Here is a 55,278-nt window from a genome sequence, read left to right as displayed (position 1 = left end):
TCGGTATCTCGGATGCTACTCGCGACGCTGCTGATCGACTACCCCATTCTTCGCAACGCGTTATCGCACGCTCCCGGTGTGACCGCCACGTGGGAGCAGTCGGATCTCACCGCGGACGGCGACCACCGACTGCTCGTCTGGATCGACGGCGACGACGACGAACGGGCGGCCTTCGAGGCGGGTCTCGAGGCGGACCCGACCGTCACAGCGTCCCTGCAGACGGCCGCGTTCGACGACCGGTGGCTCTACCAACTCGAGTTGACGCCCGAAGGAACGGAGGCGAGCGTCTATCCGACCGTGATCGAGGAGGGCGGCGTCTTACAGGAGGCGTCCGTGACCCACGAGGGCTGGTTCTTTCGCGTCGCCTTCCCCAGTGACGAGGCGCTCGAGCGGTTCCACGGGTTCTTCCTCGAGCGCGGTTTTGAGGTCGACGTCCGGAAACTCCGCGACACCCGCGAATCCGCCGGCGGTGGGGACGCCAGGTCCCAGTTCGGCCTGACGAGCCGGCAGCGCGAGGCACTCGTCGCCGCCGTCGAGGCGGGCTATCTGGATATTCCGCGGTCCTGTACGCTGGCAGAACTCGGCGAGCGACTCGGCATCTCACAGAACGCGGCGTCGGAGCGGTTCCGTCGCGGCGTCGAGACGCTCGTCGAGAACACGGTGTACGACGACCGGTCGCCGTAGTCGGGGTCAGGCGGGCGAGATCCGGGACGGAGACCGTCTTGCCCACCTCACTCCTCGGGCGTGACGCCGGGGACGGGGATCGGATCCGGGGTGTCGGGCACGAGCCACGCGGGCACGACGCGGGTGAGGACGACCATCCCGGCCAGTTCGACGAGCGTCTGGGTGACGACGACCGCCGGTGCCAGTTCGTACCTCGCCGGAAGGGCAAGCGCCAGCGGCAGAACGACCAGCGAGTTCCGGGTAACGGCGGTGAAGACGAGCGCACGGCTCGCGCCGGTGTCCAGCCGGAGCAGCCCGGCCGCGAGCCGGCCGAGAAGCGGCATGACGACCAGAAAGGCGACGTAAACGGGTACGACGGCCGCGATCCCCTCGATCGAGTCCCGTACCCGCGGGAGCTGCGAGGCGATCACGACCAACAGGGTCGCGCCCATCATCGGGACCGGCAGCCACCCCATCGCCGACTGCCAGCGGCGGGCGGTCGGCGAGCGGGTCGCCCCGATCTCGGTGACCCACGCCAGCGCCAGCGGCAGCGCGATCAACAGGAGAAACGCCTCGAGGAAGGGGCCGGGCTCGACGACGGCCGCGATCCGCTCGCCCATGAACAGCCAGAGGTACGCGGGCAGAAACAGCAGTTGTAGGAGCATCAACGCCGGCGTCGCGGCGGTGAGTTGTTCGGCGTCACCCCCGGCGAGGTCGGTGAACGCGATCACGTAATCGATACACGGCGTCAACAACACCATGAACGCGCCGACCAGAACGACGGGCTCGTTCGGGAGGAACCGGGTGAGCCCGTAGACGACGATCGGGACGACGAGGAAGTTCAACACGAGCGCCCCGGCCATGAACCGGCCGTTGGTGATCGCCGCGCGAAACCGGACGAAGGGGATCTCGAGGAAGGTCACGTAGAGCAACACCGCCAGCACTGGCGTGATGAGTGGCTGGAAGACCGACGCCGACGCCGGCTGGCCCAGCCCGATCCCGACGGCAGCCGCCACCGCGACCGCGTAGACGGCGATCTGGTGGCGCTGCAGCCACTCCTGTGACATCGTGTGGTCTTGGGCCCCGGCACGGAATAGGGCAGCGAAGGCGTTGTGGGCGCGCGGAGCCGCGCGTCGCGCTCGAGGCCCGACTCGAACCCAGAGCGACGACCGCTCCTCAGACGTCGCGCCGGCGGAACCAGGCCTGGCTCGCGACCAGCAACGTGACGGTCATCGCCACCAAGATTCCCGCACCGAGGAGGTCGTAGGTGCCCTCGAGCAGGACGGCGTTGGGATCGTAGTACCGCATCGGTGCGATCGCGCCGACGGCCTCGACATCGGTCCCCGACAGCAACGATTCGGAGAGAAAGAGCGCGAAGGTCACGCCCAGCGCGACCCGCTGGGCGATCGCCGCCCGGTCGACGATCACGGACGCGAACAGGCCGATCCCGGCGCAGGCGAACAGATACGGGATCGAGAGCAGGTGGACCGCGAGGACGTCGGCGGCGGCGATCGGATGGTCGATCAGTTCGGCACCGACGTAGACGACAAGCGGCGGGAGGAGGTTAGCACCGACGATCGGGACGGCCATCGCCCCGAACCGCTCGGCGACCAGTCGCCGTCGGGAGATCGGCATCGACAGCAACACGTCCATCCGCCCGCGGTCGACGTCGTCGGCGATCGTCCCCGCAGTGCTGTAGGCCAGATACAGCCCCAGCATGATGATCCAGCCGAAGGTGTAGAGTTCGAACGAGAGAAAGCCCGCCAGGCTCGTCATCGTCTGGACCCCCATCACCTGCAGGATCGGCTCGGGATAGGCCGCCAGCAGCCCCTCGAGGTCGATTTCGGCCTCGAAGGAGGGGTAGACCCAGATGACCATCGCGGCGAGCAAGGAGAGCCCGATCGAGAGATACACGCTGCCCCGGACCCGCCGGCGGCCGTCGTAGGCAGTCAGTTCAAACATCGTCTTCACCCCCACTCGCCGCACCGGGCCCGACGGTCAGATCCGCCCCGTTCCGTTCGCTCCCGTCGGTATCGTCGTAGAACCGCATGAAAACCTCGTCGAGCGGCGCTTCCTCGATCGACAGGTCGTGCAATCGGTACTCCCGGAGGGCCGCGAGCAGGGCGTTGACGTCGCCGGTGAACGTGAACGCGTATTCGGTCCCGTCGCTCGGCCCCGTGTCGGACTCGATGCCGTGGACCCCGTCGATCTCGAGGGCGTCGACCGGGATCGCCTCCGCGGCGTGTAACCGGACGAACTTGCCGCTCCTGTCCAGCAGCGATTCCACCGGCTCGACCGTGACGAGCCGGCCGTCACGGATGATGCCGACGCGGTCGCACAGCTTCCGCACCTCGCTCAGGATGTGCGAGGAGAAAAACACCGTCAGTCCGCGCTCCCGTTCGGCCCGGACGAACTCGTTGAACCGCTGTTGGAGGAGGGGATCGAGCCCGCTGGTCGGCTCGTCTAGAATCACCAGGTCGGGATCGTGCATGAACGTCGTCACCAGCCCCAGTTTCTGGACGTTGCCGCGCGAGTACTCCCTGATTTCGCGATCGAGCGGCGGATCGAACAGCTCGAGCAACTCCGCGCTTCGCTCGTCGCCCTTGAGCGATGCGTGGAGGTCGAGGACCGCCCGGCCGGTCGCCGTCTCGTCGAACCCCGGATCGTCGGGGAGGTAGCCGAGCCGGCGTTTGGCCGCGAGCAGTTGCGCCTCGTCGGTCACGTCGTTGCCGAGCAACCGAGCCGTCCCCGCGGTCGGCGAGAGGAACCCGAGCAGCGTCCGGATCGTCGTCGTTTTCCCCGCGCCGTTGGGGCCGAGATACCCGAAAATCTCCCCCTCCTCGACGGCGAACGTGACGTCGTCGTTGGCGAGTACCTCGCCGTAATCTTTCGTGAGCCCCTCGAGTTCGATCGCTGCCATACCGGCACCCTCGGCGGCCATCCGTATGTAATATGGCGGTCGTTCCCGTCGCCACTCGACCCGACTGCGTCGATCGCGATGGGCACACCACCGTTTGCACCGACCGCGACCGAATCAGGGGACGATCTGCGTGAGGAGCGTCGCCTCGATCCGTCGCAGGTGGCCGCCGACCGTCCCCCCGGTACAGCCAAGCGCCTCGCCGATGTCCTCGTGTGTCACCGCCCGCGGAACGTCGTAGTACCCCATCTCGACGGCGGTCCGGAGGATCTCCTGCTGGCGACCGGTCAACTGGGAGAACAGCCGGTCCGTGTTCGGTTCGTACCGGCCCGTCTTGAGGAGCTTGAGCCTGATCCCGTCGGGAACGTCCGGAACGGCCTTCTGGAAGCTCTGTACGTCACCGATCATCGTGACCCGGAGGCCGCCACGGCGCGTGAACTCGAGGGGGGTATCGTAGATGAACTCGAACTCCCTGAGCATGCTCAACAGCCCGACGAGCCGGTCGTCGGCCTCGAGGTGGATGTAGGCGTGGTGTTCGCCGTCGGCGCTCGAGAGCTGGTGCTGATTGACCATCGACGACGCCGACAGGATCGACTCGAGAGCGTTTCTGTCGCCCGAGAACTGATAGAGCGCGACGATCGTCTCGTCGACGAGGAGGTTGACGTTGTGGAGTAGTTCACGCGTCACGTCCGGGTGTTCGGCGATCCGTCGATCGAGCGGATGCAATCCCTCCTCATCGGGAATGATAACACATTTCGCGTATCTCATCGTTCGACAGCTACGACATCGTACAAGTATTTTTCAGTATCGATTGTTAGTATAGAAGTTCGGTGGGACGGTCTCGAGCCGAGCCCCGACGTGACCGTCACAGCCACCGCGCCGGCGGTATGACCACTGACGACGGCTTCGCGACGACCGACACCGCTTCGGGGGTTACGAGAGCCGGGGTCGAACTCGGAGCAGGTGTCGTTGCGTTCGTCGATTCCAGTCCGTTTCGGTCGCATGCTCCGATACGAGCGGTACGCTCGAGTAGACGTTTTCCCGCGTTTCCACGGTCTTTTATGCCGGTTCGGGACGACGATGGTTCGATACGTCCCGGCCGGCAGACAGCCATCGTTGCTATAATATTTTCTCCGAATTGGTTATAAATGCCCCCGCATCCAAGGAGGAAAAATGATTGGACATCGTGTTGGGTGTGGACTTGTGACGTTCGAAATGAGGCCGCGATATCGGAGCGGAAACGGTGTGGGAGCAGCGAATAGAACGAAAGCCGCCGAACCGATCGTTCGGAGGTGGGTGTAGTATGTACCGCCGAAAGCGACTCGCGACCGGGACCGTCGCGTCGTTCCTGGTCGTCGCCCTGGTCGGTCTCGTCGTCCTCTCGTCGGGGACGGCCTACGCGACGGCGATGGCTACCGCCAGTGGCAGCGGCTTTACGGTCACGGCAGACGAGATCAGATCGGACGACTTCCTCCTCTATCCCAGCATCGGGGAGGACACCGAGGGGACGACGCCGGTCGCCGTCGTTGAACAGCGCGGCGTCGAGATCGACGGCATGGTACTGAGCGGCGAGAAGTCGATACCCATGATCGACGGCTCGATGGAGATTTCCTTCGCCGCCGACGGGACGGTCAAAGCGGACGAGCAGTACATCAAGCTCACCGACCTGAAGGCAGAAGAGGCGAAATTCAACGGACAGGTCGTCAACGCACAGGCGACCGACAACCCGGAACAGCAGTTCCAGCAGACGGCCGGTGGCAACGCCGATCCCGAGGACGGCTACCTCACGAACATCTCCGGGGAACAGCCCGGAATGGTGCAGGAAGACGTCGAGATGGAAGCGGTGTATCTCGCCTCGAACGAGATCTCACTCCCCGGTCTCGACGTCGACGTGGAGTACCACCCCGACGGGTGATCACCCATGTCGCCCGAAAACGAGCAGGACGAGACCGATACGCTTCCCGCACGGGCCAGGAGCCGGTGGAGCAGGGTCAGCCAGTGGAGCGGGACCAGATGGGGCCGGTTCAACACCTGGCGGGCCGGACGGCCGTTCCTCGGTGGGCTCTTGCTGTGTCTGGCCGGGGTCCTGATCACCTGGGTACCGATGCAGATCCTGCCGGATCTCGCCTTCATCGGCGGACAGATGGCGGGCTTTCTCGCGATCGGTGCCCTCTTCGGCGTGTTCGTCTTTCTGACGGGGATCTACGTGCTGGTCAAGCCGGCACACGCCGACGTCGCCGGCGTCGTCGGGACCGTCCTGGCGATCTTCTCGCTGTTCGGATCCCTCGGCGGGTTGCTGGTTGGCATGCTGCTTGGGATTCTAGGCGGGAACCTCTGTCTCGCCTGGAAGCCACGCGACGAAGTCGTCGACGACGCCGTCTCGGAGCCGAGCGTCGTCGACAAGGCGGCGGCCCGGATCGACGCGGGGTTCGGTCGCCTCGTCGGACGGCTACTCCTGAGTTGCCGTGCGGGCATCGACCGAATCAAACGGTGGGGTACCGACGAGTGACGACGAGACGAACCCGACCGAGGGACCGCCACGACGCATGACACGGGCCGGTGCGTTCGTCGTCGTGGTCGCGGTCGCCCTCGGTGGTGTCATGGTCGGCCCGTCCCACGTGGCCGGGCAGGCCGACGAGCAAGCCATCACCGTCGACCTCGGTACGGTCGAGGGCGCGACCGTCTGCGTCCAGCAACTTTCGTCGGACACCAACCGGATCGTCGTTCGAGGCGACGACGGAAACGTCACGATTCACTTCGACGAAACCAGACGCGTCGAACTCGAGGAGACGCGATCCGCCGAGGGAGAGATCGTGTTACGAACGGACCGGCAAAACGAGGCGCTCAACGATCTCGCAGCGGGCGAGGAGTGTTTCACGGCACAACAGACCGACGTCGTCGTTGACGCCCGCTCGGTCGAGTTGCGAAACCTCTCCGTTACCGGGTACACCGTCGAGGTCGGCCCGGAACGCGACGTCCCCGCACCCGCCCCGTTCGACCCACCGCACGACATCGGTGGGCAGAACGACGGTGGTGATCGAGAGGACGAAACCGAGAGCCGAAGCAACGAGACCGACCGTTCGGCCAACGAGAGCGTTGGAGGGAATGAAAGCGTTGGGGGAGGAAACGAGAGCGTTGGTGGAAATGAAAGCGTTGGAGAAGGAACCGAGAACGCTGGAGGAAATGAAAGCGATAGCAGAGACAATGAAAACGACGGCCACGACGGCAGTGATATCCGAGACAACGAAACCGAAATTCGAGGGAACGAGACCGATGGGCTGGACAACGAAAGTGACGGCCTGACCAACGAAAGCGACGGGACCACGAGCGATTCGGCTGGCGACTTGCCGTCGAACGAGTCCGGTAGCGAGCGTCCGAACGGCGATGAACAGACGGCAACCCCGACCACCCCTGAGGCCGACGAGAACGACACGGAGACGCCAGCGCGGACTGGAAATCGATCGACGGACGACGGAGTCAGTGACGAGCGGGAAATCGAACCATGAGCGATCACGAGACGAACGACGTCGAGGAGTACGCGCCGTCCTTGGCAGCGATCGACTCGCGAATCGTCCTCGGAGCCGCCGCCGTCGGGGTGTTCGTTTCCTTTACCTCGCTTCTGGTACCGGTCTTAACGCGGGTCGGGGGCGGTATCGTCGCGGGATTTATCGCCGCGTACGCCGCCGGGCGGGTCGTGACCGGCCTCGCGTACGCGGTTGTCGCGAGCGCGCTCGTCGGTGGCCTCGCAGGCTTCTTCATGGCGTTTCTCGGCGCACTCTCCGGGCTGTACACCGAACCGCCGCTGTTCGTCCTCTCCTCGGTCGGGCCGGTCAGTCCGGGGCTCTCCGGACTCGGGCTTCCGAGCGTCGTCCTACTCGCCGTCGCCTTCTCGCTGCTGACTGCCATCGACGGCCTCGTCGGCGGACTGGTCGGCAGCGGACTGCGGGCGCTCTCTCCGTGGTGAGAAACGGCACTCGGGACATCCGGACTCGCAAACGCAGCCACAGTCCGTCGCGGGTGACGATCCTCGCCACCGAAACGATTCACTCGGACTCGCAACGCCTTGTGCGAAACAGTCCGTCGTGAGCGGCAGTGGCTACGATCGGGGGACCCTGCCCACGGTAACGAAAAATGGGACCGCTTCCATCCGGCGATACTCCTCCGCTTCCATCTGCTCGATGACGGTCCGTCCCATCTCTCGCCACGAGCCGCGGAGGTCGTCGTACTCCGCCTCGGTCAACGGGCCCGAGAGCATCGTCTCCCGATCGTCTGCCAGCCCCGCACCGGTCGCTTTCCGGCGAGCGTCCCGCAGCGCGCCTTCGCTGTACGGTGGTTCGACCGTCCGGACGTGATCGTACCGGCGCGTCTCGAGGACCGCGAGCCCTGCATCGCCGAACGCCTCGCGGGCGTCGGCCCCGAGCGCGACGTCCGTCGACACGCCATCGATGTAGGCCCCGCGTGCCCGCCGCTCAAGGTCGCCCTCGGCGTCGACGCTCGAGTCGATCTCGACCGCGGCATTGTTCGGTTCCACAGCCGCGACGAGGTCCGTCGAGACGCGAGCGAACTCGGCGATTGCGGCCGCGGGATCGGGCAGGTTGATCAGCAGCGCCTGACAGACAACGAGGTCGAACGTGTCGTCCGGAAACGGCAGCTGGAAGGCGTCGCCGGCGACGACCGGGATGTGAGCGTCGGCCGCCGAAAGCAGGTCCGGGTCGGCGTCGCAGCCGATCACCTCGCCCGACGACTCCGCCGCGAGGACCCGGCTCAGTTCGCCGGTCCCACAGCCCACGTCGAGGATCCGGTCGCGGGTGTCGAGGGCCAGCGGCTCGAGGGCCTCGCGGGAGTCGGCCCACATCCCCTCGCGGGTCCGGCTGAGGTAGGATTCGGAGAACTCGCGCACGGGCCCCGATAGCGGTGTCTCGAGTAAAAACGGGTCGGTTTCGCGAAGCGCCGGCCTATGCGTCGTCGCGCAGTTCCCGTACCTTTTCGATGTTCCACGCGAAGCCGCGGCCGTCCTCGGTCGGCGTCTCGAGGGCGAAGGGCAGCTCCCGCAGGTCAGGGTGGTTGACGATCGCCCGCATCCCGTCCTCGCCGATGTAGCCCTCGCCGATGTGGGCGTGTTCGTCCTTGTGGGTGCCCACGTCGTGTTTCGAGTCGTTGAGGTGAATGTACTCGAGGTACTCGAGCCCGACCACGTCGTCGAACCGGCCGACGGTCTCGTCGACCGCCTCGGGCGTCGTGAGGTCGTTACCCGCGACCAGCGTGTGGGCGGTGTCGATACAGATCCCGATGTCGGTGCCGGTGCGGTCGATGATCCCCGCGAGGTGCTCGAACTCGCCGCCGAGCTTCGTGCCGCTGCCCGCGTCGGATTCGATGAGGATCTGCACGTCCTCGGGTACCTCGAGGTCGTCGATCAGGCTCGCCGCGTTGTCGAGGCCGCCCTCGACGCCCGCGCCGGTGTGTGCCCCGAGGTGGACGTTGACGTAGGGAATTCCCAGTCGCTCGGCGGCGTCGAGTTCCGCCTGCATGCTCTCTTTGGACTTCCGGCGGAGGTCGTCTTTGGGCGTACAGAGATTGACGAGATACGAGGAGTGGATCACCCACGGCCCCTCGAGTTCCTCGTCGGTCTCTTCCCGGAACCCGTCAGCGGCCTCGTCGCCGATTTCGGGTTGTTGCCAGACTTGTGGCGAGGTGGTAAAGATCTGGCCACAGTTGCCGCCGAAAGCGAGTTGGCGGTGGACGGCGTTGCGGAGATCGTCGTACGGCGGTGTTTCGTCGTCGGAAGAGACGCGCGAGCCGGAGATCGAGACGTGTGCGCCGACCTTCATCGTCATGCCTGCCGGTCAGTACCGGGCCGTGATAGGTATAACGGACCGCCCCGATTCGATCGACTGACGGTGTCGCTCCGACCGGCCGCCGGACCTGCCGTGGCGCGTGCTGTGCGACGGTTCACCGGTAACGAACCGTCGCGCGGTGTTCTCCTGCGATCTACTGTCGGCCATCGCGGTACGGCACGCGCTACCGAACCGCCCGCTCGAGCGTGCTTGGCGTCTTTCCGTCACTGCCCACCCACTTCGAGGACCTCCCGATCACGGACCCATTCGTCGGCCCCGAACTTCCGGGCGGCGAGATCGCGGGCCGCCTCGAGTTCGCCCTCGCGCCAGGTCGATTCGTCGGCGTCACACCAGTCACCCAGCGCGCCCGCGATCGCGTCGACGGCCGTCTCGCGATCGACCCCGACTTCGTCGCGGACGCTCGTTACCCGGTCGGTGAACGTCGACTCCGCGAGGTCGGTGTCGAAGACGCCGACGTGGGCCTGGGGCTCGAGGGCGTAGCTGATCGAGCCGTGCTGGATGACCACGTCGCGCTGGCGGTACTGGGCGTTGCCGCTGATTTTCCTCGCGTCCGCCCCCGCGCCGGCGGGCGCGACGATGTCGTGGGCCGGGTTGATATCGCGCAGATAGCAGGACGGGTGATAGATCGCGTCCTGCTCGGCCGCGGCGAAGTCGGCGTCGACGCCCAGTCGGTCGAACGCCTCGAGGATCGGCTCGCAGAACAGTTCGTAACAGTCCATCAGATCCCCCGGGACCTCGTCGGCGGGCGCGACGATCGTGTAGGAAATGTCGGCGTAACGGTCGTGATAGATCCCGCCGCCGCCGGTCTGTCGGCGGGTGACGTCGATCCCCTCGCGCTCGCAAAAGTCCCAGTCGACGGTGTCGGCGTCCTGTCGGTATCCCAGCGAGAGCGTACTCGGTTCCCACGAGTAGGTCCGTACCGTTCGCAGGCCGTCCTCGAGGGCCGTCCGCGCGGCGATCTCCTCGAGGGCCATCTGCGTCGCCCCGTCGCGGGGCTCGTCCCGGATTAGCCGCCAGTCCCGATCGGTGCGGTCGGTCATACGTGGGGCAATGGGGACGAGATGGAAATCGATTCCGACGCACCTCGATTTTCGTATATCGATATTCGATTTATCTCGGCCGAGCGTCGGGTCGAACCGCGGTGGCACCGTGGCTCCGAGCCACCCCATGCGCCGATCCCGTCCCAGTCGGCATCACCAGCCCGAGTCGCGTCGCCGCCGGAGCCGCGTCACGCCGTTTTTACGTACACGCCGGCTATCGGCGCGTATGGTGCGCAACGTCGCCGGGTTGCTCCCGGAACTCGAGGACGAGGACTTCTATCTCCTCTCGGGCGTCGAGCAGGGGATGCGCTTCTCCGAGTGGGTCCAGCGGGAGAAGCTCCCGAAGTTCGCCGACCTGCCCGACGAGGAGGTCGAGTACCGCCTCGAGCGGTGTCTCAAGCGCGGGCTGGTCGAGCGAAAGACGATCCAGTACGAGGGCTATACCCTCCAGTTCGAGGGCTACGATACCCTCGCCTTGCGGGCGCTGGTCGAACAGGACACGATCTCGGAGTTCGGCTCGCCGCTCGGCGTCGGCAAGGAAAGCGACGTCTACGAGGTCCGCTCCTACAAGCCGCTGGCCCTGAAGTACCACCGCGAGGGGTACACGAACTTCCGGGAGGTCCACAAGGAACGCGACTATACCTCGGACAACGACCACGTCTCGTGGATGTACACCGCCCGGAAGGCCGCCGAGCGCGAGTACGACATCCTCGAGGAACTCTACCCCGACGTGGCGGTCCCCCAGCCGATCGGGCAGAACCGCCACGCCATCGTCATGGAGAAGATGGACGGCGTCGAACTCTCGCGAACACGGCTCGAGGACGAGCAGGTGCTGGGCGTCCTCGAGTTGCTCGTCAGCGAGATCGCCGAAGCCTACGAGACGGGTTACGTCCACGCGGACATGAGCGAGTACAACGTCTTCGTCGACGAGGGCGGCGTGACGATCTTCGACTGGCCCCAGGCGGTCCCGACCGACCACGAGAACGCCGGCGAGTTCCTCCGGCGCGATCTGACCAACATCGTGGGCTACTTCCGGCGGAAGTACCCCCAGCACGTCCCCGACGACCTCGAGGCCGACGATCTCGCTCGCGAGATCGAGGCCGGCGCGTTCGACTCGCTCGAGGTCGACGCGTAGCCGCACCGATACCGGAGGACTACCAGTCCGGAACGCGGTTCACGGCGGTTCGATCAGCCCGTCGAACGATCTATTTTCGTTGTCATCGCCTCGAGCGGTCCCCGACCCGACTGGGTGGCCACCAGCCGGCGCGGGAGAACCCCAAAACAGCGAGCAACCCCAAGCGAGAGCAGGCGCGCTTCACCGACCGCTTCCGGAACGGTCCCTCGAGGACAACAGCGGTGGTACCGTCGTTCGGCCCAGTCGTGGGAGTCGTCGGACGGTCCATCGTAACCATCCGACCGGTACCGTCAGCGGTTCTTCTCGGACACGTGCTATCTGATAAACCAAATGAAGATATATCAAATTGGTGTTCGGGATGTTGTGAAGATGGGTCTATGATGCACAGGTTTCGGATCTAAGCGACTGCAAGAAGCTGCCGAGCGAGTCGCGAAACGCGCTTCTGAGAAACCTGTCGAGTGGTGTTCACGGATCCGATAGAAAATCGCCGGTCAGACCGGCCCGCCGCTCACGATCGAGCAAATTCAGAAGAAACGAGAGCGTAGTCAAGCGGACCGAGGACGGAGTTCTCCTTAGCAAATCAGGAACGAGTTCGAAGAGACTGCTGGCTTGTTGCCTCCCTCGCCGTGTAGTTGCAATTGCACGAGGACATCCACGAGTCGCCAGCAGTTGTACAGCACGCGGGCGAACGCGAAGTCGAAGTACTGAAATTTCGAACCCGTTCACTCATTTCCACCTCTCTCGAGCGGACCGACCAAGCCTTTGACGCATGAGATAGCGTCTCGTTCATTATGATAACGGTGAGTAGTCGGTTTCCTCGACCCAGTCACTGTCCGCGTCGTCCAGCCGTATGATTTTAGCTCTCGCGGTAAACGGTTGGTCGAAAGTCGGTGAATCGGCTGTGAATGCATGTGCCAGCGTCTGTTCATCGTTCTCCTTCTCACGAACTTTGAATGTCCGCTCCATGCCCCAGTTGTGCATGTTTTCGAACAATAGCTCGACATCAATTGTGACTTCTCCGTTGCCGTCCCCTTGTCGTTCAACTGTAGACAGAACGAATATCGTCTCTGCATCCGGCTGGTACGACCGAACACTATGAAGAATGAACGTCGGCAATGAGTTCTCACTAAGCACGCAACCGGCTGTAGCCATGACCGTAAACGTACTAGCCGAAGCCAGAAATGTACGACGTCTCATTACTATATTACTCCAGTGTGGGATTGGTTTTTCATATTTGGGAAGCTATTATAGTCCATATGAACTTGATTTACTTAACCATTTTCGTTAGTACACAAATAGATATAATTATAACATCAGTATAAAACCACTGTAGCATATAATTTTGTATAGAAATTAAATAAGATTTATATGCTTATAGATAAATCATCTGCTATGGAAGGAATGTCATCCAGAAGAAAATTCTTGAGAACAGTCGGAATAAGTGGTTTAGGACTGTCTACGTCCAGTACGGCGCTTTCAATATCCGCAATCGCGGATATGGATTCTGAGTACGATGCCTGTCCTAACGGTTGCCCTGACCCTTGGGAGCGAAAAGAACTTGATGATGTTGACTCGTATACAGGGCCACAAGTGTATGGGGAGGGTGATTTTACGATCACTCTCTCGAGTAGCGTAATTGTCCATGAGCCAATATGGCGTCCTAGCATTAGTCAGTGGGCTATTGATATCAGCGTAAGTGGGACGACGGACTGCCGATTTGTCGACGACGATTCCCCTGCTGAGGAGATGTGGTGGCACGAGTGTAAAGTATCCGATGTATCTATAGATAATATAGGTACAAAAAATAATGAGAATTGGGCAGGTGTAAAGATTGGTAGTGGTGAATCCCCTGCTGATTACGAAAACCTGAAAACAGTTGAATCAGGGATTGGAGTAGCAATTGGTGCCCTCAACACTCACGTAGGAGTTGCGTATGGGACTACTCAATTCTTAATGTCCATGCTTGAACAATTTGGGGACACAAATAATGTGAATAGAAAGTACAATGTTGACGCACCTAGAGGAGGAGGATATCAACACCACACTGGATATTATCACAAATACTCTGCTGAAGTGGATTCTGGAGAAGAAATAGATCACACTGTGACCGATCTCGCTGTTGCATATCCAGAATATCCGGTTCAAAATTCGTTCTCTGTTATCTCAGAAGCACCCCCTTATGACGACCATCCTCTATCCAAAATGGGATCCTCCGATGTAGAATCCGAATATGGTATTGAACAGTATAACCCAGAAAACGCAGAAGCTATAAAAAGAAAAAATCCACGCGTCGCAAGCGTGCTTGAAGAGGAAGAATCTCCGATTTATGTTGCTCATGATTGGGATGCCTCAATTCAAGCAATATCAAATCATGAACCAGAAGAACTAATGAATAAATACGATTACCTAAACTGGTAAATCCCGAGACAATCAGGATCTTACGTGTATCGACTGCAGTTACCAGAGGCACGCTAAAATGAATGTTACGATTCACATCGCACAGAGGAATGTATAACCTCCACTATTTTTTCGGAAACGAGAACCACGACACGCTCGGCGACGAGTTCCGAGAAATCATCTGTGTTGACAGCGATAACTGAATTGTTTTTCGAATTCTGATAGAAACCCAGAGTTCACTCGCAAGCAGAGTTGCGAGAGAACCCTCAGACGGGAGAGTAGTCCCCACTGAACCTGTGCATTATTTCTCACCCTCGCAACACCATGGAGTTCACATCGACGGACACACCACGCGATCGGTCGTCGATGCGAGGCTCCCGCGAGCGATACTCACCGTTTCGACGCCGCGTTCCCGGAGTTCGAAGCGCTTATACTCGAGAGCCGGGAAGAGAGGGTAGACTCGCTGGTTCGCGGGCATCAGCGGGCACCTGCACGACGCCGCGTCACAGGTCGGGATGTGATCCGCGGGGCTCGGCCCCGGTCGGGATTGAACCAGCAAACGCCCGCGGGTGAATACAATGGCAGAAAGCTTCTATTCCCACATCAAGGACGCATGGAAGGACCCCGACGACGGCAAGCTCGGGGAGCTACAGTGGCAGCGCAAACAGGAGTGGCGCGACCAGGGCGCCATCGAGCGCATCGAGCGCCCGACGCGACTGGACAAGGCACGCGAACTCGGCTACAAGGCCAAACAGGGCATCGTCGTGGTCCGGGTCTCGGTCCGGAAAGGGACTGCCCGGAAGGAACGGTTCACCGCCGGTCGGCGCTCGAAGCGCCAGGGTGTCAACCGCATCGGGCGGCGCAAGAACATCCAGCGCATCGGTGAGGAACGCGTCTCCCGGAAGTACCCCAACCTGCGCGTTCTCAACAGCTACTGGGTCGGTGAAGACGGCTCGCAGAAGTGGTTCGAAGCGATCCTCGTGGACCCGAACCACCCCGCAATCGAGAACGACGACGACCTCAGTTGGATCTGTGACGACGATCACACCAACCGCGCGTTCCGCGGCCTCACCAACGCCGGCAAGGCCAACCGCGGTCTGAACAACCGCGGCAAGGGCGCGGAGAAGGTCCGTCCCTCCAACACCGGCGGTCAGGGACGCGCGAAGTAACGCGCAGCCACGACGGTAAACCAACACGTTTCTTTCGCGACCGACTTCGACAGCGGCTGCGCTGCCGTGTCCACGTGAGGCCGCCCGCGCAGACGAGGTGGGCACGATTTCGAGTCCCACCGAAAGCGACCGAACGGACGCTGGCGGCAACTCCCGTACCGTCGGATTCAGAGGTGGACTTATTCGGTAGGCCGATGTACCAGCGCGCATGGCAGACAACGTCCTCGTGGCGGTCGACGACTCGAACCAATCGACGGAAGCCCTCGAGTTCGCTTGTCGCGAGTATCCCGAGGCGACGATCACCGCGATTCACGTCCTCGATCCGGGCGACTTCTACGCCGTGACCGGTGTGGAGGGGACCGCGATGGCCAACTACGACGAGATACAGGACCATCACGAGGAACGGGCCGAGAACATCCTCGAGACGGCGCGAGAGCAGGCCGCAGACCACGGGCTCGAGATCGAGACGGACCACGTCGTCGGCGGCGTCTCGCGGACGATCGTGGATTACGCGGCCGAACACGACATGGACCACATCGTGATCGGGAGTCACGGTCGGACCGGCGCGAGCCGCATTTTACTCGGGAGCGTGGCCGAGACGGTCGCTCGGCGGTCGCCGGTCCCGGTGACGATCGTTCGCTGATCCGGCCGCCGCTCGCTCGAGACGAATCGAACGAACAGTGGCCGCTACCGAGCGATAGAATCGGCTCAGTGGGTACGATAGCGACAGCGGAGAAGACGTGATCGGTCGGCTTACGCCGAGATGGTCTGACTTTCCTGTTCGCTCTCGGTCGAGCGCATATCCAGATCGGCCATCAGCGCGTCGATGGCCTCCTCGGGGTCGGTCTCGGAGTCGAAGACCCGATCGAACCCCATCTCGCGGAAGAACTTGCGGGTCTCCTCGAAGTCGTCCTGTCCGACGGCGAGGTTGCCGCCGATGTAGGTCGTGACATCGAGGTCGGACTCGGCGATTCGCTGGTGGAAGCCCTCACAGTCCTGTTTGGCGTGGCCGTAGAGCGACGAGACGAGTACAGCCTCGGCATCGTTGGCGGACGCGGCTTCGACGAACTCCTCCTGGGAACTCTGAACCCCCAGATTGACGACGTCGAATCCGGCTGCCTCCAGCGCCTGTTCCAGGATGGTGATCCCGACGACGTGAGCGTCGGAACCGATCACGCCGAGGATGACTGTCTCGGTCATGTGCGTACCACCACAAACTGGAGGGACCACCATAAACCTAATGATTAATAATGTGCCAATCGTTCACACGGTTCCCCTCGGGCGGTTTCTCGAGGCGTTTTAACGAACGCGGCGTCGAAAACAACGCTTTCACGTTTCCGGTCTGGAACACTGCGCGTTCGTTCCGTCGACGGACGAAATGCAGGGCGGGCGGTCAGTCGTTCGTTACCCGGTCCGTCGTCGGGGCGACGCTCGTGAGCGCACCGACCGGCGCATCGGTCCGACCGCGGGCGCGTTCGATACCGTCCTCGCCGGCGGCGATGAGCGCGAAAACGCCGGCGACGTCGGCTTCGGCGGTGTGAGCGATGTCCAACAGGAGTTCCTGCGTCTCGCCCGAACGGATGAGGTCGTCGACGACCAGCACCGACTCGCCGGGATCGATGGCCGAGGCGGGCAGGTAGTAGGTGAGTTCGATCCCCGACTGCAGGCGCTGGCGGGCCTCGATGAACTCCTCGACGGCGGTCTCCTTGCTCTTTTTCGCGTAGGCACAGCGGACCCCGTAGTAACTCGCGAGCGCGGCCGCGAGCGTGATCCCGTCAGTCGCGGCGGTGAGAACCACGTCCGGTCGATCGAAGTCGAACCCGTTGGCCACGACGGGCGCGGCCAGATCGAGGAACGGCTGGTCGAAGACGGTCGCGCTGTTGTCGACGTACCCCTCGTCGTCGACAGCGATTCGCGCGTCGAGTTCCGCCGCCAGCGCCTCCCGACCGAGTTCCTCGACGACCTCGCGCGCGCGATCGGTTCCGGGGAGAACGTGCCCGTTGACGTAGCGGTTGAGATCGCCCGCCGGAAGCCCGGTCGTCTCGGCGAGTTCGTCGTAGGTCCGGGTCTCCTTTAACATCCGCAGTACGTCGACCGCTCGCAGCTGGAGGGCTGCTTTCTCGGCTCTGTTCATACAGATATGCACGATTCCGTAACTATGGGTATTACGATCGAAGACATGCCGTCGATCACCACAGATATGTGTTGTCCGCGGCGGCCGCCGGCAAGCCGACTCGAAATCACATGCCCCGTGATCATTCTGAGTCTCCACCGGCCGATGGGTTTCATCACGCTCGAGGCACCATAACTGCGGAACGACGTCGAAAGAGCGGTCACCAGCGCCAGCTCATGATCGAGATCGAACGTCTCGAGCATGTCCGTTCATATCCACGTGTCGCCAGGGTACCGATGCTCTTTTGATCGGTCGGCACAGTCGTCGAGCGATGTCTGCTGTGGGCGTCGTCACGAATCAGTGGGCCTCGGTTGTAGATATCCTCTACTGTTTCATCGCACTCAACCAGAAATTATCATGATTAGAAATAGCTAGAACGAATGGGACATTAGCAACCAAACAGTCATCAAACTTACAATAATTGGTTTGTCACCTTCATATATTTCATTCTGTGTTATAATATAAGATAGATGCTATTATATAATTGCTAACTATTTGTATGAATGCGATGAGAAAAAGACCAAGTAGACGTGCGATACTTCGATCGACAGGTGTTACACTTACTGCGCTCTCGGCCAGGATTCATCGGAGGCACCTACTCGGGCAAGGGAGTCGGTATCGAGGTCGATGGCTACCACATGGCCTACGATAACGGTCCTACCGGTGATGAAACGGAATGGACACCAACGGCGACGACGGGAATTATGCTCGAGAAAGGACCGAGTTCGTCGATTACACTCGGCTCTCCGCGATGTTTACATACGTCTGGAAAGGGAGTCGAACGAAACCAGATATCTCGGTTGGATATCCGCCGTCGTTCGATATCTCGGCAAACTCAGAGCGATTCGAAGCGTACCAGCGCTTCCAACATACTCGAGGTGCAGACGACACTGACCGAGATACGTTCGAAATACGGGTCGACGAGGTACTCTAATCGACCATACTGATTGATAATTAATTGTATTTGACTCCTTGATTCAGCACGTTCACTTACACTCGATGATATTATTATGAGACAGGATAGAGAGCCATCTAACCATTTATGAACGAAAACAAATTGCACTATCGGCGTGGATTTGTCGGGATTGTAGCAACTACGGTAATTACTGCAACTGCCGGCTGTCAAGACTTGCTCTACGACGAGGAACATAAATATGAGAATAAAGCACAGATTGTGCTAACCAATTCATATTACGAGAACGAGACGACGACGTTCGAATTTACAGCCAGAGCGGAGAACGGCACCGTCATCTACGAAGACAAACGCGAAGTGACAAAGAGTCATTCATTTATCACCGACCCGATCCCCGATGAGATCCGTACTGTCGAGTACCGAACCGATGACGGTGCAAACGGTGTCGTTTCTGTACCTACCGAACCGGAATGTCCACCACATCCGAGCATTCCCCGGGGAATCATCCTTTACTATGGAGATGAGCGGGAGATGACGTATCGAGAAGAAGTACCCAGCTGTGACTAACTGCACGCGGATAAATTCACGAACACCGAGGTCAACATTGCAGTACAGCCTGCGACGCTACTCGTCCTGCAGGAAGTCCGGCTCCGTCCGCTGCTCGTCGCGCTCGGCCTCGAGGTGCTCCCGGAATTCGTCGATCTCGACGTCGTACTCCTGGTCCTCGAAGCGGTCCCGCACCGAGATGTTGCCGTCTTCCTCCTCGTTGTCGCCGACGATGATCTGATAGGGGACGCGGTCGTCGTGGGCCGCGCGGATCTTCCGTTCCAGCGTACTGTCGCGGCCGTCGACTTCGACGCGGAAGTCATCGAACTCGTTTGCCACGCGGTGGGCGTAGCCGAGGTTGTCGTCGGAGATCGGCAGCACCCGGACCTGCTCGGGCGCGAGCCACAGCGGGAATCGGCCCTCGTAGTGCTCGATGAGCATCATGAAGAACCGCTCGTAACTGCCGTAGAGCGCGCGGTGGATCATGACCGGGCGGTGTTCCTCGTTGTCCTCACCGACGTAGTTCAGGTCGAACCGCTCGGGCATGTTGAAGTCCAGTTGGACCGTGGGGCCGTCCCACGAGCGGCCGATGGCGTCCTCGAACGCGAAGTCGATCTTCGGGCCGTAGAACGCGCCATCACCCTCCTCGACCTCGTAGTCGTGGGCGCGGTTCTCGAGGACGTTCTCGAGTTGCTCCTCGGCGCGGTCCCAGATCTCGTCGCTGCCGACGGACTTCTCGGGACGGGTCGCAAGCGCCATCTCGTAGTCGAGGTCGAACGTCTCGAGGACGTCGGTGATCATGTCCATGATCTCCTCGACCTCCTGTCTGATCTGGTCGGGCCGGATGAAGAGGTGGCCGTCGTCGATCGTGAAGGCCCAGACCCGCGAGAGTCCCGAGAGTTCGCCGCGCTGCTCTTTTCGGTAGACCTTGCCGTTCTCGGCGTAGCGGATCGGCAGGTCCCGGTAGCTCCAGGAGTGGTCCTGGAAGATGGCGGCGTGGCCGGGACAGTTCATCGGCTTCAGACCGAACTCGTCGTCGCCGACGTCGAAGATGAACATGTCGTCCTGATAGTTCTCGTAGTGGCCCGACCGGTGCCAGAGGTCCGTCTTGAAGACGTGAGGCGTCTCGACGTAGTCGTAGCCCGCGTCCTCGTTTAAGTCCTTGACGAACCCCTCGAGTTCCGAGAGGACGGTCTTCCCGGCGGGGTGATACAGCGGCAGTCCGGGGCCGGTCACGTCCTGGATCGAAAAGAGATCCATCTCGTTGCCGATGCGGCGGTGGTCCCGCTTTTCCGCCTCCCGTTTGCGCTCGAGGAAGTCCTCGAGGTCGCTCTCGTCCTCGAAGGCGGTCCCGTAGATGCGGGTCTGCATCGTGTTGTCCTCGTCGCCGCGCCAGTAGGCCCCGGCGATCTCGAGCAGTTCGACGACGCCGATCTCGCCGGTCGAGTCGACGTGGGGGCCGGCACAGAGGTCCTCCCATTCGCCCTGTTTGTAGAACGTGACGGTGTCGTTCTCGTCGGCGAACTCAGAGAGCAACTCGAGCTTGTAGGGCTCGCCCGCGAGGCGTTCTTCGGCCTCGTCGATCGAGACGACCTCGCGCTCGATGTCGTAGTCCTCGTCGATGATCGACTCGATCTCGGCCTCGAGGTCGGCGAGGTCCTCCTCGTCGATCTCGAGGTTGTCGAAGTCGTAGTAGAAGCCCTCGTCCGTCGGCGGGCCGATCGCGAGTTTGACCGCGTCCTCGTCGTAGAGGCGCTCGACCGCCTGTGCGAGACAGTGGGCCGCCGAGTGGCGCATGACCTCGAGGTACTCCTCGCTACCGTCGGTGATGATCTCGAGTTCGGCACCGTCGTAGGCCGGTTCCTCCTTGGCGACGAGGTCGCCGTCGAGCTTGCCGGCGACGGTGTCGCTGCCGAGGCCGGGGCCGATCTCGTACGCACAATCCTCGACGGTGGCGTCGTCGTCGACCTCGAGTTCGGAGCCGTCGGGCAGTACGACCGTTATCCGTTCCTGTGACTGGGAATCTGATTCTGACATGGGTGTAGCTGGTGTGGGTGTTGTAACTGCGTGGAAAACGCCGGTGGCGTGTCCGTCGACGGGCGAGCCGATCCCACCGTCTGTCGGTCGATCACGGCCGACACAACAAACGGTAGGTGTGAGTTAGAAGCGGGCATGAGCCCGGCGTGTAAAACGGACACCTACCATCGTGGCTACGCGTAGTCTCGAGTGGGGTAAAAGCGTTGTGATGGTATGCGATGGGGGCGTTCGAATCCAACGCGTGGCGGTACGACGGGGACCGAGCAGGTCGTGTGGTGAGTAACGAAACCGAACTTCAATTCGAAGAGGACGGTAGCACGTCACCGTCTCAGAGGAGATACTGGAGGTTTTCGTGGAGAAGAATCAACATCATTATGGCCAAAATGAGGCTCGCGATCACTTTTCCAAGCCCGTATATGCCGTACTCGAACGCGGTCCATCGTTTTGATCTGTCGTAGATGACGAATTCGGATTCGTTCGGTCCGGTATCGACGATTATCTCATCAGTCCCCCACCCGGTATCGGTCCGCTTGTAGCCTGTAATGTAGACCGTGTCGCCGATATCCAGTCGGCGTTCGACGAATCGATTGTGGTTCCGTAGGAAATGCGATATTACGGGATGAATCAGCGTGTCCGGCGGTCGTGTTTCCGGATGCCGTTGCATGTACTCCTTGACCGGCGTCGGGGTATCGCTCAGCGGCGCGTTGTAGTACGATTCCGGCGTTAATTCGAACGTCGCACCGGCCGGATCGACGAGTACCCGTCCCGTTTCGTCTTCGACGTAGAATTTCGTGTACTCCGTCCCCTCGTCGAGTACGTCGAATTTCCCGTCGTCCGACCGCCGCGCGTCGTCCGGACCCGAACCCGGCCTCCCCTGCGCGCTGTACGTGTATACGAGGCAGTCCGTTTCGGTGAAAAGCCCGGTAACGGTTCCGTGTTCGTCCGATGGAATCGCCGTTCCTTCCACTTCGATCGGTCCTCTTTGGGCGGTAATTTCGTCGATGGATTGTGGAGTAGTGGTAACGATCGTCCAAAACGTTTGCAGATCACGCGCGCCGAGGTAGCAAAGATAGACTGCAAAGACCAGAAATGCGGGAATGAATACAATAATCAGAAAGAGGACTACTACGATCTCAGCCATCGTCCGATGTATTGTTATATAATCTAAATTTAGATAATATAAATAGTAGTGTTTCTGTCGAGAGCGATGGTACGGTTTCAGTATCGACACACCGTGGTGGCACAGTAATTCCGCCGAGTCGCTTCGAAAGAGTATCAGGTACCGGTACTCGTTTTTCCCTTCCCATTGACGATGGGATATGCGCGCCAAGGCCGTCCTTTTCGACTTCGACAACACGTTCTATCCCTACGCGCCGTGTAATCGAGCAGGGAAAAACGCCGCTCGAGAGGCCGCGCGGGAACTGGGCTACGACTTCGATCGCGAGGGGTTCGAGGCGTTCTATCAGACGGGCCGGCGGGCGATAAAGCGCGAAGTGCCCGGCACGGCGGCATCTCACGATCGGTACCTCTACTTCAAAGGCGCGCTCGAGCGCCACACCGGCCGACCGAAGCCGACCGAGGCGCTCGCGCTCGGCGAGGCATACTGGACGGCGTACATCGACGCGATGGAACTCGTTCCGGGTGTCGAGGCGACCCTCGAGTCGCTTCGGGACCGGGGGATCGACGTCGGGATCGTCACGAACTTCACGGCGCGAACCCAACTCGAGAAACTCGAGGCGGTGGGGCTCGGTGACGATCTCGACCTGCTGGTGACCTCCGAGGAGACGGGCCGCGAGAAACCCGGCTCGGTCATGTTCACCCTGGCGCTGTCGCGCCTCGATCGTCGCCCGTCCGAGGCGGTGATGGTGGGCGACAACGTCGAAGCCGATATCGTCGGGGCCAACGCGGTCGGCCTCGAGACGGTGCTGTTCAGCGCCGACGGTGACGACCCCGACGGGCCGCTCGAGGGCGACCGGGAACCGGACCATCGGATCGATTCGGTCGCGGCCCTGCCGGAGGTGGTGCTGTGATCCTCGAGCCCGAACGCCGGGCGGTGGTCGAGTCCGCCCCGGAACTCGCGGAACTGACGCCCGGGCGAACGGGTAATTTGAGCGTTCGCGACGGCGAGCGCGGCGACGCCTTCGCGGTCACGCCGACCGGCGTCCCCTACGATGGTTTCGGCGTCGAGGACGTCCCGGTCGTCGGGACCGACGGCGAGGTCCGCGACGGGCGGATGGCCCCGAGCAGCGAGGTGCCGATGCACGCCGCGATCTACCGGCGCGAGGACGTCGGCGCGATCGTCCACACCCACTCGCCGTGGGCGACGACCCTGGCCGTCGCCCACGAGCCGCTCCCGCCGGTCCACTACATGATCGTCGCGGTCGGCAAGCGCGTCCCGGTCGCCGAGTACGCGCCCTACGGTACCGACGAACTCGCAGCGAACATCGTCCGGGCGATGGCCGAGGCCGAGGCGACCGCGACGCTCGTCGAAAACCACGGCCTCGTCGTCACGGCGTCGGACATAGAGACCGCGCTCGAAAACACGCATCACGTCGAGAGCCTCGCGCGCCTGTACCTCCAGACCCGCGCGGCCGGCCTCGAGCCGACGACGCTCTCGGACGCGCAACTCGAGACGGTCCTCGAGAAGTTCGAGTCCTACGGGCAGTAGCCGTCGATCCCTGACGAATTCACTGCGAGTCGAGCAGGTCGCTCGCGGTCACCAGCGCCTCCATCTCGATGCCGGCGTCTTCGACGTTCTCGCGGCCGCCTTCCTCTCGGTCGACGACGACCAGCGCGCGCTCGACGGTCGCGCCCGCCTCCCGCAGCGCCTCGACGGCTTCGACGAGGCTCGTCCCCGTCGTCACGATGTCCTCGACGACGACGACTTCCTCGCCGTCCTCGAGGCGGCCCTCGACGAGGTTGGCCGTCCCGTACTCTTTGCGCTGCTTGCGCGCGATGACGTAGGGGACGCCGGCCGCGACGCTGGTCGCCGCCGCCAGCGGGACCCCACCGAGCGCGACGCCGCCGAGTTTGTCGTCGGGTGCGAGCCGCTCGGCGAAGGCCTCGCTGATGGCCTCGAGACAGTCCGGCTCGGTCTCGAAGAGGTACTTGTCGACGTAGTACTCGCTGGTGCCGCCGTGGGAGAGTTCGAACTCGCCGAACTGCACGGCGTCGGCCGCGCGGAGGGCGTCGATGAGGTCCTGATTCGTCATGCTCGAGAGGGCGCGCCGGACCGAAATAAGCGGTGTGGAACGCGGCCGACGGGCGCGATGGAATCGGGTTCGTGCCGCGGTCACCGGGAAGCAGCGGGTTCCCGGCTGCCGCTGCAGGTAGGTTTTTGTCCTCCGAGAGAAGTGTGCCCCACGATGACACCATCCAGATCCGACGAGCCGCATCCGGACGTACAGGCGTTTCTCGAACTCTACAAGTCGCTCGACACCCCCGAGTTCAGCGAGATTTCGCCAGTGGAGGCCCGCCAGATGTTCGAGGAGATGCGCGTCACTGACGAGCCCGACATCGAACTCGCGTCCGTCGAAGATCACACGATCGACGGGCCACACGGCGACCTCGTCGTCCGGAGCTACGACCCCGGCACCCAGGGCGAGGACCGGCCGCTGATCCTGTACTTCCACGGGGGTGGGTGGGTCGTCGGAAGCGTCGATACCCACGACGGCGTCTGCAGGAAACTGGCCAACGACACCGGGTACCCCGTCGTCAGCGTCGACTACGGGCTCGCGCCGGACCACCCGTTCCCCGAGGGCCTCGAAGATTGTTACGCCGCCCTCGAGTGGGTCGCCGAGGAAGCTGACGAACTCCGCGCTGATCCGGACAGGATCATCGTGGGCGGCGACAGCGCCGGCGGCGGCCTCGCGGCGGGACTGTCGCTGCTCGTCCGGGATCAGGGCGGCCCCGACATCGCCTATCAGCTGCTGATCTACCCCAGCGTCGGCGACGCGCCCGCAACCGAAGCCTACGAGGAGAACAAAGAGGGCTATTTCCTCACCGAAGCGGACATGGAGTGGTTCCGGGACCACTACTTCGAGACCGAGATCGAGATGGGGAATATCTACGCCTTCCCCCTGTTCGCGGCCGACCTCTCGGGGCTGCCGCCCGCGACGGTCCTCACCGCCGGCTTCGACCCGCTTCGCGACATCGGTGCGAACTACGCCGACCGACTCGAGGACGCGGGCGTCCCCGTCGAGTACCACAACTACGACGACATGATCCACGGGTTCTTCAGCATGATCTCCGATCCCATCGACCTCGATCGCGCCCACGAGGCCTACGAGGCGGCCGTCGCGGACATGCGGGCGGAACTGGAGTAAGCGGCCGCGAACGCTCGTTTTCGCCGCCGGTACTCGCGTCGGCTCCGAGCGCCGTCACTCGAGCGAGCGCTCGACGACCGAGACGCCCTCGAGCGCCGCCAGTTCCTCGAACACGCCCGCGAGATGGGCGGGACCGCTGCCCGCGAGACCGATCGTCACGGGCGTTCGGTTGGGGTCGTCGACGGCGGTCCGGCGGGCGCGCTCGAGGACGTCGAGTTCGGCCCCTTCGGATTCGACCGTCTCGACCACTGTCCCGACCGCCGTCGGCCAGCCCGCGAGCGCGAGTCTGGCCTCGGCGTAGCGCCCGAGTTCGTGGAGGCCGGTCCGAGTCAGTTCGGCGTGGTCAGTGAGATCGACGTTGCCGCCCGAGACGACGACTGCGACGCGGTCGCCCTCGAGGTCGAGATCGTCCGAGAGCGCGGCGGCCAGCGGCGCGGCCCCGGCGGCCTCGGCGACCGTCTTGGCACGTTCGGCGAGCAGGGTCACGGCGGCGGCGATCCTCCGGTCGCTCACGCTGACGACGTCGTCGACGACCTCGCGGGCGATCTCGAAGGTCGTCTCGAGCATGCGCGCGTCGGCGATCCCCTCCGCGACGGTGTCGACCGTCTCGAGTTGGCGGATCTCGTCGGCCTCGAGTGAGGGCTTGGCGTGGGCGGCCCCCTCGGGCTGGACACCGATCACCCGCGTTTCGGGGTCGATCGCTTTCAGCACCGTGCCGATGCCGCCGATGAGCCCGCCCCCGCCGATCGACACGAGGACGGTGTCGGTCCCGGGGAACTGCTCGCGCAACTCGAGGCCGATCGTCCCCTGGCCGGCGACGACCGCCTCGTCGTCGAAGGGGTGGACGAACGTTTCGCCGGTCTCGGCGGCCCGCTCGAGCGCGTACTCGTAGGAGCGCTCGTAGATCTCGCCCTCGACGACGACCGCGGCCCCGTAGCCGCGGGTGGCCTCGATCTTCGCGGCCGGGGTGATATTGGGGACGACGATCGTCGTCTCGATCCCGAGCAGATCGCCGGCCAGCGCCACGCCCTGGGCGTGATTGCCCGCGCTCGCAGTGATGACCCCCGCCTCGCGCTCCGCGGCCGAGAGTTGGGCCATCCGGTTGTACGCCCCGCGGATCTTGAACGAGCCGGTCCGCTGGAGGGGTTCGAGTTTGAGCCCGACCGAGGCCGCCCCGCTCATCTCGGCGAAGGTTCGCGAGGTGTCGAGTGGGGTCCGATGGACGACGTCTGCGATGCGCTCGCGGGCGGCCTCGACGTCCGCGAGCGTGACGGGCATTTCGTCGGCACCGCTCTCCTCGCCGCCCCCGTTCATTCACCGGCCTCCGCGCTCGCGTCGTCGGCCGGCGTCGCGTCCCCCGTGTCGACCTGTGGGACCGGATGCCGGGCCTCGAGTTCCCGGATCGTCCCGACCAGGACGTCGACGCCGTGCTGGAGGCTCCGTTCGTCGACGTCGAAGGTCGGCGTGTGGTGGCTCGTGGGATGGTCGGTGCCGACGATCATGTACGTTGCCAGCCCGCCGTCTTCCTGAACCCGTTCCATCAGGAAAGTCGCGTCCTCGCTCGCGCCGAAGTCGGCGGCCGGCACCACGTGGTCGATGCCCGCGACGCCGCCGGCGACCTCGCCCACCAGCGCCTGCAGTTCGGGATCGCTGTCGGCCCGGGGTGACTCGCTGACCACCTCGACGTCGGCCCGGCAGCCGTGCATCTTTGCCGCGGACCGCATCGTCCGCTCGAGGCGGCGTTTCATGTACTCCATCAGCTCGGTGGTCTCGCCGCGGGCCTCGGCTTCCATGTGGGCGCGTTCGGCGATGACGTTGCTCGCGGTGCCGGCCTCGGCCTTGCCGACGTTCACCCGCGTCATCCCGTCGCTGTGGCGGGGGATCCCGTAGGCGTTGACGATCCCCGCCCCCATGGCGTGCATGGCGTTTGCCCCCTCGTTCGGGGCCTTTCCCGCGTGCGCGGAGGTCCCCTCGATCGTCACGTCGACGTGACACATCGCCAGCGGCTTCTCGATCCCGGCGATCACCTCGCCCGTGGGATGGTCGAGGCCGACGTGGACCGCGAGCAGGTAGTCCAGGTCGTCGGCGAACTCGCTTTTGGCCATCGGACAGCCCCCGCCGCCGGTCTCCTCGGCGGGCTGGAAGAAAACCACCAGTCGGCCCGCGAAGTCGCTCTCGGCGATGGCCTCGAGGACGGCCAGCCCCCAGGTCATGTGGACGTCGTGGCCGCAGGCGTGCATCGTGCCCTCGATCTCCGAGCGAAAGCCCTCGTCGACGGGGTCGTGATCCGGGTCGGTCGATTCCTCGATGAACAGCCCGTCGATGTCGACGCGTAGGCCGATCGTCGGCCCCTCGCCGCGCTCGAGGACCGCGACGGCACCCGTATTGCCGCCGGTCATCCGCTCTAAAAGCGCCTCGTCCGCGCCGCGCTCGCGGGCGCGCTCGACCCACGGCTCGAGGTCAGCGTCGGGGACGGCCATTCGGTCGGCGGGGTCGTAGGCGTCGGGGCCGACGGCCAGTTCGTCGACGCCGATGGTCCGGATCTCCTCGACGAGACGGGCCGTCGTGAGGTACTCGCGCCACGCGGGCTCGGGGTGGCGGTGGAAGCTGCGACGAACCGTCACGAGTCGGTCCTGGATCGGCTCGGTCATGCGAGAGGCTGACGCGCCCCAGGGACTTAATTATACACAATGAGTGTGTACGACGACTACACAAAAAGGATAAGGGAATCGATGACGATCGTCGGACAATGAGTCCGGAGCCGGACGTTGTCGTTCTCCGCGAGGGAACGGAAGGGCTGTCGATGGAATCGTACGCCGAGCGACTGCGCGAGCGACTGCCGGACCACACCGTCGCGCTCGCGCGGACGCCGAAAGAAGAGCGCGAACTGATCCCGCAGGCCCGGGTCGTGACCGGGATCTCGATCGACGAGGCGCTCCTCGAGCGGGCCGATCGGCTCGAGTTGTTCGCGTGTACGTTCGCCGGCACCGATCACGTGCCGATGGACGCGCTGGCCGACCGCGGCGTGACCGTGACGAACGCGGGCGGTATCCACGCCCCTGGGATCGCCGAGCAGACGATCGGGAACATGCTCGTGTTCGCCCGCCGGCTCCACGAGGGGTGGCGGCGCAAGGAAAACGGCGAGTGGCGACACTTCCAGTCTCAGGAGTTCACCGACAGCACCGTCACGGTCGTCGGGCTGGGCTCGATCGGACAGGCGGTCGTCCAACGGCTTGAGGGGTTCGAGGTCGAGACGATCGGGATCCGCTACACCCCGGAGAAGGGCGGACCGACCGACGAGGTACTCGGGTTCGACGAGGACGACGTCCACGAGGCCTTCGCCCGGAGCGACTACGTGGTCCTTGCGTGCCCGCTCAACGACCTGACCCGCGGGCTCGTCGGCGAGGCGGAACTGGCGACGCTCCCCCCGAACGCCGTGATCGTCAACGCGGCCCGCGGTGGCATCGTCGACACTGACGCGTTGCTTTCGGCGCTACAGTCCGAGGGGATCCGCGGGGCGGCCCTGGACGTCACCGACCCCGAACCGCTGCCGGCCGATCACCCGCTGTGGGACCTCGAGAACTGTCTCATCACGCCCCACACCGGCGGTCACACACCCAAACACTGGGATCGGCTGGCTGACATCGTCGCGGGCAACCTCGCAGCGCTCGATGCGGGCGGCGAGATCGAAAACGCCGTCTTGCGGCCGGCATCGTCCGAGTGACCGTCACTCGTCGTCGGCGTGATCGTCGGTCGTCTCGAAGGGGACCGTCGGGGACGCCCCATCCGGTCGAGTCGACTCGCCGAACCCGCCGCTCAAGACGTGCGCAAGCGTTTCGTCGACGCGTTCGTCGGTCTCGGTGACGCGGTCGGGATCGGCCTCGACGACGAAACCGGAGGAGATGTTCGGCGCGGTCGGAATAAAGAGGACGGGCCGTCCGTCGGGAGTCGTGTGGCCGGTCTTGAACGCGGGCACCTCGACGCCGTTCCAGTTCTCGACCCTGACCGGTTCCTGCAGCGCCTGTTCCTCGCCGAACGTGGTTTCGGCGGCGACTTTCGACGCGTTGTAGATGACGCGCAACCCCGGAACGCGGTTCGCGACGTGGTCGACGCCGCGCGTGAAGAGGTCACCGACCGTGGTCCGGGTCAGAAACCCGACGACGACCGTCACGAGGGAGAACAACACGAGCGGAACGATCGCGTGCGAGACGTCGACGACCAGCGACCGGGTCGGCGCGTGCGTGATCACCCCGCTCAGTACGGCGTCGATCGGGACCATCGGCACGATGCCGGTCACCAGCGCGTAGACGCGGTAGAGAACGTACAGCGTGACGAGTATCGGACCGATGACGATCAGTCCGCTCGCGAACTCGCGCTTCCACGCCATTGTCGGAGTATGTGACCGGCGGGACATGAGCGCTTCCCTTCACGACCGCGCTCAGCCGGGCGGCAACCGATTCGAGCTGCCGCTGGCGGCCGAGGCCGACTACGGCCAGAGGCCGCGCGTCTCCTTCGCTTCGGCGATCCGGGACAGCGCGACCACGTAGGCGGCGTCGCGCCACGTCAGCCCCTCGGCGTCGACTACGTCGCGGACATCGGTCCAGGCCTCGAGCATGTGGTCCTCGAGTTCCTCGTTGACCCGTTCGAGGGACCACTGGCGGCGGTTGATGTCCTGGAGCCACTCGAAGTAGGAGACGGTGACGCCGCCGGCGTTCGCGAGGATGTCAGGGATCACCGGCACGTCCCGCTCCTCGAGGATGGTGTCGGCCGCGAACGTCGTCGGGCCGTTGGCCCCTTCGACGACGATGTCCGCGGCGATCGCGTCGGCGTTGTCGGCGGTGATGACGTTGCCGACCGCGGCCGGGATCAGGACGTCGACGTCGAGTTCGAGCAGTTCCTCGTTCGTGAGCCGACGGACGCTATCGTCGCCCTCGAGGTCGTTCGCGAAGCTGGTGACCGCTTCGGGTTCCTCGTGGTGGGAGGGGATCGCCTCGACGTCGAGCCCGTCGGGGTCGTAGACCGCGCTGTTGACGTCGGAGACGGCGACGATCGACGCGCCCCACTCGTGGAGCAGGCGGGCGGCGTTGGCACCGACGCTGCCGAAGCCCTGCACGGCGACCGTGGTCTCGGAGGCCTCCCGGTCGTAGTACTGGATCGCCTCGCGAGCGGCGATGGCAGTCGAGCGGCCGGGAGCCTCCTCGCGGCCGTAGGAGCCGCCGATAACCGGCGGTTTCCCGGTGACGACGCCGGGGATGGTCTCGCCCTGTTGCATCGAGTAGGCGTCCATGAACCAGGCCATCGTCTGGGCGTCGGTCCCCATGTCGGGGGCGGGCACGTCCTTCGTCGGCCCGACGGCGTCGCGCAGTTCCTCGGCGAACCGGCGGGTGAGCCGCTCGGTCTCGTCGTCGGTCAAGGACTTGGGATCGACGGCGATTCCGCCTTTCCCGCCGCCGAAGGGCAGGTCCATCACCGCGCACTTCCAGGTCATCCACATCGAGAGCCCGGTACACTCCTCCGCGCTGACCTCGGGGTGGTAGCGCAGGCCGCCCTTGTAGGGGCCGCGGACGTCGTCGTGCTGGGCTCGGTAGCCGGTAAAGACCTCGACGGTCCCGTCATCGCGCTCTAAGGGGACCGATACCTGCTGGACCCGTGTCGGGTGTTTCAGTCGCTCGACGACGCCGGGGTCGACGTCGACGTGGGTCGCGGCCCGCTCGAGCTGGCGGCGCGCGGTGACAAGCGCCGAGGCGGGTTCGTCCGTTGATTCGTTTTCCGTCGCGGGTGATGAGGTAGTCATCAGTCTGCTAGTCGTATCGAAGACAGTAGTATGGTTGGCGTTCCATGGTCGGTGTGGATCGCGTTACGTCGTGAATAACTCCCGTGGGAAGTCGGCCAGTGTCTCCGCGCCCGTACTCGTGACGCGGAACGTCTCGCTGATCTCCATCCCGATCTCGTCGGTCCAGATGCCGGGAATCATGTGGAAGGTCATGTCCTCCTCGAGGACGGTCTCGTCGCCGGGACGGATGCTCGCGGTGTGTTCGCCCCAGTCCGGCGGGTAGCCCAGCCCCATCGAGTAGCCGATCCGGTCCTCCTTCTCGAGGCCGTACTGGGCGATGGTCTCGCGCCAGGCCTTCTCGACCGCCTCGCAGGTGACGCCGGGTTCGACGGTGTCGAGCGCGGCCTCGATCCCTTCGACGACGATGTCGGCGGTCTCCTGGAGTTCCGTGGGCGGGTCGCCGACGAACGTCGTTCGAGCCAGTGGGGAGTGATACCGATGGCGGCAACCGGAGAGTTCGATGATGACCGGATCGCCGTCCTCGAACTCGCGGTCGGTCCAGGTCAGATGCGGCGTCCCGGTGTGGTCGCCCGAGGGCATCAGCGGGACGATCGAGGGGTAGTCACCGCCGTACTCCTCGGTGCCGGTAATGAGTTGTTCGTAGATCGCGGCCGCGGCCTCGTACTCCGGAACCCCCTCCTCGATGACGTCCAGCCCCGCCCGCATCGCGTTCTCGGAGATGCGGGCGGCCTCGCGCATGTACTCGAGTTCCTGCTCCGATTTCTTGATCCGGACCCATCCCACGAGAAGCGTCGCGTCCTCGAACTCGGCCTCGGGGAGGTTTTCCTGCAGTCGGGTGTAGGACTTCGCGGTGAAGTAGGCCGCGTCCATCTCGAGGCCGATCCGGCCGTCCGCGACCTCGAGTTCCTCCAAGACGCCCGCGACGTAGTCCATCGGGTGGAGGTCGTGGGGGGAGTGGACGTGATCGTCGCTGTAGGCGCGGATGCTGTCGTCGCCGAGGTGGGTCGTCGCCCGCGCGCCGCCACCGTCCATGTCGCGGCCGATCCAGACCGGTTCGTCGCGGTCGGGCGTGACGACGACGGCCTGATGGACGTAGAACGACCAGCCGTCGTAGCCGGTCAGGTAGTTCATGTTCGCCGGATCGGCGACGACGATGGCGTCGAGATCCTCCTCGCGCAACCGCTCTTTGGTCCGTTCGACCCGTCGCTCGTATTCGGCCTCGTCGAAAATATGCTCTCGTGGCATGGTAACAGGACCTCTACGAAGAGCATCGGCAAGTAGTAATAAAATCTTTTCGTGTATAGTAGATACAGATACTGTTTACTATGGGGCGGGTCGGGCGGGCAGCGACGGACCGGACCGTCGGCCACAGCCGGCTCGAGGGCGAGGCAGCCGTCTCGAACCGGTCGGCCCGTCCGATCGAACCACCGGCCGTTAAGACACGTCGGCTCCTTCCGGCCGATATGGCAGTACTCGAGACGCTCGTGATCGCGTTCTGGGCGATGTTGCCCGCGTACGTCCCCAACAACGCCGCGGTGTTGGCCGGCGGCGGTCAACCGATCGACGGCGGCCGGACCTGGGGTGACAAGCGGGTACTCGGCGACGGGAAGACCTGGCGCGGGACGGCGATGGGCGTCGCGGCGGGCCTCGCGCTCGCGGCCGTCTTGACGGTCATCGCGGGCGATGTCAGTAGCGCCCTCGGCTTCGACGTGCCGGCCTTTACCCCGCTCGCGGCGCTCGGTCTCGCCGGCGGCGCGATGCTCGGTGACATCCTCGCCTCCTTTCTCAAACGCCGGACGGGCCGCCAGCGCGGCGCGATGTTCCCCGGCCTCGACCAGCTCGACTTCGTCGTCGTCTCGCTGCCGCTCGTGGCGCTGCTCGACTTCGAGTGGTTCCGCGAGTGGTTCACGCTCGAGGTCATCCTCGTCGTCGTCGTCCTCACCCCGATCCTGCACGTGACGACGAACATGGCCGCGTACAAACTCGAATTAAAGAACGAACCGTGGTAATCGAGTCGCAGTAGGGCGACGGACGACGCCGGTTTTTACGCGACCGTCGCGCTCGGACCGACGGCCTCGATCGCCTCGCAGAAGATGTCGATGCCGAGTTCGATCTCGCGTTCGGTCGAGTCCAGCGGCGGCAGCAGCCGGATCGTCTTCTTCCCGCAGCCGAGCGTGAGCAGCCCGCGCTCGAGGGCCGACTCGACGACGGCGTTGCGGCGTTCGGGGGTGTCGAACTCGACGGCGAGCATCAGCCCCTTCCCGCGGACGTCCTCGACGTGGTCGGGCGCGTCGTCCCGGAGGAGTTCCGTCGCCTGTTCGCCCCGTCGGGTGGCGTTATCGAGCAGGTCGTGGTCCTCGATGGCCTCGAGCGTGAACGCACCCATCATCGAGCCGAGCAGGTCGCCGCCGCCGAAGGTCGAGCCCAGCCGGTTCTTCTGACTGGGGAAGACCTCCGACCGGGAGATCGTCGCGCCGACGCGCAAGGCCTTCGCGCTGGCGATGACATCGGGTTCGATCGGGTAGTGATCGGAGGCCCAGATCTCGCCGGTCCGGCCCACGCCGGCCTGGATCTCGTCGACGACCAGTGGAATGTCGTACTCGTCGGTGACGGCGGCCACTTCCTCCATGAACGCCTCGCTGGGGAAGCGGTAGCCGCCGACGCCCTGGATCGGCTCGAGCGTGAGGAAGGCGATCTCGTCGGGGTCGACGTGGCCGCCCTCGGGCGCGAGCATATTGCGGAGCTGCGAGCCGCCGCCGGCGAAGAACCCGCAGTCGCAGCTGTCGGCGTCACAACCCCGGTCGGCGCAGAACGGTACCGTCTCGATCCCGCTGATCTCGGGGTAATGGCGCGTGTAGACGTCCTTGGACTTCGTCAGCGAGAGCGTGCCGAGGGTACGGCCGTGGAAGCTCCCCGAAAACGCGACGCCGTATTTGGCCGGCGCGCGGTAGTCGTTGGTGATCTTCATCGCGTTCTCCATGGCCTCCGCGCCGGAGTTCGAGAGGAAGACCGTGTCCATGCCGTACTGGCTCGAGACCTCGGTCAGTTTCTGCATGAGGTGACTCGAGCCGGGGAACTCGGCCTCGTCGGGACTGGGCCCGGAGCCGAAGTACATGTCCTGGCCCGCGATCTTCATCGGTTCGACGAGGTCGAACTCGCGGACTTTCTCGAGGACCTTCTCGTTGTTGTAGCCCAGCGGTGCCGCGCCGATGTGACAGGTGAAATCGAGCAGGACGTTGCCGTCGACGTCCGTGACGAAGGGCCCGTCGGCCTCGCGGGTCACGTCCCAGACGAACTCGTGGGAGTATTCGCTGGGCGCGGAGTACTCCTGATGGAAGTCGACCCACTGCTGGGCGTTCGGCCCGGGAAGCGCGTCCGCATCGGGTTCCGCCGTGTCCCTATCCATACACAGTTTATGTGTACCTCGTACATTAAAACTTGTTATAGATTGGCGAGGGTGTGTGGTCGCGACGGCGAAAAAGCGGACAGCATGACGGCCGGTGATAGCCGCGGGCCGGCCGCGGCGGCGTCGACGCGGTCAGTCATCGTCCGTTTCGACGGTGCCGGCGGGGCCGGACGGCGAGTCGGCGTCGGGCTGCTGACTCGAGCCGATCAGGACGGTCTCGTCCTGCAGGAGGACGCGACCGTGGCTCGAGCCGAAGTCCTTGATCAGCGAGAGCATCGCGGCGAAACAGACGAACGCGAACGGTGCACCGGTGATGATGACCGCGTTCTGGAGCGCGCTCGTTCCGCCCTCGCCGCCGATGATCATGAGGATCGCCGCGGTCATGCCGAGGACGACGCCCCAGAAGACCCGATTAATGGTGGACGGCCTCGCTTTGCCACCGGTCGTCATCATCGAGACGGCGAGCGTCGAGGAGTCCGCCGACGTGATGAAGAACGTCGTCACGAGGATCATGAAGGCGATCATGAACACCGTCCCGAGCGGGAAGGCGTCGAAGAGGATGAAGCCCGACACCTCCGGCGTCCCGTTGGCGATCACGGTGCTGAAGTCGGCCGTTCCGTTGTGGTGGTATCGCAGCGCGGTGCCGCCGACGAACGTGAACCACGGGATGGTCGCGGCCGAGGTCGCGCCGATGCCGGTGAAGGCGACTTCGCGGACGGTCCGGCCCTTGGAGATGCGGGCGATGAACAGGCCGGCGAACGGAGACCACGAGAGCGCCCACGCCCAGTAGAAGACGGTCCACGAGTTCATCCATGTCGTCCCACCGTCGGAGCCGGTTCCCGTGTAGAGGCTCATGGACGTGAAGTCGGCGATCATGCCGCCCATGGCCTGCGAGCCCAGCAGGAGCAGGAACAGCGTCGGGCCCAGAATGAACGTCGCGGCCATGAGGATGACGAACAGGATCATGTTGAAGTTCGACAGCCGGCGGATGCCCCTGTCGACGCCCAGCACCATCGAGATGGTAAACAGGAGCGTCATCGTGGTCACCACGAGGAGGATGCCGACGTTCCCGAGGTCGATCCCCCACTGGTAATTGAGTCCGGCGATGAACTGGCTGCCGATGAAGCCGAGCGAGGTGGCCACGCCGCCGATCGTCGCGAAGACGGCGAGGATGTCGACGACCTTCGCGGCCGGGCCGTCGAGGTTCTCCTTCCCGATTATCGGCGTCAGCGCCGACGAGACCCGGAGCGGGACGTCATCGTAATTGTACGCGAAGTAGGAAATAGCGAGTCCCATGATCGTGAAGACAGCCAGCTGGGGCAGCGCCCAGTGGAACAGCGTCTGCTGAATCGCGATCGGGATCGCCTCGCTCGTCCCGCCCTCGACGCCGAACAGCGGCGACGGGTTATTGTAGTAGAACAGCGCTTCGGTCGGTCCCCAGAAGACGACCCCTGCCGCGAACCCGGCGGAGTACAACATCGCGAAGTACGACAGGAAGCTGTACTCCGGATCCGAGTCCCCCATCTTGATCCGCCCCCACGGCCCGACGATCAGGAACAGCAGGAAGAGGACGATCAAGAACACGATCACCAACAGCGCCCAGTTCAGGTGCTCGACGACCCAGCCGTACACGGTGTTGATCGTCTCCGTGACAGCACTCTGGTTGATGAAGAACGCCACGATCACGCCGGCGGTCAGCAACGCCCCGAACGCGAAGACGATCGGATCGATCTCCTCGAGGAACTCGTCGACCATCCCCTGATCCGCGTCGCTCATCCGACCTCACCCCTGTGGATCGCGCGATGGCACGTTGGTTGCCCCGTTCTCCACCGACCGTTCACCATGCTGCGCAATGGCATACCGCGACCATTGACGCCGTATACAATAAGTGTTTCTCACTCGCAGAGATAATAAACGAATTGCGTTTATCCAATACTTCGCCAGTGAAATCGATTGAATCGCCCGTATAGTTAGACATTCGTCTGATTTTTGCTTATTGAAGTGTCGATCTCAACTCTACAGAAGATCGAGGGAGAAGATAGCGAACTAACGACCCGATCAGAAAGCGTGTTCGCGAACGGAGGACGGTGACGGCCGAGACGACGGCGTCCGCCGGGCGTACTGCCTTGCGGACGGGGTCGATCCGTTCAGTGAGAGGGCGGCCGTGTCGGCCCCGCGATCACTGCCGACTCGAGCCGAGCGCCGGACGACTGCGTGCCGAAAACGGAATTCGATGACGGCGTCTCATACGGTCTGTCGTAACGATTTCCCGGCGCAACCGCGCCCGTCCGGCGGTTGCACCGGAACTGACGGACAGCGGTCCGTCTCAGTCCGTCAGCTCCTCGACGGCTCGCTCGCGGGCCTCGGTGCTTTCGGTCACTCGATCGGCGAACTCGTCGACCCGGTCTTTGATCTCCGCCCGCGTTTCCGTCGGCGAAAAGTCGTCGGACATCGTCAGCAGGCGGACGAACGCCCGGAGTTCCTCGTCGGTGAGCTGGGCGAACTCCTCGTTTTCCAGTTTGTCGACGACCTCGTCGACGTCGATCTGGCCGACCGGATCGACGTTGAACTCGACGTTGACCATCCGATAGTTCGAGCCCGCCAAGCGCTGTTCGGCCTTGCCGACCCCCTCCGAGAGCATGTCCTTGAACGGCGTGTGATACCCCATCGTCCCGAGATGGAGGAACGCGAGCATGTCCGTGATCCCCTGCGTGTAGGCGTCGCGTTCGTCGTCGTCGGGGTCGAAGACCGTCTCCCGGTCGCGTTCCTCCATGTACTCGAAGAGAATGCTGAAATCGAGAACCGCGTTGCGCACCCGCCGCCGAATGCGGTTTCGCTTCTGTTTCTTGGAGTGGTCGGTGTAGTCGGTCTTCCGGCCGAGCAGGAAGTCGCGGTCGGAGGGCGTGAGAATCCCGCGCGGGCGATCCGAGTCCGCCGCCGTCCGCAGCGACTCCGGCACGTCGTCCTGGCTCATACGTGACACACGGTGGGCCCGCGAATTAATATTTCCGTTGCGGAGAACGTGATGGATGCCGAATAGCTTCGTCGCTCGAGGGGACGAATTCACGCCCGAACGGGCCGTCCGTGTATGGGGAGAGGAGCCGACGGGTCACGTCCGCAGCGTCTCGAGGGTCTCGAGGACGCGCGGCCAGTGGTCGCCGTCCGCCTCGGCGTAGCCGGCCGCCGAACCGCCCATGACAAACTGCGCCGTTCGCTCGCGGTTTTCCGTCGGTAGATACGGGACGGTGATCGCGTGTCCCGCGTCCGGATACACCAGCTGCTCGTAGTCGCAATCGTGGCACTCGAGTCGCTCGGCCGCGATACGGTGGAGCTCCTCGGAGTCCCACATCCGGTCCGCACCGCCGGAGACGAGGAGGACCGGCCCCGTGATCGACTCGACGGGGATCGTCGCCGCGGCGATCGTCTCGTCGTCGGCGTCCTCGAGCGACTGCGAGTAGCCGGGTTCCATCTCCATCGGTGGCTGTACGTCCCAGACCGAGCGGTCGTCCGTGTACGGGAGGTACGGAACCGGCTCGCCGTCGACCGTCCACGACGGTCCCGGCGGAAACTCCCGCCGAGAGATGCCCGCCCAGACGACGCCGCTGCCGTTGACCGAGACGACGGGTCCCACCGACTCGAGTCGACTCCCGGCGAGGAGCGCGAGTTCACCGCCTTTCGACGTCCCGAAAAGCCCCACGTCGGGGCCGCGAACGCCGTCCCGGTCGAGTACCCGCTCGACGGCGGCCGCGACGAACTCGAGCGGCACCCCCACGAGTTCCGCCGGGAGGCGCTCGTACTCGCCCCGCCAGTCGAAGTACTGCACGGCGAGCGCGGTGAACCCGTGCGATGCCAGCAACTGTGCGATCCCGTCGGCGGATTGACCGTCCGATCCGTGGAGCACGACCACCCCCGGTTTCGGATCGCTTCCCGGAGGCTCGTAGATCCTGCCGACGAACGACTCGCCGTCGACCGATTCGGACGTGACGTCCCCGCCCCCGAACCTGCGTTCTATGGTCGTCGAACCGAGCGCCGCTCCGTCGCGTTCGACACGGACAGTCAGATCGTCGCCGTCGCGCTCGGGTTCGAACGGGTCCGAACCCGCCACCGGTGTCGATCGCTGGACGAGTTCGGTCACGCCACCCGTGACCTCACTGTCCGTCGACGTCGCAGCGTCAAGGTCGAGTGTGTCCCCCGACACGTCGTAGGTCGCGTCCGCTTCCCAATCGCGGCCGCGCCGATCCGTCAACGAAACTCGGATGTCGACGGTTTCGACGGAAACGTCCGTGATCGCGAGGTCGATCGGCTCGTCAACCGAAACCACGGCCGGACCCTCGAACCCGACTTCCGTTGCGACTTCCCCGTTCGCATCGCCCCGTTCGCTCGGGGGTGGCGCCGCGTCGTCACGTTCGGTTTCTCCAGTCATGCGTTCCGGGACAGTGTACCGGCGTCCACCAAATAGATGTTTGGAGAACTACATTTTGGTAAGCGATCTTCGAGAAGAGTATTTTAGTAGATTGTTTGTCACTTCGGCGGACGCCTGACGATGATAGCTAGCGAACAACAGGTCAATATGGGGCGCTCGCGATGGCAGCGTATGGGCGGAGACGTGGATCCGGAGACGATCGCGGAGAACCTCTCCGCGCTGTCGAACCCGTTACGGATTCGAATACTGTTGGCGCTCGCGGAGACGCGTCGGCCGAATTGGGACCACCGGGGAATGAGTTACAGTGACCTCCGATCGGCGGTGGGCATCGAGGACGGCGGTCGGTTCAACTATCACGTCAACGAGCTCCGCGATCAGTTCGTTCGCAGCGAGGACGGGCAGTACTGGCTGACGACGGCCGGGTCGCGCGTCGTGGACGAAATCTACGCTGGGACGTTCTCGGCCGGTCACGAGGCGGTCTCGGGACCGCTCGAGTGGACGTGTCCGGCCGACGGGAAGCGCCTCGAGGCCGCGGTCGATACCGGCGTCATCACCGTGTCGTGTCCGGATCACGGCGTTCTATTCGACATGACGCTCTCGTTCAACTCGCCCCGAGGCCGCGACCCGGACGAACTGTTCGCGTGGGCCAACCGGCGGGCGTTGTGGTACCTCGAGTCCGTCTCCTGGGACGTCTGTCCGCACTGTGCGGGACGGTTCGAGGAAGCCGCTATCGCCGCTCACAGTCCGGAGTCGGAGACCCGACTGGAAACGCTCGGATGTGAGACCGCGACGATGGTGATAGTCGGGATGCGCTGTCGGCGGTGCGGCGTCTCGTTCCGGGTGCCAGCGTTCTACTACGCGCTGACGCGAGCACCCACCATCGCGTTCCTGCACGACCACGGTATCGACTACCGGACGCCCGAACTGGAGTACGGGTCGACCGCGTGGCGCTGCGAGAGCGAACCGCTCGGGGACGGCGTGCTGGTTCGGTTCGAGGTCGACGGCGACCGGCTCGAGATCGAACTCGACGACGCGCTCGAGACCCGGACGTACCGACGCACGTTGGCGACCGAGGACCGGTGACCGGTCGCGATGGCAGACGATCGGTCCGGCGCCGCCGTCTCGTCGACGGGGTTCCGCGTCGCGAGCCGTCGCTCAAACCGGCCGCTTTGAGAGTTCGACCGCGGTCTCGGCCAGTACCGAGACGCCGATCGCGAGGCTCTCCTCGTCGACGTCGAACGTCGGCGTGTGGTGGCTGGTCGGGTGGTCGGTCCCGATCAGGACGTAGGAGGCGAAGCCGCCGTTGTCCTGCACCCGCTGCATGAGATAGGTCACGTCCTCGCTCACGCCGAACTCCTCGGTCGGGATCACCCGCTCGACGCCGTCGACGTCCCACGCGACGTTGCCCACGAGGTCCCGCAGGGCGGGGTGGCTGTCGACGCGCGGGGACTCGCTGATCATCCGCGGCGTCACGTCGCAATCGTGCATCTCCGCGGCGGCGTAGCAGACCCGCTCGAGTTCGGTGCGCGTGTACTCCATCAGGGCGGTCGTCTCGCCGCGGACCTCCGCCTCGATGGTGACCTCCTCGGCGATGACGTTGCTCGCGGTCCCGCCCTCGATCCGGCCGACGTTGACCCGGGTCAGCCCGTCGCTGTGGCGGGGGATGCCGTAGGCGTTCTGGATGGCGGTCGCGGCCGCCTGCATGGCGTTTGCCCCCTCGTTCGGGGCCTTCCCCGCGTGGGCGCTTGCCCCCTCGAAGGTCGCGGTGAGGTGGGCCATCGCCAGCGGCTTCTCGATGCCGGCGACGATCTCGCCGGTGGGATGATCCAGCCCGACGTGCAACGCCAGCAGGTAGTCGACGTCGTCGAGGTGCCCGCTCTCGGCCATCGCCTTCCCCCCACCGGAGATCTCCTCGGCCGGCTGGAAGAACACCTTGAACGTGCCTTCGAACTCGCTTGCTTTGACCGTCTCGAGCGCCCCAAGCGCCATCGCGAGGTGGGCGTCGTGGCCGCAGGCGTGCATGTAGCCGTCGTGTTCCGACCGGAACCCCTCGGCGGCCGGCCGGTGGTCGTCGGCCGTTGATTCCCGCATCGAGATCGCGTCGAGGTCGACCCGCAGCCCCAGACAGGGCCCCTCGCCTTGCTCGAGCGTCGCGACGACCCCCGTGTGTCCGTCGGCGGTCCGCTCGAGGAGGTCCGATCGAACCCCGGCCTCGCGGGCGCGCTCGCGCCACGGTTCGAGTTCCGACTCGGGCGGCACCGCCATCCGCTCGTCGGTCGCCAGCGCCTCGCGGCCGACGGCGATCTCGTCGACCCCGATCCGCTCGAGTTCCTCGACGACCCGGGCCGTCGTCCGGAACTCGCGCCAGCCGGGCTCGGGGTGGCGGTGAAACGCCCGCCGGAGATCCCGCACTCTGTTTCGCACCTCGTAGGACATTCTTGCCGGTTGTATGCGCGGCGGATACTTAACCGTAGTCAATAATCGTATACTATTTCTCCACGATCGATGTAGAATCGCAGGGAAGCCGTCCCCTCGACCGACTGCGAAACGAAGGGGCGACACGATCCGGCAACGCGGGCCGGTCGCTGGCGGTCGATCGAGGGGGCGCGTGGAGGGCCGACGGGCGGGTCAAAACCCCCGCATGCGACCCTCGGCAGGGGACGGACGTAAAACCGGGCGCGATTTTGGCGGCCACCAACCGCCGAACGACTCCCCGAACGATCTGGACGGTAGATCGAGACCGACACGGCATCGCTCGAGGGGCGGTCGGCGGCGATCAAATACGGTCGGGTGTTTATCAGGCGGGCGATCGATAGCGACGGTTCGCATGCCCGCCCTCCCACCGTGGATCGACGAGCGGATCGAATCGGACCCGAACCGCGCGCTCGCCCAGCGACGGGTCGTCGCGGCGATGCTGGACGGTGAGCAACCGTTCTTTCTCGGTACCGGAGCTTCGAGACCGGATCGGACCGGACGCGAGCGAGGCGACCGTCCGGGAACGGCTCGCGGAACTCCGCGACCGCGGGGTCGTCGCCGCCGAGACGTACCCGTCGTCGACGACGCTGTACTACGTCGATTTTCCCGATGGAACCGGGCGCTCGGCCGCAACGGGGCCCCTGCCGTCAGTGAACCCGCTCGATCGGCTCTCGGCGCGGGACGTCCTGTTACTGCGGAACCCCGAGGGGATCAGGACGATCGTCCTCGCGGGCTACCAGCTCAGTCTGGTGTGTTTCGTGCTGGGGCTCGCGCTGTCCGTCGTCGGGCTCGCGGCACCGTTCCACGGCGGCCACGGCCTGTGGACCGCTGCGTGGAACCTGCTCGCGGTCTGTGTCGCCCTCCGGTTCGCCGAACTGGCCGCCACGCGGGTTCGCGAGCGCCGCGGTCGGTCCTGAGCCGAGGCGTGTCCGGAACCGGTCGAAATCACACGACTGCACGTCCGTTCAACTACTCCTTTCCATTCACCGTCCGGTCCTTGGTGGGGGCGGAGTCGCGTTTGGGAGCCAGCAAATCCGCCCCGGGGTTTACTTCGAACCCGACCGATGCCGGGACTACCCATGACGACCCTCCCGACGTGGATCGAGGACCGCATCGATCCAACGTTCGAAAAGAAACTCACGCAACGACACGTCGTCGAGGTGATGCTCGAGTCGGATCGACCGTTCTTCTCGATCCGACAGCTCCAGTCCCGCGTGCGACCGACCGTCAGCACGGAGACGGTTCGGAACCGGCTCGACGAACTCCGCGAGATCGATGTCGTCGCCGCGGAGACCTACCCCGAGACGATCACGCTGTACTACATCAACCACCCCGAGTCGCAGTGGCCGCTCTCGCCCGAGGGAAAGCGCGCCCTCGAGTACGAGACACCGCTCGAGACGCTGTCTGCCGGGGATTTCCTCCGACTTCGGAACCCCGCGGGGATCAGAACGCTGGTCCTCGCGGGCTTCCAGTTGAGTCTGGTGCTTTTCAGCGCCGGCGTCGTGCTGACCGCCCTGTCGATCGACGCGCCGGTCAGTGCCAGTCACGGGCTCTGGGTGGCCGCCGGGAACCTCTTCGTCGCCTGTCTAGTATTGCTCGTCGCCGAACGCGCCGTTCGTAAGCGCCGCGACGGCGGAATCGCCGCTTCGGTGCCGACGGCTGATCGATCGAACCCCAAATAATAGCACATACGACAGAACACATGTCACAACCAACCGCAACGACCGAACCCGGCCCGTCGATCCTCACGGAGCGGACGCTACTGGGCATTTTCGTCCACTTCATCGCGATACTGCCACTCGTCGGCATCGTCGCCACCGCCGTGATCTATCTGGTATCGACCCACGACTTTACCCGCGCCAACGCCCGGAACGCGCTCAACTGGCATCTGCTGGTCAGTGGCTCGTTCATCGGGACCGTCGTCCTCGTGTTCGGGCTGGACGCGCTGTTCGAGTACGCCCCGGTACCGGACCTCCTCGAGACGGTCGTCTTTCTGCCGGTCTTCGCCCTGACGGTCCTCGCGATCGCCCTCGGCGCTCTCAGCGTCTTCGTCTGGATCGTCGCGATGGCGAAGGCGATCTTCGGCGAGGCCTGGGAATACCCCTTCGCGCCGGCGTTCGTCGGTGCCGACGCGGACGGTGACCAACCGAGTTAACCCACGTACGCGGTCGCGTCCAGTTCGACGCGAACGTCATCGGGCAGCCGCGAGACCTCGACGCAGACCCGCGCGGGCGGCTCCTCGCCGAACCGGGCGCCGTAGGCCGCGTTGACCCGCTCGTAGTCCTCGAGATCGGTCAGGTAGACCGTAACTTTGATCACGTCGGCGAGACCGTCGCCGCCGGCTTCGTCGACGACGGCCGCGATGTTATCGAGGACCCGATTCGTTTGCGCCTCGATGTCGCCGTCGACGACCGCGCCCGTCCCGGGATCGACGGGGCCGTAGCCGGAGACGTACAGCGTGTCGCCGGCGCGGACCCCCTGCGAGTAGGGGTTGTCGTTGCTCGGCGCGTCGTCGGTTTCGATGGGATCGATGTCGGACATGTGGATCGTCGGGGCTCGAATCAGGCGGTTCGTGTCGCCTCGGCGGTGACCGCTTCGATCGCCTCGACGACGACGTCCAGTGCGGTTTCTGCCAGATCGTGGGTCAGCACAAGCGGCGGCAGGAACCGAAGGACGTTGCCGTGGCGGCCGGCCGTCCAGACGAGGACGCCCCGCTCGAAACAGTACTGCTGAATCGCGTCGACGAGGTCGCCGTCGGGCTTCCCGTCCGCGTCGACGAACTCGGCACCGATGAACAGCCCCTTGCCGCGGACGTCGGCGAGGCGGGCGTTCCCGTCGCCGGCCTCGCGGAGCCGTCCCCGGATGTACTCGCCGAGGTCGCGGGCGTGTGCGAGCAGGTCGTGGTCCTGAATGTACTCGATGGCGCGGGTGCCGGCGCGCATGCCGACGACGTGACCCCGGTAGGTGCCGGCGTGGTCGCCCGGGCCCCAGGTATCGAGGTCCTCGTGGTACATCGTCGCCGAGAGCGGGAAGCCGACGCCGCCCAGCGCCTTCGCGCTCGTCATCGCGTCGGGGGTGACCCCCTCCCAGTCGCTGGCCCACCACTGGCCGGTGCGGCCGAGCCCGCTCTGGATCTCGTCGAAGACCAGCGTCACGTCGTTGTCGTCGGCGATGTCGCGCAGCCCCTGCAGGAACCCTTCCGGGGGCGTGACGATCCCGCCCTCGCCCTGGATGGGCTCGACGATGATCCCCGCGGGGTTCGCGAGGCCGCCGTAGGGGTCCTCGACGATCGCCTGGACCTCCTCGAGGGCGTGGTCGACCGCTTCCTGGGGCGCCTTGTCCTGTCGGAACGGATGGGGGTACGGCGCGTGGACGACGTCGGCGAGCAGGGGCGTGTAGTCCCCCTTGAACTTCTTGTTCGAGGTGACGCTCATCGCGCCGGTCGTCGCGCCGTGGTAGGCGCCGCGGAACGCGATGAGGCCGTCGCCGCCGGTGTTGTACTTCGACAGTTTGATCGTGGCCTCGACGGCGTCGCTGCCGGTCGGGCCGCCGAAGACGACCTTGTTCTGGCCCTGCAGGCCGTCGGGAGCGATCTCGTCGAGTTTCTCGATCAGTTCGAGGCGCGCCTCGGTCGGGAAGTCGACCGTGTGGACGAACTTGTCGGCCTGTTCGTGGACCGCCTCGAGGACGTACGGGTTCGAGTGGCCCACGTTGAGGACGCCGATCCCCGCGAAGAGGTCGATGTAGGTGTTGCCGTCGGCGTCCCGAACCGTCGCCCCCTTCCCCTCCTCGAAGGCGATCGGGATGTCGTCGGGATACGCGACCGCGCTGCTGTCGATCTCGCGCTGTTTCTCGAGCAAGGCCCGCGTGTTCGGGCCGGGAACGTCGTCGACGGTCGGTGCGTCCGCGAAGTGGAGTTCGTCTATCGGCGGTCCTGCCGTCATACGTAGTGGCAAGGGAACCGATTACAAATAACTTGTCCACGATATTCATGCAGACTGTATACAGATACTGAACACAGGCCGGAGTTCGGCGACTCGAGATGCGACGAGATCACACCGCGACGCCGTCCCCGCGTCGCGATCGACCGACGGCGGTCGATCGCCGCGACGGACCGCGAGAAGTCGGCCCACGAGAGCCGTTCGCAGTCACTTACCGTAATCAGGGAGTTTATCATCGGTTCCGACACAACTCCGGGCGATGAACGTCCGAACGCGAGCGCGCGGTCCGTCGAGACGGTCGGTATCGAACGCGACCAAGCGACGTAGACACCGGTCGAAACGGACCGACGAGCGCGAAGGACCGCGCTCTGTCGGCGTCGTCGACGCGGCGTCGGGTCGCGTCCTCGGACCGGCCGAGGGCGGCGGGGGTGGCCCCGTATGAGCGCCGACGAGGAACTCGCGAAGGACCTCGGGCTGCTCTCGGCGATCGCGATCGGGATCGGGACGATGATCGGAGCCGGTATCTTCGTATTGCCGGGCACCGCGGTGGCTCGAGCGGGCCCGCTCGCGGCGCTTACCTTCGTCATCGGCGGCGTCACCGCGCTGTTCACGGCGCTGTCGGCCTCCGAACTGGGGACGGCGATGCCGAAGTCCGGCGGCGCGTACTTCTACATCAACCGCGCCCTCGGCCCGCTCTTTGGCTCGATCAGCGGCTGGGCCAACTGGCTCGGACTCGCCTTCGCCTCCGCGTTCTACATGTACGGGTTCGGCGAGTACGTCAACCAGCTCGTGGGCGCGCCGGCGATCGGGTTGGGGCCCGTCACGATCTCGGCCGCCCAGACGATCGGCCTGATCGGCGCGGCGCTGTTTATCGCCGTCAACTACATGGGCGCGAAGGAGACCGGCGGCCTCCAGATCGGGATCGTCCTCACGCTGCTCGCCATTCTGGGCGTCTTCACGATCGTCGGCCTGCTGAACGCCGACCTCGAGTCGCTGCGGCCGCTCGCCCCGGAGGGGACGCCCGGCGAGGTGCTGCCGGTGACCGCTATCGTCTTCGTCTCCTATCTCGGCTTCGTCCAGATCACCTCCGTCGCCGAGGAGATCAAAGATCCGGGGCGGAACCTCCCGCTGGCAGTCATCGGCTCGGTCGTCATCGTGACCGTCGTCTACGCGCTCTTCCTGCTGGTCCTGCTCGCGGCGGTCCCGAACGACCTCGTGGCGAACAACGACACCGCCGTCGTCGAGGCCGCCGAACTGCTGTTCGGTCAGTACGGCGTCTTCGGGTTCGGCCTGGGAACGCTCGGCTGGGGGCTGCTCTTGCTCGGCGGGCTCCTCGCGACGGCCTCGAGCGCGAACGCCTCGATCCTCTCCTCGTCGCGGATCAACTTCGCGATGGGCCGGGAGAAGATCATCTCGCCGTCGGTCAACGAGATCCATCCCCGCTTCGGCACGCCGTACAAGTCGATCCTGATCACCGGCTCGCTCATCATCGTCTTCCTCCTCTTCGGTAACCTCGAGATCCTCTCGACGGCCGGCTCGGTGTTGCACCTGATCGTCTACGGCCTCCTGAACATCGCACTGATCGTCATGCGGGAGGCCGAACCGGCCGACTACGATCCGGACTTCGAGGTGCCGCTGTATCCGATCGTCCCGATCGTCGGGACGATCTCGTCGTTCGCCCTGATCGCCTACATCGAGCCGTTCGTGATCCTGCTGTCGGCCGCATTGGTCGTCTTCGCGGGCGCGTGGTACCTGTTCTACGCCCGCCAGCGGGTCGAGAGCGCCGGCGTCTTCGCCGGCTGGATCCTCGACCGCTCCGAGGAGATGCCCGACGCCGCGGTCGCCGCGGCCGACACCGTTCGCCCCGACGCCGTCAAGGCGGCCGACGCGAGCGCGACCGGCGACGACTTCCGCGTGATGGTCCCGCTGGCCAACCCCCGGACCGAGAAGGAACTCATCACGCTCGCAGGCGCCATCGCGAAGCAACGCGGCGGCACCGTCCACGCGGTCCACATCGTCCAGGTGCCGGACCAGACGCCGCTGGCACGCGCCGAGGAGAACGACCGCCTCGACGCCGAGTCCAAGAAACTGCTCGAGCAGGCCCGGACCGACGCCGAGACGTTCGGCACGCCCGTCGAGACCCACACCGTCCTCTCGCATCGCTCGTTCGAGGAGGTCTTCGACGCCGCCCGCGCCTTCGAGGCCGACCAGGTCGTCATGGGCTGGGGGCCGACCGCCCACGGCCGCGCCGAGTCGCGCATCGACGAACTGACCCACGACCTCCCCTGTGACTTCCTCGTGCTGAAAGAGCGGGGCTTCGATCCCTCCCGCATCCTCGTGCCGACCGCTGGCGGCCCCGACTCGGAACTCAGTGCCGACGTCGTCCGGCTGCTCCGCGAGGAGTTCGGTTCCGAGGTGACGCTGTTGCACGTCCTCTCGGACGACCAGTCCCGCGAGGAGGGCGAACAGTTCCTCGAGGAGTGGGCCGCCGAGAACGACCTCGCCGACGCCGAGTTGCGTCTCGAGGACGGCGACGTCGAAACGGCCATCGCCGAGGCCGCCTCCGACGCGACGCTGGTCGTCATCGGCGCGACCGGCAAGGGCCTGCTCTCGCGGATCGTCCGGGGCTCGCTGGTACTGGACGTCCTCGAGGACATCGAGTGTTCGGTTTTGATGGCCGAACGCGCCCGCGAGCGGTCCATGCGCGAACGGTTGCTGGGTCGCGAGGAGGAGTGACGGCGTCCGGGACGTCGACGCGACGCTGCCACCGCCCGTCACGACTCGCGAAACGGAGGAATCCTCTTGTCGGTCGCGCCCCCAGTAGGGGCTATGATCCCGCCGATCGCGAACCGGTTCGTCGCGGGAGAGTCCCCGGCCGAAGCGCTCGCACACGTCCGGCGACTGAACGACCGCGGCGTCGGCGGCATCGTCAACCTGCTCGGCGAACACTACGACGAGCGCGAAGCGGCCGCCGCCGACGCCGCCGAGTACCGGCGGCTCGTCGCCGACATCGCCGGTTCGAGGCTCGGGGCCTGCATCTCGGTCAAGCCCTCCCAGTTGGGCCTCGAGATCGACGAGTCGGTGTTCCGGCGGGAGCTGGCGGAGATCGTCGCCGCCGCGGCCGAGCGGGACGTCTTCGTCTGGATCGACATGGAGGACCACACGACGACCGACGCGACCCTGGACGCCTTCGAGGCGGTCGCCCGCGAACGGGACGGGGGCGGGGTCGGCGTCTGCCTGCAGGCGAACCTCCGCCGGACCCGGGCCGACCTCAGGCGACTCGCCGACGTCCCGGGCAAGGTCCGGCTGGTCAAGGGGGCCTACGATCCGCCGAGCGACGTGGCCTACACCGATTCCACGCGCGTGGATCAGGAGTATCGGACCCTGCTCGAGGCGGCGTTCGAGCGCCGCGACGGCGGGATCGCGGTGGGCAGCCACGATCCGGCGATGATCGAACACGCGACGGCGTTACACGAGCGCTACGGCACGGACTTCGAGATCCAGATGCTCATGGGTGTCCGCGAGGACGCCCAGTACGAGTTGGCCGCGGAGTACGACGTCTATCAGTACGTTCCCTACGGCGACCGCTGGCTGTCGTACTTCTATCGTCGGGTCGCCGAACGGCGGGAAAACCTCCGGTTCGCGCTTCGGGCCGTTCTCAGTAGCTGACCGGGACCGACACACGGCCATCGCTCGGTCACTCGAGCCCCGGGCGGTCTCGAGTGCGGGCCACTGCCGACCTCGAGCGCGAACTACGGCCCACCTCGAGTGCAAATCACGGTCGGCCGCGGCTCGCCGAGCGGCGGGGCGATCGCCCCGTCTCGTTTCCGTGAAACCGGCAAGCGGCTCGGCCGCACGCCCCGTCGCTGCTCCCACCGCTCGAGATCAAAGGATAGTATAAAGGCGAACGGGTTCATCGTGAGGGACATATGACGACGACGCTCGGTACGGCGAGCGCGGGGCCCGGCGAGATCGATACGGGCCGTCTCGAGGTCGGCGAGACGCGGGATGGCAGTCCGTTCGGACTGCCCGTGGCCGTGGTCAACGGCGCGAAGCCGGGGAAGACCCTCTACATGCAGGCGGCGAGCGACGGCGACGAACTCAACGGCGTCGGCGTCGTCCAGCGGGTCGTGCCGCGACTGGACCCCGCCGAACTCTCGGGGACGATCCTGATCGTGGGGATCGTCAACTACCACGCGTTCCAGGTGGCCGAACACCGCAACCCGATCGACGACACGAAGATGAACAGGGCCTATCCGGGCAACGAGGGCGGCACCTCGACCGAACGGATCGCGGCCGCGACCTTCGAGACCGCCTCCCGGGCCGACCTGATCCTCGATCTCCACCAGGGGTCGACCAGCCGGATGGTAGACGAGGTCCGGGTCCGCTGCGGCAAGCGCCACCGGCTCCACGATCAGTGTCTCGAGCTGGCGAAGGCCTTCGGCTGCGGCTACGTCCTCGACCAGAAGGGGCCGGACGGCCAACTGGCCCGCGCGGCCCCCGACGAGGGGATCCCGACCGTCGACCCCGAACTCGGCGGCGCGGTCGGCTGGGACGAGGAGAGCATCCGGAAGGGCGTCTCGGGCGTGTTCAACGTCCTCCGGTACTACAACTTCCTCGAGGAGGGGGAGCCGCTCGAGACCCAGACGCGAGCGAAGGGGTTCGAGCAGTACGGGGCCCCGGCCGGCGGGCTCGTGACCCGAACGAAAGACCTCGGGGACCGCGTCCGCCCCGGCGAGACGCTGTTCGAGGTGACGACCCCCTTCGGCGAGCCGAAAGCGGAGGTGACCGCCGACAGCGAAGGCATCCTCTGGCGGGCCAGACGGCTCCCGCAGGTCGCGACCGGCGAGTACGTCTGCTCGGTCGGAACCGACATCGACGAGTACTGATATGGCGGCCGATCTCACCTGCCCCGACTGCGGGACCGTCTACGAGGCCGGACCGGACGAGCCCTGGCGCTGTGGCTGTGGCCACGCGCTGGAGTTCGACGAGCGACCGCATCCGCAGGGCGATCCGCTCCCGCTGCACAACCTCGACACGACCGAGGGGCTGTGGACCTTCTTCGAGTTCCTCCCGATCGAACAGCACGTCACCTTCTACGAGGGCTTTACGCCGCTGGTCGACGCGCCCGACTGGGACGCGCAGTTCAAACTCGAGTACGTCTTCCCCACGGGATCGTTCAAGGACCGCGGCGCGACGACGACGCTCTCGCGGGCGGTCGAACTCGGCGTCGAGAAGGTCATCGAGGACTCCTCGGGCAACGCCGGCGCGTCGATCGCGACCTACGCCGCGCGGGCGGGGCTGGACGCGGACATCTACGTCCCCGCCGACGTCAAGCAGTCGAAGCTGATGACGATCCAGCGGGCCGACGCCCGCCCGGTTCGGATCGAGGGCTCTCGAGAAGACGTCACCGCGGCCTGTCACAGGGCCGTCGAGGGCGACGAGGAGCGCGACGCCCCCTACCAGACCGGCGACGGCTGGTACGCCAGCCACGCCTGGAACCCCGCCTTCTACGCCGGGACGATGACCTTCGCGTTCGAGGTGGCCGCCCAGCAGGGCTGGACCGTCCCCGACGCCGTCGTCCTCCCGATCGGTCACGGGACGCTCTTTTTGGGCGCGTATCGGGGCTTCTCCCTGCTGAACGAGGCCGGCATCGTCGACGGGATGCCGCGGCTGCTGGGCGCGCAGGCGGCCGGCTACGCCCCCATCGTCGCCGCGATCGGCGGCGACACCACCGACGCCGACGGCGATGGGACGACCATCGCCGACGGCATTCGGATCAGCGAACCCGCACGCGGCACCGAGATCCTCGAGGCGATCGAGGAAACCGACGGCGACGCCATCGCCCTCGGCGGGGACCCGATCGAGACCGCGCTCGACCGGCTCCACCGCAACGGGTTCTACGTCGAACCCACCTGTGCGGTCGCCGCGGCGGCCCTCGAGCAGTACCGCGAAAACGGCGTCATCGACGACGGGGACGACGTCGTCGTCCCGCTGACCGGCAGTGGATTGAAGACCCTTTGATACGGTCTGCTGTACGTCATTTCCGGTGCGACCGCGACGCGGCCTGCGGTCGCACCGGTAAATCGTTACAGCAAACCGTATGAGGACTGAATATCGAACCGTCGATAGATGGTCAGCCGACCCCCGACGTTCTGTCCCGACTGTGGCACCCGCCTCGAGCGGACGAGCGCCGACGACCGCGAGCGAAAGCGCTGTCCGGACTGCGAGGCCATCGTCTGGCACAACCCGGTCCCCTGTGCCGGCGTCGCCGTCGTCGACCGCTCCGGGCCGGACCCGGCCGTCCTCTGCGTCGAGCGCGGCGTCCCGCCGGGCGTCGGCGAGTGGACGATCCCCGGCGGCCACATGGAGACCGGCGAGGAACCCCCGGAAGCGGCCGCCCGCGAACTCGAGGAGGAGACCGGCGTCGCCGTCGATCCGGACGACCTCGAGATCCTGGCCGCGTCGGCGATGCCGCCCCGAACGGGCAAACACGTCGTGACGGTCCACTACGTGGCCGACCGCGCCGACGCCGAGGGCGAGCCGGTCGCGGGCAGCGACGCGACGGACGCCCGGTTCTGGACCCCCGCCGCGTTCGACGCCTCCGACGAGACGTTTCGACCGGTCCACGAGGAGCGGTTCCGGGAGGCCGCTCGCGGCCTCGAGTGACGGACGAGTGCAGTGGCGTATCGAGTACACGGCCTCCGCATCCGGTTGCGGTGGCGCGCGCTGGCGACTGCTCGAGGGATACCGAGAGCAGTCGATAACGCCGTGCGAGGGATGAGCGAACGCCGACAGGCGTGAGTGAATCGGCTGGGGAGGGCGTGGCGATTCCCTGTTGCCACGATAGCAGGACGCTTTGCTTCCGAATCTATCAGAAAACACTGTTCCGTTCCTGCTGTGAGTTACCAGAGAGGTGCGCCCTGCTATCGTGGCAACGATGAGAACCACGCCCTCCCCAGCCGATTCGTTCGCTCCTCACAGTCGCTCACTCATCCCTCGCACGATGTCACCGACCGCCTTCGGTAGCACTCAGGCGGCCGCCAGCGCGCGCCACCGTATATCGGCTGCCGCATGGAGTGATACGCTGTCCCCTTTCCACGGGTGAATCTAGCGGACGCTATCCGGGTCATCGTACTCGAGTCGTCCCGGCTCCGCCCGCGAGTCGAAACCCGACATCCCTTTACTCCGGCCCTGAATACGGGCGGGTATGTTCCTTGCCCTACGCGCGGAAGTCGAGGACGCCCTCGAGGGGGCGCTCGCCGCGCTCGACTTCCCGACGGACGATCTCGGGATCGAAGAACCGCCGGACGACGTCGCGAGCGTGCTGGCCTCGAGCGTCGCCTTTCGACTCGCTAGCGAAGCGGGCGCGCCGCCGCCGCAGGTCGCCGGCCAGGTCGCCGACGAGATCGACGCCGACGAGCTGACCTACGTCGCCGCGGTCCGGACGCAGGGCCCCTATCTCAACTTCCTGCCCAGCGACGCCTACTTCGCGGAGACGCTGGCCGAGGCGACCGACGAGGGCTACGGCCACCTGCCCGACCGCGACGCGAGCGTCGTCGTCGAACACACGAGCGCGAACCCGACGGGGCCGGTCCACGTCGGCCGCGCGCGGAACCCGATCATCGGCGACGCGGTCGCCAACCTGCTCGAGTACGCCGGCTACGACGTCGACCGCCACTACTACGTCAACGACGCCGGCCGGCAGATGGCCGTCTTCACGTGGGCCTACGAGACCTTCGACGAGGCGGACTTAGAGAGCGAGCCCGAGCGCGACCGGAAAGAGTACGACCTCGTGCGCTACTACCGGAAGGGCAACGCCTTCCTGGAGAACGCCCCCGAGGAAGAGGTCGAAGCGGCCGAGGCCGAGATCGAGTCGATCATGCAGGGCTTAGAGGCGGGCGACGACGAGGCCTACGAGCGCGTCAGCGAGGTCGTCGATCAGGTGCTTGGCGGGATGACCGAGTGTCTCGAGCGCCTACCGGCCGAGTTCGACGAGTTCGTCAAGGAGACCCGCTTCATGCGCAACGGCGACACCGACGACCTCGTCTCGCGGCTCAAAGACCTCGATGAGTCGGTCTACGAAGAAGAGGCCTGGCAGCTCGAACTCGAGGACCACGGCATCGACAAGAACCTGGTCTTCCTGCGCTCGGACGGCACCTCCCTCTATGCCACGCGGGACCTGGCCCACCACGAGTGGAAGTTCGACGAGTACGACCGGGCCGTGACGGTGCTGGGCGAGGACCACAAGCTCCAGGCCCGACAGCTCCGGACGACGCTCGAGTTGCTTGGCAACGATACCGACGGCCTCCGGCAGGTGCTGTACTCCTACGTCAACCTCCCCGAGGGGAAGATGAGTACCCGTCGCGGGACCGGCGTCGATCTGGACGACCTGCTGGACGAGGCGATCGACCGGGCCCGCGACGAGGTCGAAGACCGGCTGGACGACCGCATCCGCGACGACGAACTCGACGACGACGACATCGAGCGCATCGCCCATCAGGTCGGGATCGGCGCCGTCCGCTACGACATCGTCTCGAAACAGCCGACGAAGGCGATCACCTTCGAGTGGGACCGCGCGCTCGACTTCGAGGCACAATCCGCGCCGTACGTCCAGTACGTCCACGCCCGTTGTTGTGGGATCCTCGAAGAGGCCGGCCTCGACCCCGAGGCCGACCTCGCGGACCAGGACGTCGAACTCGAGGCACTCGAGGCCGACCTGCTCGCGACCGACGCCGAGCGCGACCTGCTGGAGACGATCGCGCGGTTCCCGGCGGTCGTCGACGAGGCCGGCGACGACCTCGAGCCCCACCAGATCGCGACCTACACCCGCGAGTTCGCCGATCGGTTCAACGGCTTCTATCGGGAGTGTCCGGTGCTGGCCGACGACGTCGATCCTGACGTTCGCGAGGCCCGACTCGCGCTGGTCGCCGCCTCGAAACACACGGTCGCGAACGCCCTGTCGATCCTGGGCGTGGCCGCGCCGCGGTCGATGTAAGCGGCCGGGGTCTGCGGGGCGGTCGCAACGGTGCCGGTCGTCGGGTCGGTCCCGCGGCTGGTCGGAGTGTGACCGAAAGAACGACGCCGTCCACACGGACGACCGCGCTTACCCGTCGGTGGTACCGAACACGAGGTCGGCGAGTTCGTCCTCGTCGATCTCGTCGTTGATGTACTTGATCGCCCACTGGACGTCGACGTAGAACGACATCACCATCGCACCGTCCTGCTCGAGGACCCAGGTGACGCTGTTGACTTCGGCCGCGAACGCCTCGGGGTCGGTGATCGACGCCGCGAGCGTCTCCCCGATCGACTGGAGTTCCGCACGCAGTACGTCGGGGTCGGTGGTGGTCGTCGTCGCGACGACGTCGACCTCGTCGCCGTCCTTGTTGACGTCCTTGATCGACACCTTCTCGCTGTCGAGTTTCATCGCGTCCGTGTCCATCCCGGGGACGTCGGACTCGTTCTCGTCGTCGGGCTCGCCGTTGTCGCCGTTCCCGCCGTCGGACGGCGACTCGTCGTCGTCATCGTTCGACTCGTCGTCGCCGGTTTCGTCGCTGGAACAACCGGCGAGGACCGTTGCGAGCGCAGCGCCACTGCCGAGGAGGATCTTTCGTCGCTCCATGGACGACCCATCGGGAACAGTCGTGATTAGTAATAAGTTCGTTACTCGGTCAGTCACGAGCGGCGACTGGTCCGGATCGAACCGACGGTCGAAACCGCGCGGGAAGGGACCGACAAACAGATCGAAACGTCATCGAAACGTCGGCCATATCGGCTCGAGATCGACCGAGCGTGGCGTCTGACTGCCCGGACCCCGTGAGGAGAACGAACGGCGGTAATCGGCCCGTTCCGAACCGCGGCCCGATACCGACGGCCGGTCGCCGGCGGAAGGCACCGGTTACCCGTGCGTGCGGACCGCCGATCAGGGATCGGACTCGGCTTCGGTGATCGCGCTCGAGACGTCGTCGTGTGCGGCTTCCCGCCCGTCGGCCTCGTCGGTCGCGGCGTCGGCGTCCGCGTCGGGCTCGGACGCCGCGGCCGTCGCGTCGTCGGTGGCGGCCGCGTCGGC

General features: G+C 65.0%; 52 protein-coding genes and 1 pseudogene. 25 read left to right on the top strand and 28 right to left on the bottom strand.

The window, feature by feature from the left end:
* Positions 1-12: 12 nt before the first annotated feature.
* Positions 13-684, top strand: coding sequence for a helix-turn-helix domain-containing protein (locus ACSBP4_RS05210; protein ID WP_435551564.1), 672 nt, complete (start codon positions 13-15; stop codon positions 682-684).
* A gap of 47 nt (positions 685-731) precedes the next feature.
* Here ACSBP4_RS05210 and ACSBP4_RS05205 read toward each other — a convergent pair whose 3' ends face one another.
* The 4 genes from ACSBP4_RS05205 to ACSBP4_RS05190 all read right to left on the bottom strand — a co-directional run bounded on the left by ACSBP4_RS05205 (position 732) and on the right by ACSBP4_RS05190 (position 4,348).
* Positions 732-1,730 (bottom strand): arsenic resistance protein, encoded by a 999-nt coding sequence (locus ACSBP4_RS05205; RefSeq protein WP_435551563.1) that lies wholly within the window; start codon positions 1,728-1,730, stop codon positions 732-734.
* A gap of 109 nt (positions 1,731-1,839) precedes the next feature.
* Positions 1,840-2,625, bottom strand: coding sequence for an ABC transporter permease (locus ACSBP4_RS05200; protein ID WP_435551562.1), 786 nt, complete (start codon positions 2,623-2,625; stop codon positions 1,840-1,842).
* The gene (locus ACSBP4_RS05195; protein ID WP_435551561.1) at positions 2,618-3,583 is read right to left on the bottom strand and encodes an ABC transporter ATP-binding protein; all 966 of its coding nucleotides are present in this window, start codon (positions 3,581-3,583) and stop codon (positions 2,618-2,620) included. The genes ACSBP4_RS05200 and ACSBP4_RS05195 overlap by 8 nt, the downstream gene beginning before the upstream one ends.
* Positions 3,584-3,697: 114 nt before the next feature.
* A complete protein-coding gene (locus ACSBP4_RS05190) occupies positions 3,698-4,348 on the bottom strand; it encodes a helix-turn-helix domain-containing protein (protein WP_006650934.1) in 651 nt (216 codons plus the stop codon).
* A 535-nt stretch (positions 4,349-4,883) separates the two neighbouring features.
* Between ACSBP4_RS05190 and ACSBP4_RS05185 the strand changes: the two genes are divergently transcribed.
* The 4 genes from ACSBP4_RS05185 to ACSBP4_RS05170 are packed head-to-tail and all read left to right on the top strand — an operon-like array spanning position 4,884 to position 7,544.
* Positions 4,884-5,495 (top strand): DUF6230 family protein, encoded by a 612-nt coding sequence (locus ACSBP4_RS05185; protein ID WP_006650933.1) that lies wholly within the window; start codon positions 4,884-4,886, stop codon positions 5,493-5,495.
* 6 nt (positions 5,496-5,501) lie between these two features.
* On the top strand, positions 5,502-6,089 hold the full coding sequence (locus ACSBP4_RS05180) for a DUF6114 domain-containing protein (RefSeq protein WP_435551560.1): 588 nt from the start codon (positions 5,502-5,504) through the stop codon (positions 6,087-6,089).
* 37 nt (positions 6,090-6,126) lie between these two features.
* On the top strand, positions 6,127-7,086 hold the full coding sequence (locus ACSBP4_RS05175) for a hypothetical protein (protein WP_435551559.1): 960 nt from the start codon (positions 6,127-6,129) through the stop codon (positions 7,084-7,086).
* Positions 7,083-7,544: a hypothetical protein gene (locus ACSBP4_RS05170; protein WP_373631865.1), complete on the top strand. Its 462-nt coding sequence runs from the start codon at positions 7,083-7,085 to the stop codon at positions 7,542-7,544. Before ACSBP4_RS05175 ends, ACSBP4_RS05170 begins: the two co-directional genes overlap by 4 nt.
* 132 nt (positions 7,545-7,676) lie before the next feature.
* Here ACSBP4_RS05170 and ACSBP4_RS05165 read toward each other — a convergent pair whose 3' ends face one another.
* From ACSBP4_RS05165 to ACSBP4_RS05155, 3 genes are all read right to left on the bottom strand, one after another.
* Positions 7,677-8,480, bottom strand: coding sequence for a class I SAM-dependent methyltransferase (locus ACSBP4_RS05165; RefSeq protein WP_435551558.1), 804 nt, complete (start codon positions 8,478-8,480; stop codon positions 7,677-7,679).
* Between the two features lie 55 nt (positions 8,481-8,535).
* Positions 8,536-9,408, bottom strand: coding sequence for a deoxyribonuclease IV (locus tag ACSBP4_RS05160; protein ID WP_435551649.1), 873 nt, complete (start codon positions 9,406-9,408; stop codon positions 8,536-8,538).
* Between the two features lie 230 nt (positions 9,409-9,638).
* On the bottom strand, positions 9,639-10,475 hold the full coding sequence (locus ACSBP4_RS05155; protein WP_435551557.1) for a lipoate--protein ligase family protein: 837 nt from the start codon (positions 10,473-10,475) through the stop codon (positions 9,639-9,641).
* Positions 10,476-10,701: 226 nt separating this feature from the next.
* Here ACSBP4_RS05155 and ACSBP4_RS05150 point away from each other — a divergent pair, with 226 nt between their 5' ends.
* Positions 10,702-11,610 carry a serine/threonine-protein kinase RIO2 gene (locus ACSBP4_RS05150; protein ID WP_049966019.1) on the top strand — a complete coding sequence of 303 codons (909 nt, stop codon included), beginning with the start codon at positions 10,702-10,704 and terminating at the stop codon, positions 11,608-11,610.
* A 508-nt stretch (positions 11,611-12,118) separates the two neighbouring features.
* On the opposite strand, the pseudogene ACSBP4_RS05145 reads toward ACSBP4_RS05150, so the two are convergent.
* Both ACSBP4_RS05145 and ACSBP4_RS05140 read right to left on the bottom strand, forming a co-directional pair.
* Positions 12,119-12,323: pseudogene (locus ACSBP4_RS05145) on the bottom strand (hypothetical protein); the annotation flags it as partial.
* A 76-nt stretch (positions 12,324-12,399) separates the two neighbouring features.
* A complete protein-coding gene (locus tag ACSBP4_RS05140) occupies positions 12,400-12,762 on the bottom strand; it encodes a hypothetical protein (protein WP_049966018.1) in 363 nt (120 codons plus the stop codon).
* Positions 12,763-13,002: 240 nt separating this feature from the next.
* On the opposite strand from ACSBP4_RS05140, the gene ACSBP4_RS05135 reads away from it, so the two are divergent.
* The 3 genes from ACSBP4_RS05135 to ACSBP4_RS05125 all read left to right on the top strand — a co-directional run bounded on the left by ACSBP4_RS05135 (position 13,003) and on the right by ACSBP4_RS05125 (position 15,819).
* Positions 13,003-14,028, top strand: coding sequence for a hypothetical protein (locus ACSBP4_RS05135; RefSeq protein WP_435551556.1), 1,026 nt, complete (start codon positions 13,003-13,005; stop codon positions 14,026-14,028).
* A gap of 557 nt (positions 14,029-14,585) precedes the next feature.
* Positions 14,586-15,176: a 50S ribosomal protein L15e gene (locus ACSBP4_RS05130; RefSeq protein WP_006180099.1), complete on the top strand. Its 591-nt coding sequence runs from the start codon at positions 14,586-14,588 to the stop codon at positions 15,174-15,176.
* Between the two features lie 208 nt (positions 15,177-15,384).
* Complete coding sequence (locus tag ACSBP4_RS05125) at positions 15,385-15,819, top strand: universal stress protein (RefSeq protein WP_373631861.1); 435 nt, start codon at positions 15,385-15,387, stop codon at positions 15,817-15,819.
* A 110-nt stretch (positions 15,820-15,929) separates the two neighbouring features.
* On the opposite strand, the gene glmS is transcribed toward ACSBP4_RS05125, so the two are convergent.
* The 3 genes from glmS to ACSBP4_RS05110 form a co-directional block, all read right to left on the bottom strand.
* Complete coding sequence (glmS, locus tag ACSBP4_RS05120) at positions 15,930-16,376, bottom strand: methylaspartate mutase subunit S (RefSeq protein ID WP_006180101.1); 447 nt, start codon at positions 16,374-16,376, stop codon at positions 15,930-15,932.
* A 193-nt stretch (positions 16,377-16,569) separates the two neighbouring features.
* On the bottom strand, positions 16,570-17,310 hold the full coding sequence (locus ACSBP4_RS05115; RefSeq protein ID WP_006650923.1) for a phosphoribosyltransferase family protein: 741 nt from the start codon (positions 17,308-17,310) through the stop codon (positions 16,570-16,572).
* Positions 17,307-17,552, bottom strand: coding sequence for a hypothetical protein (locus tag ACSBP4_RS05110; RefSeq protein WP_049966014.1), 246 nt, complete (start codon positions 17,550-17,552; stop codon positions 17,307-17,309). The genes ACSBP4_RS05115 and ACSBP4_RS05110 overlap by 4 nt, the downstream gene beginning before the upstream one ends.
* An 839-nt stretch (positions 17,553-18,391) precedes the next feature.
* On the opposite strand from ACSBP4_RS05110, the gene ACSBP4_RS05105 reads away from it, so the two are divergent.
* On the top strand, positions 18,392-18,829 hold the full coding sequence (locus ACSBP4_RS05105) for a hypothetical protein (protein WP_373631858.1): 438 nt from the start codon (positions 18,392-18,394) through the stop codon (positions 18,827-18,829).
* 57 nt (positions 18,830-18,886) lie between these two features.
* Here the strand turns inward: ACSBP4_RS05105 and thrS are convergent, their stop codons facing one another.
* Both thrS and ACSBP4_RS05095 read right to left on the bottom strand, forming a co-directional pair.
* Positions 18,887-20,845: a threonine--tRNA ligase gene (thrS, locus tag ACSBP4_RS05100; RefSeq protein ID WP_049966012.1), complete on the bottom strand. Its 1,959-nt coding sequence runs from the start codon at positions 20,843-20,845 to the stop codon at positions 18,887-18,889.
* A gap of 328 nt (positions 20,846-21,173) precedes the next feature.
* Positions 21,174-21,986 (bottom strand): hypothetical protein, encoded by an 813-nt coding sequence (locus tag ACSBP4_RS05095; RefSeq protein ID WP_373631856.1) that lies wholly within the window; start codon positions 21,984-21,986, stop codon positions 21,174-21,176.
* Positions 21,987-22,164: 178 nt separating this feature from the next.
* Here ACSBP4_RS05095 and ACSBP4_RS05090 point away from each other — a divergent pair, with 178 nt between their 5' ends.
* Entirely contained in the window at positions 22,165-22,875 is a 711-nt protein-coding gene (locus tag ACSBP4_RS05090; RefSeq protein WP_049966010.1) for an HAD family hydrolase, read from the top strand.
* On the top strand, positions 22,872-23,513 hold the full coding sequence (locus ACSBP4_RS05085; protein WP_435551555.1) for a class II aldolase/adducin family protein: 642 nt from the start codon (positions 22,872-22,874) through the stop codon (positions 23,511-23,513). Before ACSBP4_RS05090 ends, ACSBP4_RS05085 begins: the two co-directional genes overlap by 4 nt.
* A 19-nt stretch (positions 23,514-23,532) precedes the next feature.
* On the opposite strand, the gene pyrE is transcribed toward ACSBP4_RS05085, so the two are convergent.
* Complete coding sequence (gene pyrE / locus ACSBP4_RS05080; RefSeq protein ID WP_049966008.1) at positions 23,533-24,057, bottom strand: orotate phosphoribosyltransferase; 525 nt, start codon at positions 24,055-24,057, stop codon at positions 23,533-23,535.
* A gap of 153 nt (positions 24,058-24,210) precedes the next feature.
* Between pyrE and ACSBP4_RS05075 the strand changes: the two genes are divergently transcribed.
* Positions 24,211-25,170: an alpha/beta hydrolase gene (locus tag ACSBP4_RS05075; protein ID WP_435551554.1), complete on the top strand. Its 960-nt coding sequence runs from the start codon at positions 24,211-24,213 to the stop codon at positions 25,168-25,170.
* 54 nt (positions 25,171-25,224) lie between these two features.
* Here the strand turns inward: ACSBP4_RS05075 and ilvA are convergent, their stop codons facing one another.
* Positions 25,225-26,484: a threonine ammonia-lyase gene (gene ilvA, locus ACSBP4_RS05070; RefSeq protein ID WP_435551553.1), complete on the bottom strand. Its 1,260-nt coding sequence runs from the start codon at positions 26,482-26,484 to the stop codon at positions 25,225-25,227.
* Positions 26,481-27,821 carry an amidohydrolase gene (locus ACSBP4_RS05065; protein ID WP_435551552.1) on the bottom strand — a complete coding sequence of 447 codons (1,341 nt, stop codon included), beginning with the start codon at positions 27,819-27,821 and terminating at the stop codon, positions 26,481-26,483. The genes ilvA and ACSBP4_RS05065 overlap by 4 nt, the downstream gene beginning before the upstream one ends.
* Positions 27,822-27,919: 98 nt before the next feature.
* Between ACSBP4_RS05065 and ACSBP4_RS05060 the strand changes: the two genes are divergently transcribed.
* On the top strand, positions 27,920-28,894 hold the full coding sequence (locus tag ACSBP4_RS05060) for an NAD(P)-dependent oxidoreductase (RefSeq protein WP_049966004.1): 975 nt from the start codon (positions 27,920-27,922) through the stop codon (positions 28,892-28,894).
* 3 nt (positions 28,895-28,897) lie between these two features.
* On the opposite strand, the gene ACSBP4_RS05055 is transcribed toward ACSBP4_RS05060, so the two are convergent.
* From ACSBP4_RS05055 to ACSBP4_RS05045, 3 genes are all read right to left on the bottom strand, one after another.
* The gene (locus ACSBP4_RS05055) at positions 28,898-29,557 is read right to left on the bottom strand and encodes a DUF502 domain-containing protein (RefSeq protein ID WP_435551551.1); all 660 of its coding nucleotides are present in this window, start codon (positions 29,555-29,557) and stop codon (positions 28,898-28,900) included.
* Between the two features lie 99 nt (positions 29,558-29,656).
* A complete protein-coding gene (gene gdhB / locus ACSBP4_RS05050; RefSeq protein WP_006651182.1) occupies positions 29,657-30,964 on the bottom strand; it encodes a glutamate dehydrogenase GdhB in 1,308 nt (435 codons plus the stop codon).
* A 63-nt stretch (positions 30,965-31,027) separates the two neighbouring features.
* Positions 31,028-32,209 carry a M24 family metallopeptidase gene (locus tag ACSBP4_RS05045; RefSeq protein ID WP_435551550.1) on the bottom strand — a complete coding sequence of 394 codons (1,182 nt, stop codon included), beginning with the start codon at positions 32,207-32,209 and terminating at the stop codon, positions 31,028-31,030.
* A gap of 218 nt (positions 32,210-32,427) precedes the next feature.
* Between ACSBP4_RS05045 and ACSBP4_RS05040 the strand changes: the two genes are divergently transcribed.
* Positions 32,428-32,973, top strand: coding sequence for a CDP-2,3-bis-(O-geranylgeranyl)-sn-glycerol synthase (locus ACSBP4_RS05040; RefSeq protein WP_006651180.1), 546 nt, complete (start codon positions 32,428-32,430; stop codon positions 32,971-32,973).
* 35 nt (positions 32,974-33,008) lie between these two features.
* Here ACSBP4_RS05040 and ACSBP4_RS05035 read toward each other — a convergent pair whose 3' ends face one another.
* The 4 genes from ACSBP4_RS05035 to ACSBP4_RS05020 all read right to left on the bottom strand — a co-directional run bounded on the left by ACSBP4_RS05035 (position 33,009) and on the right by ACSBP4_RS05020 (position 38,793).
* Complete coding sequence (locus tag ACSBP4_RS05035; RefSeq protein ID WP_435551549.1) at positions 33,009-34,370, bottom strand: aminotransferase class III-fold pyridoxal phosphate-dependent enzyme; 1,362 nt, start codon at positions 34,368-34,370, stop codon at positions 33,009-33,011.
* Between the two features lie 132 nt (positions 34,371-34,502).
* On the bottom strand, positions 34,503-36,146 hold the full coding sequence (locus tag ACSBP4_RS05030; RefSeq protein WP_049966001.1) for a BCCT family transporter: 1,644 nt from the start codon (positions 36,144-36,146) through the stop codon (positions 34,503-34,505).
* Between the two features lie 550 nt (positions 36,147-36,696).
* The gene (locus ACSBP4_RS05025) at positions 36,697-37,344 is read right to left on the bottom strand and encodes a hypothetical protein (protein WP_066304054.1); all 648 of its coding nucleotides are present in this window, start codon (positions 37,342-37,344) and stop codon (positions 36,697-36,699) included.
* Between the two features lie 135 nt (positions 37,345-37,479).
* The gene (locus ACSBP4_RS05020) at positions 37,480-38,793 is read right to left on the bottom strand and encodes an acyl-CoA thioester hydrolase/BAAT C-terminal domain-containing protein (protein WP_435551548.1); all 1,314 of its coding nucleotides are present in this window, start codon (positions 38,791-38,793) and stop codon (positions 37,480-37,482) included.
* A 171-nt stretch (positions 38,794-38,964) separates the two neighbouring features.
* On the opposite strand from ACSBP4_RS05020, the gene ACSBP4_RS05015 reads away from it, so the two are divergent.
* Entirely contained in the window at positions 38,965-39,876 is a 912-nt protein-coding gene (locus tag ACSBP4_RS05015) for a DUF7351 domain-containing protein (protein ID WP_435551547.1), read from the top strand.
* Between the two features lie 72 nt (positions 39,877-39,948).
* Here the strand turns inward: ACSBP4_RS05015 and ACSBP4_RS05010 are convergent, their stop codons facing one another.
* Positions 39,949-41,229 carry an amidohydrolase gene (locus tag ACSBP4_RS05010; RefSeq protein WP_435551546.1) on the bottom strand — a complete coding sequence of 427 codons (1,281 nt, stop codon included), beginning with the start codon at positions 41,227-41,229 and terminating at the stop codon, positions 39,949-39,951.
* Positions 41,230-41,714: 485 nt separating this feature from the next.
* Between ACSBP4_RS05010 and ACSBP4_RS05005 the strand changes: the two genes are divergently transcribed.
* The 3 genes from ACSBP4_RS05005 (at position 41,715) to ACSBP4_RS04995 (ending at position 43,423) form a co-directional block, all read left to right on the top strand.
* On the top strand, positions 41,715-42,185 hold the full coding sequence (locus ACSBP4_RS05005) for a hypothetical protein (RefSeq protein WP_233274347.1): 471 nt from the start codon (positions 41,715-41,717) through the stop codon (positions 42,183-42,185).
* A 162-nt stretch (positions 42,186-42,347) separates the two neighbouring features.
* Positions 42,348-42,950, top strand: coding sequence for a hypothetical protein (locus tag ACSBP4_RS05000; protein ID WP_006651173.1), 603 nt, complete (start codon positions 42,348-42,350; stop codon positions 42,948-42,950).
* Positions 42,951-42,970: 20 nt separating this feature from the next.
* Positions 42,971-43,423 (top strand): DUF4870 domain-containing protein, encoded by a 453-nt coding sequence (locus ACSBP4_RS04995; RefSeq protein ID WP_373631841.1) that lies wholly within the window; start codon positions 42,971-42,973, stop codon positions 43,421-43,423.
* On the opposite strand, the gene ACSBP4_RS04990 is transcribed toward ACSBP4_RS04995, so the two are convergent.
* The gene (locus ACSBP4_RS04990; protein ID WP_435551545.1) at positions 43,420-43,809 is read right to left on the bottom strand and encodes a Rid family detoxifying hydrolase; all 390 of its coding nucleotides are present in this window, start codon (positions 43,807-43,809) and stop codon (positions 43,420-43,422) included. The two genes, ACSBP4_RS04995 and ACSBP4_RS04990, sit on opposite strands and share 4 nt — an antisense overlap.
* Before the next feature lie 20 nt (positions 43,810-43,829).
* A complete protein-coding gene (locus tag ACSBP4_RS04985) occupies positions 43,830-45,212 on the bottom strand; it encodes an aspartate aminotransferase family protein (RefSeq protein WP_435551544.1) in 1,383 nt (460 codons plus the stop codon).
* 435 nt (positions 45,213-45,647) lie between these two features.
* Here ACSBP4_RS04985 and ACSBP4_RS04980 point away from each other — a divergent pair, with 435 nt between their 5' ends.
* The 6 genes from ACSBP4_RS04980 (at position 45,648) to argS (ending at position 54,207) form a co-directional block, all read left to right on the top strand.
* On the top strand, positions 45,648-47,945 hold the full coding sequence (locus ACSBP4_RS04980) for an amino acid permease (protein ID WP_435551543.1): 2,298 nt from the start codon (positions 45,648-45,650) through the stop codon (positions 47,943-47,945).
* A gap of 93 nt (positions 47,946-48,038) precedes the next feature.
* The gene (locus ACSBP4_RS04975) at positions 48,039-48,878 is read left to right on the top strand and encodes a proline dehydrogenase family protein (protein WP_435551542.1); all 840 of its coding nucleotides are present in this window, start codon (positions 48,039-48,041) and stop codon (positions 48,876-48,878) included.
* 260 nt (positions 48,879-49,138) lie between these two features.
* Positions 49,139-50,098, top strand: coding sequence for a succinylglutamate desuccinylase/aspartoacylase family protein (locus ACSBP4_RS04970; protein WP_435551541.1), 960 nt, complete (start codon positions 49,139-49,141; stop codon positions 50,096-50,098).
* A 1-nt stretch (position 50,099) separates the two neighbouring features.
* Positions 50,100-51,233: a threonine synthase gene (locus ACSBP4_RS04965; protein WP_435551540.1), complete on the top strand. Its 1,134-nt coding sequence runs from the start codon at positions 50,100-50,102 to the stop codon at positions 51,231-51,233.
* A gap of 108 nt (positions 51,234-51,341) precedes the next feature.
* The gene (locus ACSBP4_RS04960; protein ID WP_435551539.1) at positions 51,342-51,878 is read left to right on the top strand and encodes an NUDIX domain-containing protein; all 537 of its coding nucleotides are present in this window, start codon (positions 51,342-51,344) and stop codon (positions 51,876-51,878) included.
* Between the two features lie 541 nt (positions 51,879-52,419).
* On the top strand, positions 52,420-54,207 hold the full coding sequence (gene argS / locus ACSBP4_RS04955; protein WP_435551538.1) for an arginine--tRNA ligase: 1,788 nt from the start codon (positions 52,420-52,422) through the stop codon (positions 54,205-54,207).
* A 108-nt stretch (positions 54,208-54,315) separates the two neighbouring features.
* On the opposite strand, the gene ACSBP4_RS04950 is transcribed toward argS, so the two are convergent.
* Positions 54,316-54,831 carry a hypothetical protein gene (locus ACSBP4_RS04950; protein WP_435551537.1) on the bottom strand — a complete coding sequence of 172 codons (516 nt, stop codon included), beginning with the start codon at positions 54,829-54,831 and terminating at the stop codon, positions 54,316-54,318.
* Positions 54,832-55,278 lie beyond the last annotated feature (447 nt).

Source organism: Natrinema sp. CGMCC1.2065, assembly GCF_051225675.1.
GTDB lineage: Archaea > Halobacteriota > Halobacteria > Halobacteriales > Natrialbaceae > Natrinema > Natrinema thermotolerans.
Note: the sequence above shows the minus strand (reverse complement) of the source record. Positions and strands in the feature narration are given on the sequence as shown.

Excerpts from the sequence above, each read along its gene's own strand:
- ACSBP4_RS05210 (WP_435551564.1), top strand. The coding sequence starts at position 13 with ATGCTACTCGCGACGCTGCTGATCGACTACCCCATTCTTCGCAACGCG.
- ACSBP4_RS05205 (WP_435551563.1), bottom strand. The coding sequence starts at position 1,730 with ATGTCACAGGAGTGGCTGCAGCGCCACCAGATCGCCGTCTACGCGGTC.
- ACSBP4_RS05200 (WP_435551562.1), bottom strand. The coding sequence starts at position 2,625 with ATGTTTGAACTGACTGCCTACGACGGCCGCCGGCGGGTCCGGGGCAGC.
- ACSBP4_RS05195 (WP_435551561.1), bottom strand. The coding sequence starts at position 3,583 with ATGGCAGCGATCGAACTCGAGGGGCTCACGAAAGATTACGGCGAGGTA.
- ACSBP4_RS05190 (WP_006650934.1), bottom strand. The coding sequence starts at position 4,348 with ATGAGATACGCGAAATGTGTTATCATTCCCGATGAGGAGGGATTGCAT.
- ACSBP4_RS05185 (WP_006650933.1), top strand. The coding sequence starts at position 4,884 with ATGTACCGCCGAAAGCGACTCGCGACCGGGACCGTCGCGTCGTTCCTG.
- ACSBP4_RS05180 (WP_435551560.1), top strand. The coding sequence starts at position 5,502 with ATGTCGCCCGAAAACGAGCAGGACGAGACCGATACGCTTCCCGCACGG.
- ACSBP4_RS05175 (WP_435551559.1), top strand. The coding sequence starts at position 6,127 with ATGACACGGGCCGGTGCGTTCGTCGTCGTGGTCGCGGTCGCCCTCGGT.
- ACSBP4_RS05170 (WP_373631865.1), top strand. The coding sequence starts at position 7,083 with ATGAGCGATCACGAGACGAACGACGTCGAGGAGTACGCGCCGTCCTTG.
- ACSBP4_RS05160 (WP_435551649.1), bottom strand. The coding sequence starts at position 9,408 with ATGAAGGTCGGCGCACACGTCTCGATCTCCGGCTCGCGCGTCTCTTCC.
- ACSBP4_RS05155 (WP_435551557.1), bottom strand. The coding sequence starts at position 10,475 with ATGACCGACCGCACCGATCGGGACTGGCGGCTAATCCGGGACGAGCCC.
- ACSBP4_RS05150 (WP_049966019.1), top strand. The coding sequence starts at position 10,702 with ATGGTGCGCAACGTCGCCGGGTTGCTCCCGGAACTCGAGGACGAGGAC.
- ACSBP4_RS05140 (WP_049966018.1), bottom strand. The coding sequence starts at position 12,762 with ATGGCTACAGCCGGTTGCGTGCTTAGTGAGAACTCATTGCCGACGTTC.
- ACSBP4_RS05135 (WP_435551556.1), top strand. The coding sequence starts at position 13,003 with ATGGAAGGAATGTCATCCAGAAGAAAATTCTTGAGAACAGTCGGAATA.
- ACSBP4_RS05130 (WP_006180099.1), top strand. The coding sequence starts at position 14,586 with ATGGCAGAAAGCTTCTATTCCCACATCAAGGACGCATGGAAGGACCCC.
- ACSBP4_RS05125 (WP_373631861.1), top strand. The coding sequence starts at position 15,385 with ATGGCAGACAACGTCCTCGTGGCGGTCGACGACTCGAACCAATCGACG.
- glmS (WP_006180101.1), bottom strand. The coding sequence starts at position 16,376 with ATGACCGAGACAGTCATCCTCGGCGTGATCGGTTCCGACGCTCACGTC.
- ACSBP4_RS05115 (WP_006650923.1), bottom strand. The coding sequence starts at position 17,310 with ATGAACAGAGCCGAGAAAGCAGCCCTCCAGCTGCGAGCGGTCGACGTA.
- ACSBP4_RS05110 (WP_049966014.1), bottom strand. The coding sequence starts at position 17,552 with ATGCTCGAGACGTTCGATCTCGATCATGAGCTGGCGCTGGTGACCGCT.
- ACSBP4_RS05105 (WP_373631858.1), top strand. The coding sequence starts at position 18,392 with ATGAACGAAAACAAATTGCACTATCGGCGTGGATTTGTCGGGATTGTA.
- thrS (WP_049966012.1), bottom strand. The coding sequence starts at position 20,845 with ATGTCAGAATCAGATTCCCAGTCACAGGAACGGATAACGGTCGTACTG.
- ACSBP4_RS05095 (WP_373631856.1), bottom strand. The coding sequence starts at position 21,986 with ATGGCTGAGATCGTAGTAGTCCTCTTTCTGATTATTGTATTCATTCCC.
- ACSBP4_RS05090 (WP_049966010.1), top strand. The coding sequence starts at position 22,165 with ATGCGCGCCAAGGCCGTCCTTTTCGACTTCGACAACACGTTCTATCCC.
- pyrE (WP_049966008.1), bottom strand. The coding sequence starts at position 24,057 with ATGACGAATCAGGACCTCATCGACGCCCTCCGCGCGGCCGACGCCGTG.
- ACSBP4_RS05075 (WP_435551554.1), top strand. The coding sequence starts at position 24,211 with ATGACACCATCCAGATCCGACGAGCCGCATCCGGACGTACAGGCGTTT.
- ilvA (WP_435551553.1), bottom strand. The coding sequence starts at position 26,484 with ATGAACGGGGGCGGCGAGGAGAGCGGTGCCGACGAAATGCCCGTCACG.
- ACSBP4_RS05065 (WP_435551552.1), bottom strand. The coding sequence starts at position 27,821 with ATGACCGAGCCGATCCAGGACCGACTCGTGACGGTTCGTCGCAGCTTC.
- ACSBP4_RS05060 (WP_049966004.1), top strand. The coding sequence starts at position 27,920 with ATGAGTCCGGAGCCGGACGTTGTCGTTCTCCGCGAGGGAACGGAAGGG.
- ACSBP4_RS05055 (WP_435551551.1), bottom strand. The coding sequence starts at position 29,557 with ATGGCGTGGAAGCGCGAGTTCGCGAGCGGACTGATCGTCATCGGTCCG.
- gdhB (WP_006651182.1), bottom strand. The coding sequence starts at position 30,964 with ATGACTACCTCATCACCCGCGACGGAAAACGAATCAACGGACGAACCC.
- ACSBP4_RS05045 (WP_435551550.1), bottom strand. The coding sequence starts at position 32,209 with ATGCCACGAGAGCATATTTTCGACGAGGCCGAATACGAGCGACGGGTC.
- ACSBP4_RS05040 (WP_006651180.1), top strand. The coding sequence starts at position 32,428 with ATGGCAGTACTCGAGACGCTCGTGATCGCGTTCTGGGCGATGTTGCCC.
- ACSBP4_RS05035 (WP_435551549.1), bottom strand. The coding sequence starts at position 34,370 with ATGGATAGGGACACGGCGGAACCCGATGCGGACGCGCTTCCCGGGCCG.
- ACSBP4_RS05030 (WP_049966001.1), bottom strand. The coding sequence starts at position 36,146 with ATGAGCGACGCGGATCAGGGGATGGTCGACGAGTTCCTCGAGGAGATC.
- ACSBP4_RS05025 (WP_066304054.1), bottom strand. The coding sequence starts at position 37,344 with ATGAGCCAGGACGACGTGCCGGAGTCGCTGCGGACGGCGGCGGACTCG.
- ACSBP4_RS05020 (WP_435551548.1), bottom strand. The coding sequence starts at position 38,793 with ATGACTGGAGAAACCGAACGTGACGACGCGGCGCCACCCCCGAGCGAA.
- ACSBP4_RS05015 (WP_435551547.1), top strand. The coding sequence starts at position 38,965 with ATGGGCGGAGACGTGGATCCGGAGACGATCGCGGAGAACCTCTCCGCG.
- ACSBP4_RS05010 (WP_435551546.1), bottom strand. The coding sequence starts at position 41,229 with ATGTCCTACGAGGTGCGAAACAGAGTGCGGGATCTCCGGCGGGCGTTT.
- ACSBP4_RS05000 (WP_006651173.1), top strand. The coding sequence starts at position 42,348 with ATGACGACCCTCCCGACGTGGATCGAGGACCGCATCGATCCAACGTTC.
- ACSBP4_RS04995 (WP_373631841.1), top strand. The coding sequence starts at position 42,971 with ATGTCACAACCAACCGCAACGACCGAACCCGGCCCGTCGATCCTCACG.
- ACSBP4_RS04990 (WP_435551545.1), bottom strand. The coding sequence starts at position 43,809 with ATGTCCGACATCGATCCCATCGAAACCGACGACGCGCCGAGCAACGAC.
- ACSBP4_RS04985 (WP_435551544.1), bottom strand. The coding sequence starts at position 45,212 with ATGACGGCAGGACCGCCGATAGACGAACTCCACTTCGCGGACGCACCG.
- ACSBP4_RS04980 (WP_435551543.1), top strand. The coding sequence starts at position 45,648 with ATGAGCGCCGACGAGGAACTCGCGAAGGACCTCGGGCTGCTCTCGGCG.
- ACSBP4_RS04975 (WP_435551542.1), top strand. The coding sequence starts at position 48,039 with ATGATCCCGCCGATCGCGAACCGGTTCGTCGCGGGAGAGTCCCCGGCC.
- ACSBP4_RS04970 (WP_435551541.1), top strand. The coding sequence starts at position 49,139 with ATGACGACGACGCTCGGTACGGCGAGCGCGGGGCCCGGCGAGATCGAT.
- ACSBP4_RS04965 (WP_435551540.1), top strand. The coding sequence starts at position 50,100 with ATGGCGGCCGATCTCACCTGCCCCGACTGCGGGACCGTCTACGAGGCC.
- ACSBP4_RS04960 (WP_435551539.1), top strand. The coding sequence starts at position 51,342 with ATGGTCAGCCGACCCCCGACGTTCTGTCCCGACTGTGGCACCCGCCTC.
- argS (WP_435551538.1), top strand. The coding sequence starts at position 52,420 with ATGTTCCTTGCCCTACGCGCGGAAGTCGAGGACGCCCTCGAGGGGGCG.
- ACSBP4_RS04950 (WP_435551537.1), bottom strand. The coding sequence starts at position 54,831 with ATGGAGCGACGAAAGATCCTCCTCGGCAGTGGCGCTGCGCTCGCAACG.